Annotated in this window: 54 protein-coding genes (1 of these 54 only partly in view); 19 read left to right on the top strand and 35 right to left on the bottom strand. The window is 55.2% G+C overall.

Translation table 11 applies throughout. The features are described 5' to 3' along the window. On the bottom strand, positions 1–435 hold the 5' portion of the coding sequence (locus WH279_RS02680) for a LysE family translocator (protein WP_339454939.1). Its footprint begins 189 nt before the window's first position; only the first 435 of its 624 coding nucleotides appear in the window; it begins with the start codon at positions 433–435; its stop codon lies beyond the left edge, outside the window. Between the two features lie 755 nt (positions 436–1,190). Between WH279_RS02680 and WH279_RS02675 the strand changes: the two genes are divergently transcribed. The 5 genes from WH279_RS02675 (at position 1,191) to WH279_RS02655 (ending at position 5,988) form a co-directional block, all read left to right on the top strand. Beyond that, positions 1,191–2,615, top strand: coding sequence for a cytochrome ubiquinol oxidase subunit I (locus WH279_RS02675; RefSeq protein WP_133845630.1), 1,425 nt, complete (start codon positions 1,191–1,193; stop codon positions 2,613–2,615). Position 2,616: 1 nt separating this feature from the next. Beyond that, positions 2,617–3,624 carry a cytochrome d ubiquinol oxidase subunit II gene (gene cydB, locus WH279_RS02670; RefSeq protein WP_339454938.1) on the top strand — a complete coding sequence of 336 codons (1,008 nt, stop codon included), beginning with the start codon at positions 2,617–2,619 and terminating at the stop codon, positions 3,622–3,624. Between the two features lie 204 nt (positions 3,625–3,828). Further along, on the top strand, positions 3,829–4,083 hold the full coding sequence (locus tag WH279_RS02665) for a CsbD family protein (RefSeq protein ID WP_133845634.1): 255 nt from the start codon (positions 3,829–3,831) through the stop codon (positions 4,081–4,083). 155 nt (positions 4,084–4,238) lie between these two features. Continuing rightward, positions 4,239–4,583, top strand: a complete 345-nt coding sequence (locus tag WH279_RS02660) for a carbohydrate porin (RefSeq protein ID WP_339454937.1) — start codon at positions 4,239–4,241, stop codon at positions 4,581–4,583. A gap of 109 nt (positions 4,584–4,692) precedes the next feature. After that, entirely contained in the window at positions 4,693–5,988 is a 1,296-nt protein-coding gene (locus tag WH279_RS02655) for a carbohydrate porin (protein WP_445235245.1), read from the top strand. A 113-nt stretch (positions 5,989–6,101) separates the two neighbouring features. On the opposite strand, the gene fetB is transcribed toward WH279_RS02655, so the two are convergent. From fetB to WH279_RS02585, 14 genes are all read right to left on the bottom strand, one after another. After that, entirely contained in the window at positions 6,102–6,860 is a 759-nt protein-coding gene (fetB, locus tag WH279_RS02650) for an iron efflux ABC transporter permease subunit FetB (RefSeq protein ID WP_339454936.1), read from the bottom strand. Next, positions 6,847–7,512: an iron efflux ABC transporter ATP-binding subunit FetA gene (gene fetA, locus WH279_RS02645; RefSeq protein ID WP_445235213.1), complete on the bottom strand. Its 666-nt coding sequence runs from the start codon at positions 7,510–7,512 to the stop codon at positions 6,847–6,849. Before fetA ends, fetB begins: the two co-directional genes overlap by 14 nt. A gap of 40 nt (positions 7,513–7,552) precedes the next feature. Further along, positions 7,553–7,939, bottom strand: coding sequence for a 4-amino-4-deoxy-L-arabinose-phosphoundecaprenol flippase subunit ArnF (gene arnF, locus WH279_RS02640; protein ID WP_339454934.1), 387 nt, complete (start codon positions 7,937–7,939; stop codon positions 7,553–7,555). Beyond that, positions 7,939–8,262 carry a 4-amino-4-deoxy-L-arabinose-phosphoundecaprenol flippase subunit ArnE gene (gene arnE, locus WH279_RS02635; RefSeq protein WP_159337450.1) on the bottom strand — a complete coding sequence of 108 codons (324 nt, stop codon included), beginning with the start codon at positions 8,260–8,262 and terminating at the stop codon, positions 7,939–7,941. Before arnE ends, arnF begins: the two co-directional genes overlap by 1 nt. After that, complete coding sequence (gene arnT, locus WH279_RS02630) at positions 8,259–9,920, bottom strand: lipid IV(A) 4-amino-4-deoxy-L-arabinosyltransferase (RefSeq protein ID WP_339454933.1); 1,662 nt, start codon at positions 9,918–9,920, stop codon at positions 8,259–8,261. The genes arnE and arnT overlap by 4 nt, the downstream gene beginning before the upstream one ends. 6 nt (positions 9,921–9,926) lie before the next feature. Next, positions 9,927–10,820 carry a 4-deoxy-4-formamido-L-arabinose-phosphoundecaprenol deformylase gene (gene arnD / locus WH279_RS02625; protein ID WP_339454932.1) on the bottom strand — a complete coding sequence of 298 codons (894 nt, stop codon included), beginning with the start codon at positions 10,818–10,820 and terminating at the stop codon, positions 9,927–9,929. Further along, entirely contained in the window at positions 10,817–12,799 is a 1,983-nt protein-coding gene (gene arnA, locus WH279_RS02620; protein WP_200641520.1) for a bifunctional UDP-4-amino-4-deoxy-L-arabinose formyltransferase/UDP-glucuronic acid oxidase ArnA, read from the bottom strand. Before arnA ends, arnD begins: the two co-directional genes overlap by 4 nt. Then, positions 12,796–13,773 (bottom strand): undecaprenyl-phosphate 4-deoxy-4-formamido-L-arabinose transferase, encoded by a 978-nt coding sequence (gene arnC / locus WH279_RS02615; RefSeq protein ID WP_200641519.1) that lies wholly within the window; start codon positions 13,771–13,773, stop codon positions 12,796–12,798. Before arnC ends, arnA begins: the two co-directional genes overlap by 4 nt. Positions 13,774–13,776: 3 nt before the next feature. Continuing rightward, entirely contained in the window at positions 13,777–14,916 is a 1,140-nt protein-coding gene (gene arnB / locus WH279_RS02610) for a UDP-4-amino-4-deoxy-L-arabinose aminotransferase (protein WP_339454931.1), read from the bottom strand. Between the two features lie 435 nt (positions 14,917–15,351). Continuing rightward, the gene (locus WH279_RS02605) at positions 15,352–16,308 is read right to left on the bottom strand and encodes a substrate-binding domain-containing protein (protein WP_418903899.1); all 957 of its coding nucleotides are present in this window, start codon (positions 16,306–16,308) and stop codon (positions 15,352–15,354) included. 97 nt (positions 16,309–16,405) lie between these two features. Next, positions 16,406–17,383, bottom strand: coding sequence for an ABC transporter permease (locus WH279_RS02600; protein WP_445235244.1), 978 nt, complete (start codon positions 17,381–17,383; stop codon positions 16,406–16,408). Positions 17,384–17,473: 90 nt separating this feature from the next. Beyond that, positions 17,474–18,979 carry a sugar ABC transporter ATP-binding protein gene (locus WH279_RS02595; RefSeq protein ID WP_339454929.1) on the bottom strand — a complete coding sequence of 502 codons (1,506 nt, stop codon included), beginning with the start codon at positions 18,977–18,979 and terminating at the stop codon, positions 17,474–17,476. Next, positions 18,976–20,490, bottom strand: coding sequence for a xylulokinase (gene xylB / locus WH279_RS02590; protein ID WP_339454928.1), 1,515 nt, complete (start codon positions 20,488–20,490; stop codon positions 18,976–18,978). Before xylB ends, WH279_RS02595 begins: the two co-directional genes overlap by 4 nt. Positions 20,491–20,493: 3 nt before the next feature. Continuing rightward, positions 20,494–21,528: an NAD(P)-dependent alcohol dehydrogenase gene (locus tag WH279_RS02585; protein ID WP_339454927.1), complete on the bottom strand. Its 1,035-nt coding sequence runs from the start codon at positions 21,526–21,528 to the stop codon at positions 20,494–20,496. 221 nt (positions 21,529–21,749) lie between these two features. Between WH279_RS02585 and WH279_RS02580 the strand changes: the two genes are divergently transcribed. From WH279_RS02580 to WH279_RS02570, 3 genes are all read left to right on the top strand, one after another. Beyond that, the gene (locus WH279_RS02580) at positions 21,750–22,280 is read left to right on the top strand and encodes a D-lyxose/D-mannose family sugar isomerase (RefSeq protein WP_339454926.1); all 531 of its coding nucleotides are present in this window, start codon (positions 21,750–21,752) and stop codon (positions 22,278–22,280) included. An 87-nt stretch (positions 22,281–22,367) separates the two neighbouring features. Next, positions 22,368–23,372 carry a LacI family DNA-binding transcriptional regulator gene (locus WH279_RS02575; protein WP_339454925.1) on the top strand — a complete coding sequence of 335 codons (1,005 nt, stop codon included), beginning with the start codon at positions 22,368–22,370 and terminating at the stop codon, positions 23,370–23,372. Between the two features lie 19 nt (positions 23,373–23,391). Beyond that, complete coding sequence (locus WH279_RS02570) at positions 23,392–23,856, top strand: pyridoxamine 5-phosphate oxidase (RefSeq protein ID WP_339454924.1); 465 nt, start codon at positions 23,392–23,394, stop codon at positions 23,854–23,856. Between the two features lie 386 nt (positions 23,857–24,242). On the opposite strand, the gene WH279_RS02565 is transcribed toward WH279_RS02570, so the two are convergent. Next, complete coding sequence (locus WH279_RS02565) at positions 24,243–26,624, bottom strand: glucose/quinate/shikimate family membrane-bound PQQ-dependent dehydrogenase (protein ID WP_339454923.1); 2,382 nt, start codon at positions 26,622–26,624, stop codon at positions 24,243–24,245. A gap of 156 nt (positions 26,625–26,780) precedes the next feature. Continuing rightward, the gene (gene pqqU, locus WH279_RS02560; RefSeq protein ID WP_445235243.1) at positions 26,781–28,889 is read right to left on the bottom strand and encodes a TonB-dependent receptor PqqU; all 2,109 of its coding nucleotides are present in this window, start codon (positions 28,887–28,889) and stop codon (positions 26,781–26,783) included. A gap of 517 nt (positions 28,890–29,406) precedes the next feature. Here pqqU and WH279_RS02555 point away from each other — a divergent pair. The 3 genes from WH279_RS02555 (at position 29,407) to WH279_RS02545 (ending at position 31,533) form a co-directional block, all read left to right on the top strand. Further along, positions 29,407–29,787, top strand: coding sequence for a hypothetical protein (locus WH279_RS02555; protein WP_200641509.1), 381 nt, complete (start codon positions 29,407–29,409; stop codon positions 29,785–29,787). Between the two features lie 19 nt (positions 29,788–29,806). Next, positions 29,807–30,949, top strand: coding sequence for an iron-containing alcohol dehydrogenase (locus WH279_RS02550; protein WP_339454921.1), 1,143 nt, complete (start codon positions 29,807–29,809; stop codon positions 30,947–30,949). Positions 30,950–31,113: 164 nt separating this feature from the next. Further along, complete coding sequence (locus WH279_RS02545) at positions 31,114–31,533, top strand: RcnB family protein (protein ID WP_339454920.1); 420 nt, start codon at positions 31,114–31,116, stop codon at positions 31,531–31,533. 245 nt (positions 31,534–31,778) lie between these two features. On the opposite strand, the gene WH279_RS02540 is transcribed toward WH279_RS02545, so the two are convergent. From WH279_RS02540 to WH279_RS02500, 9 genes are all read right to left on the bottom strand, one after another. Continuing rightward, a complete protein-coding gene (locus WH279_RS02540; RefSeq protein WP_339454919.1) occupies positions 31,779–33,434 on the bottom strand; it encodes a methyl-accepting chemotaxis protein in 1,656 nt (551 codons plus the stop codon). Positions 33,435–33,552: 118 nt separating this feature from the next. Next, entirely contained in the window at positions 33,553–35,145 is a 1,593-nt protein-coding gene (locus WH279_RS02535; protein ID WP_339454918.1) for an ABC transporter ATP-binding protein, read from the bottom strand. 3 nt (positions 35,146–35,148) lie between these two features. Further along, positions 35,149–35,958: an ABC transporter permease gene (locus WH279_RS02530; RefSeq protein WP_200641504.1), complete on the bottom strand. Its 810-nt coding sequence runs from the start codon at positions 35,956–35,958 to the stop codon at positions 35,149–35,151. A gap of 69 nt (positions 35,959–36,027) precedes the next feature. Further along, complete coding sequence (locus WH279_RS02525) at positions 36,028–37,017, bottom strand: ABC transporter permease (protein ID WP_133845665.1); 990 nt, start codon at positions 37,015–37,017, stop codon at positions 36,028–36,030. 6 nt (positions 37,018–37,023) lie between these two features. Further along, complete coding sequence (locus tag WH279_RS02520) at positions 37,024–38,568, bottom strand: ABC transporter substrate-binding protein (RefSeq protein ID WP_200641502.1); 1,545 nt, start codon at positions 38,566–38,568, stop codon at positions 37,024–37,026. Between the two features lie 62 nt (positions 38,569–38,630). Next, on the bottom strand, positions 38,631–39,533 hold the full coding sequence (locus WH279_RS02515; protein WP_200641501.1) for a homocysteine S-methyltransferase family protein: 903 nt from the start codon (positions 39,531–39,533) through the stop codon (positions 38,631–38,633). 141 nt (positions 39,534–39,674) lie between these two features. Further along, the gene (locus tag WH279_RS02510; RefSeq protein WP_339454917.1) at positions 39,675–40,022 is read right to left on the bottom strand and encodes a hypothetical protein; all 348 of its coding nucleotides are present in this window, start codon (positions 40,020–40,022) and stop codon (positions 39,675–39,677) included. Positions 40,023–40,269: 247 nt separating this feature from the next. After that, positions 40,270–40,719, bottom strand: a complete 450-nt coding sequence (locus WH279_RS02505; protein ID WP_339454916.1) for an RcnB family protein — start codon at positions 40,717–40,719, stop codon at positions 40,270–40,272. Positions 40,720–40,887: 168 nt separating this feature from the next. Further along, a complete protein-coding gene (locus WH279_RS02500) occupies positions 40,888–41,319 on the bottom strand; it encodes an OsmC family protein (RefSeq protein ID WP_159337466.1) in 432 nt (143 codons plus the stop codon). A gap of 129 nt (positions 41,320–41,448) precedes the next feature. Between WH279_RS02500 and WH279_RS02495 the strand changes: the two genes are divergently transcribed. Further along, positions 41,449–41,628: a DUF2158 domain-containing protein gene (locus tag WH279_RS02495; protein WP_200641498.1), complete on the top strand. Its 180-nt coding sequence runs from the start codon at positions 41,449–41,451 to the stop codon at positions 41,626–41,628. A gap of 49 nt (positions 41,629–41,677) precedes the next feature. Here the strand turns inward: WH279_RS02495 and WH279_RS02490 are convergent, their stop codons facing one another. From WH279_RS02490 to WH279_RS02475, 4 genes are all read right to left on the bottom strand, one after another. Next, positions 41,678–42,937, bottom strand: coding sequence for a c-type cytochrome (locus WH279_RS02490; protein ID WP_200641497.1), 1,260 nt, complete (start codon positions 42,935–42,937; stop codon positions 41,678–41,680). Between the two features lie 4 nt (positions 42,938–42,941). Beyond that, positions 42,942–44,711 carry a GMC family oxidoreductase gene (locus WH279_RS02485; RefSeq protein WP_200641496.1) on the bottom strand — a complete coding sequence of 590 codons (1,770 nt, stop codon included), beginning with the start codon at positions 44,709–44,711 and terminating at the stop codon, positions 42,942–42,944. Between the two features lie 39 nt (positions 44,712–44,750). Continuing rightward, positions 44,751–45,476, bottom strand: a complete 726-nt coding sequence (locus tag WH279_RS02480; protein ID WP_339454915.1) for a gluconate 2-dehydrogenase subunit 3 family protein — start codon at positions 45,474–45,476, stop codon at positions 44,751–44,753. Positions 45,477–45,830: 354 nt separating this feature from the next. After that, positions 45,831–46,844 carry a LacI family DNA-binding transcriptional regulator gene (locus tag WH279_RS02475; RefSeq protein ID WP_339454914.1) on the bottom strand — a complete coding sequence of 338 codons (1,014 nt, stop codon included), beginning with the start codon at positions 46,842–46,844 and terminating at the stop codon, positions 45,831–45,833. A 168-nt stretch (positions 46,845–47,012) separates the two neighbouring features. On the opposite strand from WH279_RS02475, the gene WH279_RS02470 reads away from it, so the two are divergent. Continuing rightward, a complete protein-coding gene (locus WH279_RS02470; protein ID WP_231617105.1) occupies positions 47,013–47,111 on the top strand; it encodes a YoaK family small membrane protein in 99 nt (32 codons plus the stop codon). Positions 47,112–47,113: 2 nt separating this feature from the next. Here the strand turns inward: WH279_RS02470 and WH279_RS02465 are convergent, their stop codons facing one another. From WH279_RS02465 to WH279_RS02455, 3 genes are all read right to left on the bottom strand, one after another. After that, positions 47,114–47,758: an SMI1/KNR4 family protein gene (locus WH279_RS02465; RefSeq protein ID WP_200641493.1), complete on the bottom strand. Its 645-nt coding sequence runs from the start codon at positions 47,756–47,758 to the stop codon at positions 47,114–47,116. Between the two features lie 87 nt (positions 47,759–47,845). Then, positions 47,846–48,118, bottom strand: coding sequence for a cold shock small protein YmcF (gene ymcF, locus WH279_RS22695; protein ID WP_445235212.1), 273 nt, complete (start codon positions 48,116–48,118; stop codon positions 47,846–47,848). Then, on the bottom strand, positions 48,066–49,007 hold the full coding sequence (locus WH279_RS02455) for a LysR family transcriptional regulator (protein ID WP_339454913.1): 942 nt from the start codon (positions 49,005–49,007) through the stop codon (positions 48,066–48,068). Before WH279_RS02455 ends, ymcF begins: the two co-directional genes overlap by 53 nt. Before the next feature lie 145 nt (positions 49,008–49,152). Between WH279_RS02455 and WH279_RS02450 the strand changes: the two genes are divergently transcribed. The 3 genes from WH279_RS02450 to WH279_RS02440 all read left to right on the top strand — a co-directional run bounded on the left by WH279_RS02450 (position 49,153) and on the right by WH279_RS02440 (position 51,936). Then, positions 49,153–49,794, top strand: a complete 642-nt coding sequence (locus tag WH279_RS02450; RefSeq protein ID WP_339454912.1) for an ankyrin repeat domain-containing protein — start codon at positions 49,153–49,155, stop codon at positions 49,792–49,794. Beyond that, positions 49,787–51,172 carry an amidohydrolase family protein gene (locus WH279_RS02445; RefSeq protein WP_339454911.1) on the top strand — a complete coding sequence of 462 codons (1,386 nt, stop codon included), beginning with the start codon at positions 49,787–49,789 and terminating at the stop codon, positions 51,170–51,172. Before WH279_RS02450 ends, WH279_RS02445 begins: the two co-directional genes overlap by 8 nt. A 92-nt stretch (positions 51,173–51,264) precedes the next feature. Then, positions 51,265–51,936, top strand: coding sequence for an SDR family oxidoreductase (locus WH279_RS02440; RefSeq protein ID WP_339454910.1), 672 nt, complete (start codon positions 51,265–51,267; stop codon positions 51,934–51,936). Here WH279_RS02440 and WH279_RS02435 read toward each other — a convergent pair. Next, positions 51,922–52,245, bottom strand: a complete 324-nt coding sequence (locus tag WH279_RS02435) for a cupin domain-containing protein (RefSeq protein WP_339454909.1) — start codon at positions 52,243–52,245, stop codon at positions 51,922–51,924. The genes WH279_RS02440 and WH279_RS02435 overlap by 15 nt on opposite strands. A gap of 332 nt (positions 52,246–52,577) precedes the next feature. On the opposite strand from WH279_RS02435, the gene WH279_RS02430 reads away from it, so the two are divergent. From WH279_RS02430 to WH279_RS02420, 3 genes are all read left to right on the top strand, one after another. Beyond that, on the top strand, positions 52,578–53,651 hold the full coding sequence (locus tag WH279_RS02430) for an alpha/beta fold hydrolase (protein ID WP_339454908.1): 1,074 nt from the start codon (positions 52,578–52,580) through the stop codon (positions 53,649–53,651). Between the two features lie 109 nt (positions 53,652–53,760). Continuing rightward, positions 53,761–55,380, top strand: coding sequence for a methyl-accepting chemotaxis protein (locus WH279_RS02425; protein ID WP_339454907.1), 1,620 nt, complete (start codon positions 53,761–53,763; stop codon positions 55,378–55,380). 229 nt (positions 55,381–55,609) lie between these two features. Further along, entirely contained in the window at positions 55,610–56,635 is a 1,026-nt protein-coding gene (locus WH279_RS02420; RefSeq protein ID WP_339454906.1) for a sensor domain-containing diguanylate cyclase, read from the top strand. Positions 56,636–57,044: 409 nt separating this feature from the next. On the opposite strand, the gene WH279_RS02415 is transcribed toward WH279_RS02420, so the two are convergent. After that, positions 57,045–57,332, bottom strand: a complete 288-nt coding sequence (locus WH279_RS02415) for a hypothetical protein (RefSeq protein ID WP_339454905.1) — start codon at positions 57,330–57,332, stop codon at positions 57,045–57,047. Between the last annotated feature and the right edge of the window lie 28 nt (positions 57,333–57,360).

The raw sequence follows: 57,360 nt of genomic DNA, 5'->3' as shown, positions 1-57,360 counted from the left end.
CGCATCCGGATGGATCCCCAGTGACATTATCGCGGTCCAGACCAGAATCGCCTTTGGATTTCCAAGATGCAGCAGCAATCCACGGCGGTAGAGGGAGGCGGGTGCCCCCCCTGCCGCCAACGGAACAGCGCTGTCTTCCCCGCGACGGGCAGCACTGCGCGCGGCTTTCCACGCCAGAAAAAGCAAATAGAAGCCCCCTACCACTTTGATCACCACAATGGCCTGTGCATAAGCCAGCAACAGCGTGGATAATCCGGTCGCGACCAGCAGCGCCCAGCACAGTGATCCCGTGATCACGCCCGCCGCCAGCATCAATGCCGGGCGGCGACCCTGGCGCATCGCTACCCCCATAATGGCCATATTGCTCGGGCCGGGGCTGGCCGTGCCCAGCAGATAGGCCACATACACGGGCAACAACATCATAAAGGTATCCATTTGACTCCCGAGGCTGACAATGTTTTTTTGGTTATAGCATGCAAGCCCTCCTGCTCGCCACAAGCATCATTCACCCAGTGACCTCTTGACTCTCCGCAACAATCGGCGATAAAAACCCCATCAATTTGTAACCAAATAATTCAAATTACATATTTATGTGTATTACACCCTTAACATTTACAGGGAGGAAAATGACGAGTGGTCCCGCAGAGGGATTGACTAGTAAAGGCGAATAGTGGGAAAAGGGTATTTTAAAATTAATAGAACCAAATAATAACATTAAATACACATACCATTCATAACTCATGAGAAACTATAGGGTTATTATAATAATGATGCGTAAACATCCTTTTTTATAGCCGTATTCGCTATATTAAATGTGCCCCTCCCCAACGTTTTTATACGCAGAAAGACGATAGTCATCTGACGAAATCAGCCGCAGCACAAATGAAAAAAATGCTTTTACGACAGAAAGATACAGCATTGTCACATATAAGCATCATTCTTCTATCCTGCATTAACATTATCTTCCGTTGATTTAACCTGTTGACGAAACAATTACTCGTAATAATCGTTACTGTTATAGGCCAGTTCACTATTACTGTTGCTACTTCTTCACCAGCTTTGGTCTTAGGATCAAATCTCCGATGAGAAGTCCCCGGCTGACACGTTTTCTTTTTTGCTATATGTCGCCTATTTGTTAACCGTGGGTAAAAAAATAAAAGGCAGTTGTTCATGTTAGATCGAGGTAAGCAATGTTTGGATTAGATGCGTTCCATCTGGCGAGGATACAGTTTGGTTTCACCGTAGCCTTCCACATTCTCTTTCCCGCCATCACCATTGGCCTGGCCAGTTTTCTCGCCGTGCTCGAAGGTCTGTGGCTGAAAAGCAAAAATGAGGTCTATCGCGACCTTTATCATTTTTGGTCAAAAATCTTTGCCGTTAACTTCGGTATGGGGGTGGTATCGGGTCTGGTGATGGCCTATCAGTTTGGGACCAACTGGGCAGGATTCTCGCAGTTTGCAGGCAGTATTACTGGCCCGCTCCTGACCTACGAAGTGCTTACCGCGTTCTTCCTTGAAGCTGGCTTCCTCGGCGTGATGCTGTTTGGCTGGAATCGCGTCAGCCGTGGCCTGCACTTTTTCGCTACCTGCATGGTCGCGCTGGGCACCATTATCTCCACCTTCTGGATCCTAGCCTCCAATAGCTGGATGCAGACGCCGCAAGGTTACGCGCTGGAAAACGGCATTGTGATACCCGTGGACTGGTTCAAAATTATCTTTAACCCGTCCTTCCCTTATCGCCTGCTGCATATGTCGGTTGCTGCTTTCCTGGTCACGGCCTTCTTCGTGGGCGCCTCTGCCGCATGGCATCTGCTGCGTAAAAACGATACCCCAGCGGTGCGTAAAATGCTGTCGATGTCTCTGTGGATGGCATTGATCGTCTCGCCGATTCAGGCAATGATTGGCGATGCCCACGGCCTGAATACGCTGGAACATCAGCCTGCAAAAATCGCGGCGATTGAAGGCCACTGGGAGAATCCTCCGGGAGAAGCGACCCCGCTGATCCTGTTCGGCATCCCGGATATGAAAGAAGAGCGTACCAAGTACGCGCTGGAAATCCCTTACCTCGGCAGCCTGATCCTGACCCACAGTCTGGATAAACAGGTGCCGGCACTGAAAAGTTTCCCGAAAGAAGATCGTCCTAACTCCACCGTGGTGTTCTGGTCGTTCCGCGTGATGGTTGCGCTGGGCATGCTGATGATTCTGCTGGGTGTTGTCAGCCTGTGGATGCGTCGCGGTCAGCGCCTGTATACGTCTCGTCCTTTCCTGTGGTTTGTCCTGTTGATGGGGCCTTCCGGTCTGATTGCTCTGGTGGCGGGTTGGATTACCACCGAAATTGGCCGTCAGCCGTGGGTTATTTATGGCCTGCTGCGCACGCGTGATGCCGTATCACTGCACAGCACGCTGCAAATGAGCATCAGCCTGATCGCGTTCCTGCTGGTGTACTGTGCCGTCTTTGGTGTTGGTTACAGCTATCTGGCGAACCTGATTAAGAAAGGCCCGCAGGCCGGTGAAGGTGACCATACGCCAGAAGGTGGCCCAGGCACATCACATACCCCGTCTCGCCCGCTGTCTGCGGTGCAGGAAAAATTACATTCGCCGCAGGAGGAGAAGTAAGGTGGGCATCGATCTCTCAATTATCTGGTTTACTATCATCATCTTCGCCACCCTGATGTATATCATTATGGATGGTTTCGATCTGGGTATCGGCATCCTGTTCCCGTTCAATAAAGATCCCATTGAGCGCGATATGATGGTCAACACCGTGGCCCCAGTATGGGATGGCAACGAAACCTGGCTGATCCTCGGGGGGGCCGCGCTGTTCGGTGCTTTCCCGCTGGCCTATGCAGTGATCACCAGCGCCCTGGCAGCGCCGCTCACCATCATGCTGATCGGTCTTATTTTCCGTGGCGTGGCGTTTGAGTTCCGTTTTAAAGCAACGGAAGAACATCGTCCGTTCTGGGATAAAGCGTTTATTGGCGGTTCTTACGTGGCAACCTTCAGTCAGGGTGTGGTGCTGGGTGCGTTTATCAACGGCTTTGAAGTGACCAACCGCACTTACAGCGGCCCGGCTCTGGCATGGCTGACGCCGTTTACGCTGTTCTGCGGCGTCGGTCTGGTTCTGGCCTATGCCCTGCTGGGGAGCACATGGCTTATCATGAAGACCGAGAATGAACTGCACAGGAAAATGACGGCGCTGACCAAACCGCTGCTGATCGGCCTGCTGATCGTGATGGCCATCGTCAGTATCTGGACGCCGCTGGCACACACCAGCATCATGGAGCGCTGGTTCACCCTGCCTAACCTGTTCTGGTTTTTACCCGTTCCGTTACTGGTTCTGGCGGCGTCCTGGGCACTGTGGCGCGCACTGCAACGCCACGCACACTACACGCCATTTCTGCTGACCCTGGCGCTGGTATTTCTGGGCTTTACCGGACTGGGTATCAGTATCTGGCCGTATATCATTCCCCCTTCCATCACCATCTGGGATGCCGCCTCCCCACCGCAGAGTCAGGGCTTTATGTTAGTTGGTGGTCTGCTGATTATTCCGGTGATTCTGGTCTATACCTTCTGGAGCTACTATGTGTTCCGTGGCAAGATCAAGCCGGACGAAGGCTACCACTGATAACCTGAGCCTCAGGCAGAATATCACTGGCAGCACGGGAGCTTAGCGCTCCCGACAAAGAGGGCAGATCGTTGATCTGCCCTCTTTTTTGTCAGTATCTGGCACCTTCATTCATATTTTCACACATAAGTGCTCCGGCAAAAGCCACCAGATGAACTACGCTTAAAGTCGTTTCAGGAAATCATGCCATCAAAAGGAGGCACAATGAGTCTGTTTGATAAAGCGAACGATAAAGCGCAAGAAGCCGTCGGCAAAGGGCAGGAAGAGTTTGGTAAAGCCGTGGACTCGCCGGAGCATGAATTCAGAGGAAAAGTGCGTCAGCAGGCAGCAAAAGCCTCTTACGCCGTGGATGATGCGCTGGACTGCGTGAAAAGCAAAACCCAGGATTCCCCCCTAGTTTCACTGGCGATTGCCGCCGGTGTAGGCTTCCTGGCCGCCAAGATTTTTGGCCGCCGCTAAGCCCGATCTGACATGATCTCACTCTGAACGCCCCTCGTGGGCGTTTTTTTATGGGAGCTCTCCAGAGCACTTAATAGCGAAACGGGTTAACCACATTGTGATGTACTTCATCGGGCTAAAAAACCGATTAGATAATCATAATAAGAGGTGAACTCATGGAAAGAATAGCCTGTCTTAAACAGTGTCTCGGTATTGCCACGCTGTTCATGGTGGCTAACGCATCTGCCCTACCCCAGCGTTTTTATCTGCATCAGCCGCCACCATCAACAGAAATTATTTCTCCTCAGGCAGATACGCCGGCCATTCCTCAAGAGTATCGCGATAATCAACCGCAACCGCTGATGCGGGGTGACGGATTTAATTACAACCTCTATTACAACTACCGCTTAACGCCTCACTTGATACTGCGGCCTAACCTGCAAACCAGCACCAAACCCGGTGCGGTGAGTGAAAATTCACATCTGTTTGTGGGCGGCCTCGGCGCGGGTATTGATTTCTGACGCCTGGATACCGGCAATGCTTGTTGGCAAGACGATTATTCATAACAAGGAGAGATAAATGAATCATTACGGTGTTTTTCAATGGACGAGTAAACATGCCATGCTGATGATGTGCGGCAGCGCACTGTTATGGGCTTCAGCCCCCGCAGGGGCAGAAATGCGCCCTCTCAGTCTGGATTCGGATTATCTGTTTGGCGACTGGGACGGCTATCGCAGCGAATTAAAAAGGGAAGGTGCCGATTTCCAGATCAACTACACCATGGAGTCGGCCAGTAATCTTGCCGGAGGCTATAACACCTCCACCACTGCCCGTTATACCGATCAGTGGGCCTTCGGCACCACCCTCGATCTGGAAAAACTCCTCAACTGGGATGACACACAGTTCCAGTTCACAGTGACCAGCCGGAACGGCCGCGACCTGACCCAGCATATCAACGATCCGCGGACCGGCGGCTTGTCCTCAGTAGAAGAAGTCTGGGGGCGCGGCCAGACCTGGCGGCTGACCCAGTTCTGGGTTAACAAAGGTTTCTTTGACCATCGGGTTGAAATCAAAGCCGGTCGTGTGACCACGGGTGAAGACTTTGATGCATTCGACAGCAAATTCCAGAACCTGGCCTTTGGCAGCGGTCAGCCAGGCAACTGGCGCGGCGACCGCTGGTTTAACTGGCCGGTGTCACAATGGGGGGGCCGCGTGAAACTGAACCTGCCGGACGAAATGTTCTTCCAGGTGGGCTTCTATAACCAGAACCGTAATAACTACGATCGCGGTAACGGCTTCTACCTCGACGGCAGCCCGAGCCTGGGTAACCTGGTCCCCTTTGAATTTGGCTGGACACCCCTGCTGGGTGCCAACAAGCTGCCGGGGAACTACCGTATCGGTGGCTACTACTCCTCGGTTAACGGGGATAAATATGCCAGCTACCACAATGGCGGCTACGACAGCCAGGCGAAAGCCTATGGTGGTTATGTGCTGCTGCAACAGCAGTTAACCGCTACCGACGGTGATGTCAACCGGGGCCTGGGCTTAACCGTACAGGCGGTGATGAACGATCACAAAACCTCGAAAACCGATCATTACCAGGCTGTATCCCTCACCTGGAAAGGCCCCTTTGCGGCACGTGCACAGGATGAGATAGGTGTCGGGGTCGCGCGTATTCACGTCAACAGTGACTACGGAAAAATGCAACGCGAAACCAATCAATACAACGGCGAGTCCCGTTATAACAGCCCGACGTATCTGCCTGTTCAGCACGGCTCCGAGTGGAACTACGAAGTTTACTATAATGTCCACGCCACTAACTGGCTTAATCTGCGCCCTAATCTGCAATATGTCGCCTCTCCTGGCGCAGTCAGTGGGGTTAAAGACGCGTTTATCGGTGGACTGAGCGCCAATGTGAATTTCTGATGTCAGCGACTCTGCCAGCATAGAAACGTGATGGCCGACCATGTGTTTCGGTCGGCCTGGTCGGCTTCACTGTCTGACCGGAACACATGGCCGGCCACGAAGGGGCCCAACGATTATTTCAACTGCACGCGTGCTGTATAAAAACGGCGGGCCGCCAGATAACCCGCAATGATGGTCGACAGGCTGGCGGTGCCAAGCAACATAAAGGTCACCATAATCTGATACTTAATGGCTTTTACCGGATCAATACCGGCAAAAATAAGGCCGGACATCATGCCCGGTAAACTCACCAGACCGACCGTTTTTGCTGCATCGACCGTGGGGATCATGGCTGCGCGTATGCTGTCGCGCACGATAGACGTCGATGCCCGCTTTGCACTGGCTCCCAGACTCAGCATCTCCTCGATCTTCTGGCGATTATCACTAAACCGCTGATTCAGGTTACTGAAACACAACCCGACCGCCACCATCGCATTACCGGCAATCATTCCCGAGATAGGGATCACCTGCATGGGCATGAATTCAATCGCGCCACTGAGCAGCAAAATGGTCAGCGTCAACGTCGTACCGGAGGTGATGGCAATAAACGAAATCAGAAAACCTCTGTCGATGGCGCGACTGCGCTTTTTGGCATTCAACGCGGCATTCACGCAGATAAACAGCACCATCAACACGGTCAGCCACTGATTGTTAATATCGAAAATATATTTGAGCACATAGCCAGCAATCACCAACTGCACAATGGCACGCGCCACGCTCCAGATGATGTCTTTTTCCAGCCCCAGCCGCTCCTTGCCGCTGACCAGCAGTGCAATCACCACCAGCATTAAGGCCAGCGCCAGTGATTCATTGGTAATATTATGCTGGTTCATACTGGCCCTCCGTTGCTGCAGGCGACAGCCGGAGCCGCCGTCTGCCATCATCTGTTTCTACGCTGTCGTGACTGATCCAGATCGCCGCACTTCCTTGCGCGACCTGCTGGTCGATCAACTTCGTCACCCTCCGTTTATTTGCGTCATCCAGCGCGCTACTGATTTCATCCAGCAGCAGGATATCCGGGGGAAACTGTACATTGCGCAGCAGCGCCACGCGCTGTTTTTCTCCGCCGGAGAGTTGATCAATTGAGGTATCCAGCATCGCGGGTGGCAGCCCCAATCGCTCCAGCTCATCGCCGAGATGCTGGCGTTCTACGGGCTGCTGGCGGATCTCATAGGGCAGAGAGAGATTGTCATACACCGTACGGCCAAACAGTTGGGGGGTCTGAAACACGTAGGATACCCGCTGGCGATACTGTTCGGGTTTCAACTCAATAATCGGCTGACCTTTCAAGCTCACTTCACCGCCGGACGCATCAAGCAGGGAGGCAATAATTTTTAGCAGGGTACTTTTACCCGCCCCGGATGGCCCCGTTAGCCAGAGGAATTCCCCCTTATGAAGCTCAAAGGAAACGGGCGACAACAGCGTTTTACCCTGACGCACAAACGAGACCTCCCTGACCTGCAGGAGGGGAAGTGAAGGGATCATGTTTAACAGACTCTGTGTAATGAATCGCGCGATGATAGCATTATCTTTGGGCCTTTTTCCCCGGCCAGAATATCAGTAACAACCCGGCGAGGATCAGTACCGCGCCCACCAGCTTGCCCCAGAGAAAGACTTCATTCATCCCTGGCAACCACAGTGCCGCTGTCCACACCAGCAGATAACTCAGACTCAACAGCGGGTAAACCCGGCTCAGGGGCAGGCGCTGTAAGGCCAGCAACCAGCACATCATCGATAAAGCGTAGGCCAGTAGCCCGCCGGACAGCACCAGCGTGGGTAAGGAGAGGCTGAGCAGCGCCGCGCTGAACAGCGTGAGCTGATCGATAGCGGGAAGCTGTACCATCGCCCACTTCATCATTAACTGCGCGCCACTGATCAGCAGCACGCTGCAAAAAGCATAGAGCAGGCCCATCAGGTATAGCTCCCCATCACCGCCACTCCAGCCACAATCAGCACAATGCCCAGCCCGTGACGCCATGAAATCGCTTCCTGCCACAACCAGCGCGCGGCTAAGGTCACAAAAATAAAGTTAAGACTCAGCATAGGGTAAGCTACCCCTACCGGCACAGTCTGCAACACACGCAGCCACACCAGCAGCGCCATCCCCAGCAGCAATATACTTGCCGTCAGCCACACCAGAAAATGACGGCGCCCCTCACGCACCGTCGCCTGCTTCTGGCACAACTGCCCGCCACAGCTCAGCAGGCTGGCCAGTACAATCAGCAGCATATTCACGGCTGCTGCCGATAGAGATACAACAGCATCCGCCCTTGCTGATAGAGACGATCAGGTGCCGGGATACGCTCATCCACCTTGTTGTCCTCAGAGGCTAATTTCATCATCAACGACACATTACCTTCACGCCGATGCGCGCTCAGCCACTGTGCAAAATCCGCAGTAGAGATAAGACGATCGGCACCATCGGCATAGCTCAAACCGTAGGCCAGCTCACCCGGTTGTTCTAATAATAAAATGTCGCTGCGCTTCAGTTCCCAGGCCAGTGCCGAGGCCATACCAATATTGTTCGACAGCACAAAGCGGCTCTGCTGCAAATCCCGGCTCACATCGGCAATAAACGGCTGGGGCTGTTTTGAGTTCATCACCTTATCGGGGATCGCGGCACCCACCACCAGAGCCAGCCCCAACGGACACAGCGCCGCCAGCCGCCAGTGCTTCGCGCCCCCCACCAGACTGGCCGCGCCCACCAGTGCCCAAAAGAGAAATGCCATCCCTCCCAGCAATACTTTAATCAGCTCATGGCGGGCATACACCGGTTGCCTGAGCAGGCCCCAGGGTGCCACGACCAACACCATCGCCAGCAGTAGCACGAGCCCCACCACCAGATTGATCACGCCGTTGGCTTTCAGCCCGCGCCGCCCCGCTGCGGAGAGTGCCATCGCATGATGGGCCAGCAGCATCGCCAGCGGCGCAAAACACGGCAGGATATAGGTCGGCAGTTTGCCTTTCGCCACACTGAAAAACAGCAGCGGCATCACCACCCAACCGAGTAAATAGGCTGAATCAGCAGCCCGCTGCCGTTCCCGCCAGGCCCGATGCAGCGCGCCCGGCAGTAGCCCAAGCCACGGCAGTGCCCCGACAATCATTACCGGAATGTAATACCAGAACGGCGCTTTGTGTTGAGCATCATTCTCAGCAAAGCGCTGGATATGCTCCACCCAGAAGAAATAATGCCAAAAGTCCGGTTCCTGTCGGGCAATGCTGATGGCCCAGGGGGCCGAGATCAGCGCCGCACTGAGTAAGGCCAGCGGTCCGCATAACATCAGCTCTTTCACACGGCGCTGCCAGATCATCCACGGCACAATCGCCACCACCGGCACCGCCAGCGCCAGAAAGCCTTTGGTCATAAAGCCCATACCACAGGCAAGCCCCAGCAGTAACCAACCCGCTGTTTTCTGCCGCCGGCTTCCCCCTTGCCCGACCAGCCAGAAGCTGCACATTGCTGCCGTCAGCCATAGCGTGATCATCGGGTCCAGCACCGCATAAGTCCCGATGCAATAGACCAACATGCAGGTGAGGAAGATCACCGCAGACAACAGCGCCGTCGCCCGCTTACGCCACAGACAGAATGCCAGCCAGTAAATCAGCACTGCACTGAGTGACACAGAAAGCACTGAGCCAAAACGCACGGCGAAGTTGTTGCCACCAAAGATCCACTGACTGAGATTATTGATCCAGTACCCTGCTATCGGCTTCTCAAAATAGCGCAGGTCAAGAAAGTGCGGCACCACCCAGTTTCCGCTGACCAGCATTTCACGGCTGATCTCCGCATAGCGAACTTCATCCGGCTGCCACAGCGCCCGGAACTCAAGAGGGAGCAGGTAATAGAGTGCATACAACAGGGGCAGTAACAATGCATAACGGGTGTATTTCATCCACAATCACTCAGCGAGTTGCTGGCATCCCAGCCAACCTTCACGGCCGGGGAAGCTACCCCGAATCACTTTGCCTGTCGGCAGTTGCGAGAGATCCTGCGGCAGCAGCTCGCCCAAGGAACAGAAACGAATCCCCCGCTGTCGCGCCTCCGTCAGCAGTGCATCAAATTTGTCCGCCAGCACGATCCCTTCCGCTTCTGCATGGATGGTGTAAACCGGCACGCCCGACTGGCGACCGATCTCATCAAGGATAAACGCGTTGTAGTGCGCAGGATCGACACGCGTCCCTACCACTTCGTCCCACGTCGGTAACGTCACCGGGATTTGCACGGTTCCCAGCCGCCCATCGGGGAGTAAGGGTAGGAAAGGCTCTGTACCCCGACAGTCGCTGTTATAACGAAAATCAAAAGCCTGTTTGGCGGTGAGGACACGGCCATCGGCACGCCAGCCCGCTGCGGCTGAACAGGTTACGGGTTGCCCGGTCAGTTCGCTGAGTGCCTCAACGCCCCGGCGGACCTCTTCACTCAGCTTCCCGGCAGGCCATACGCCCGCCCAGGTCTGCCAGGCAAAATGATCCCAGGCGTGCATCCCTGTTTCATGCTGCAAGCTCGCCTGACGGATCGTATCGGCCAGCCCCTGGCCGATACGTCGTCCGGGCCAGGCTGTACCCGCCAGTAGAATATCCCAGCCGTATAGTGAAGCCGCGTTTGACCGCAGCATCTTCCACAGAAAGCGCGGTTTTAGCAGTCGCCATAAATGGCGGCCCATATTATCCGGCCCAACGCTGAAGAAAAAACTGGCGCGGGTTTGCTGGCGTTCAAGGATGGAGAGCAGGCGCGGCACACCGTCCCGGGTGCCGCGCCAGGTATCCACATCAATGCGTAAACCCACATTGATCATTCGACGATCTCACCCTGTTCAACGGTTTGCAGGAAGAAGTCGAGCGTGGCATCAATGGTGTAATTCATCGCCACCTCCGGCTGCCAGTTCAGCAGACGTTTCGCATTACGAATCGACGGTTTACGATGCTCCACATCCTGATATCCCTTGCCATAATAGCTGCTGCTTTCCACCTCGCGGAAACCGGCAAATGGCGGGAATTGGTGGCGCAGCGGATGCCGTTCAAAACTGGCCAGCAGCTGTTCGGCCAGCTCTTTAATACTGGCTTCGTTATCCGGGTTACCGATATTGATAATCTGACCATCGCAGTTCTGCTGCTTATTCTCGATAATCAGGAACAGCGCTTCAATGCCGTCACGGATATCAGTAAAGCAGCGCTTCTGCCGCCCGCCGTCAATCAACTTAATCGGCGATCCTTCCACCAGATTCAGGATCAACTGAGTGATGGCACGCGAGCTGCCGATACGTGCCGCGTTAAGGTTATCCAGGCGCGGCCCCATCCAGTTGAAAGGCCGGAACAGCGTAAATCGCAACCCCTCTTTTTCTCCATAAGCCCAGATCACCCGATCCAGTAACTGTTTCGAGACGGAATAGATCCAGCGCTGTTTATTGATCGGCCCGACCACCAGATTCGAGTGATCTTCATCGAAAGTGTCATCCGTACACATGCCATAGACCTCCGAGGTGGAGGGGAAAATAATGCGCTTTTTGTACTTCACGCAGTCGCGGATGATCTTCAGGTTTTCTTCAAAATCCAGTTCAAACACGCGCAGCGGGTTGCGGGTGTATTCGATCGGTGTGGCAATCGCCACCAGGGGTAACACCACATCACATTTCTTAATGTGGTACTCGATCCACTCCGAGTGAATACTGATATCCCCTTCGACAAAATGAAAACGCTCGTGGCCCACGAAGCGCCTGATGGCATCGGAGCCAATATCCAGCCCGAAAATTTCGAAGTGATCATCGGCCAGCAGGCGCTCAGTCAGGTGGTTACCGATAAAACCATTAACGCCGAGGATCAGCACACGGGTTCTGCGTTTTGCCGCTGCCACCGGCTGGTTATGCAGCAAGGCACCGGCTACCAACCCAAGGGTTTGCGCCAGTTGACTGCCCTGCATATAGACGCCGCTGTCGCTTTGACCAGTCACCACTTCCAGCGCGCCATCCGCGCAGGCGACAACAAAAGGCGAAACGGAAAGTACCGTACCGGGCTTTGTCGCCGGCCAGTTGTGACAGATTTTGGATTGCCAGATGATAAACTTCGCGGCCCCCACATAGCTGAACGCCCCCGGCCAGGGATCGGTGACCGCACGCACCAGGTTATGGGTTCGCTGTACTGGCTGCTGCCAGTCGATACGTCCGTCTTCCGGAGTCCGTCGTCCCACATAGGTTGCCTTGCGTTCATCCTGCTCGACGGCAATAAAACTGCCCCGCAGAACGTCCGGCAGGCTGCGCATCAGCAGCTGTTTTGCACTTTCACACACTTTATAATGCAGCGTCAGCGCAGTATCTTCCGCCGCAATCGCCACCTTCTCACAGGCGATAATCGCCCCGGCATCGGCGCGTTTCACCATGCGATGCAGCGTGACACCGGTTTCTTCTTCACCGTTAACCAGCACCCAGTTCAGTGGCGCGCGGCCACGATACTTCGGCAGCAATGAGGCATGCAGATTAAACGCCCCCACTGGCGCACAGGCGAGGATCTCGTCGCTCAGCATCTGACGGTAGTGGAATGAGAAAATCACGTCAGGTTTCATCTCGCGGATGCGGTCAATCCACAGAGGATGGTTAACCTCCTCCGGCGCATAAACCGGCACACCCAACTGCGCGGCAGTACGTGCGACGGACCCGAAGAAGTGATTCTCGGCGGGATTATCCGCGTGGGTGAAAATCGCGCAGATGTCAAAACCCGCTTCAGCCAGCGCCCGGATCCCGGTGCAGCCCATATCATGGTAGGCAAAAACCACGGCTTTCATGATGATTTATCCTGTGTGGAGTTGGCGTCGCGGCTAACAACGCGCTGAATAAAATAACGGGGACGGGCGCGCACATCGTTGTAGATACGCCCGATATACTCGCCAAGTAGCCCCATGCCAATAAACTGTGCGCCGACAAAAATGAACAGCACGGCAAACAGCATAAATACCCCTTCTGCTGCCCACTGCGGGCCAAGAAACAGGCGCAGTCCGATCAGCAGCAGGGAAATCGCAAAACCCGCCAGCGCAATTACGCTGCCAAACACGCTTAACAGCCGCAGTGGCGTGGTTGTCAGGCAGGTGATCAGGTCATACATCAGGTTGATCAGGCGCATCAGGCTATATTTGGAATCGCCAAATTCGCGTTCGGCGTGCAGCACCGGGATCTCCGTGGCCCGCCGGGCAAAGGTGTTCGCCAGAATGGGGATAAAGGTGCTGCGCTCATGGCAGTGCAGCATGGCATCAACAATATGACGTCGGTAAGCTCGCAGCATGCAACCGTAGTCGCCCATCGCTTTACCCGTGGTGCGTTGAATCAGATGATTGATCAGGCGTGAAGCACGCTTACGGAACCAGCTGTCCTGACGGTTTTGCCGCACGGTGCCGACCACGTCATAACCCTGTCGGGCCGTTTCCACCAGGCGCGGGATCTCTTCAGGGGGGTTTTGCAGGTCGGCATCAAGCGTAATAATCAGGTCACCGCTGACATGACTGAAGCCGGCCATGATCGCCGAATGTTGGCCGTAGTTACGGTTCAGCAACACCGCCACAATATGGCTATCCGGTGCCTCAGCCGCGGCAGTGAGCATCTCGGCCGACGCATCGCTGCTGCCGTCATCGACCAGTAAAATTTCATAGTCGATAGCCAGTTGCGCGCAGGCTGCCTCCGTACGGCGGATCAGTTCAGGCAGGCTCTCCTGCTCGTTGTACACCGGGATCACTACGGAGAGTTTGTTGATCGGTTGTTCTGTCATCTCTTATCTCTTTGCCAGCTTACGCAGCGCCACAATCACGCGGCGGCCATCGTCGTCAGTCATCCCCGGGAACAGGGGAATCGAGCAGATGCGCTCTGAGTTCCATTCGGTCTGCGGCAGGGACAGCTGAGGGAAGCGTTCACGATAATATTTCTGCGTATGCGCCGCCCGGAAGTGAAGCCCGCTGCCGATCCCTTGTTCCTTCAGCGCCTGCATGAGTTCATCGCGGCTGATACCGCATAGCTCAGGGTCAACGCGCAGGATAAACAGGTGCCAGGCGTGGTGATGGGGCCAGTCGGGTTGTGTCAAAGGCAGGAACGGGGTATCGGAAAGCTCCTCAAGGTAACGCAACGCAATTTGCTCACGTCGGGCGTTGTTGGCTGTCAGCTTATCCAACTGCACCAGCGCAATCGCCGCATTGATATCGGCAAGGTTATATTTGAAGCCGGGCATGATCACTTCGGCCTGCGGCGCACGGCCGTGGGTCTGGCGATCGAAAGCATCGACACCCAGTCCGTGGAATTTCAGGCTACGCACGCGATCGGCCAGGGCATCATCATCGGTGACCACCAGTCCGCCTTCGGCGCAGCTCATATTTTTAATCGCGTGAAATGAGAAAATTGCCGTACCGCGGCGACCCACATGCTGCCCGCGATAGTGAGTACCTGCTGCGTGGGCCGCATCCTCGATAACCGCAATGCCCCGCTGTTCGGCCAGCGTGCGAATGGCATCGATATCAACCGGTGCTCCGGCATAATGTACCGGGATAATGGCTTTGGTCCGTGGGGTGATGGCCGCCTCAATCAACGCCGGTGTCACCATCAGCGTATCGCGATCCACGTCGATCATCACCGGCGTCGCCCGCAGCAGAACGATCATATTCAGCGTTGAAACCCAGGTCAGCGAGGGGGTGATCACTTCATCACCCGGCCCTATTCCCAGTGCCATTAGCGTGACGTGCATCCCGGCCGTTGCCGAGCTGACGGCAATCGCGTGACGATTCCCGGTAAGCTGGCAGAAAGCCTGTTCAAGCTGCTGATTTTTGGGGCCGGTGGTGATCCATCCTGAACGCAACACCTCGGCGACGGCGGCCAGTTCTTCCGCACCCATTGCCGGACGAGAGAAAGGCAAAAAGTCTGTCATTGATTACATCCATTAAACAATTAACACCACGAATGATGAGTGAGGATAGCAGAGGCTGCGATTCCCCTCTCTCAACCCTGAACGAATCACTGCATATTTTTCATTCTACTGGTCGTTATGCTCCCTCCGTCTCATTTGAACAATAAAACGCCAGTTATTGCCATGCTGCGCCAAAAGCGAGCAAAAAAGCATAGCAAAACCCGGATATATGGAGCTTAAATGAAAATACTTAGGGGAAGATTAAGAGAAGCTCACTGAGGAAAGATTAAATCAGTCTGGTTGATGGATGGTTTAGCTATAAAAGGGGTTGTGTACTTATTCGCTTAGGAAAAACCTAAAATATAAAAAAAATTTCATTATTTTGTTGCAAAACATATTGAGTTACACAGAAATGATAGCGGGCCAGCGGCATAAGGCCGGTGACCCGAAGCGGTATTATTTACGCGCATCCAGCAGTTGGGTGGCATTGTCGGGGGTCACTTCCGTCCAGGGTACGGAGTAGCGTTTTGCTTTGCCCTCATCCCACGCCATCTTATCGGCGTACTGTTTCCAGATGGTGGACTGCGGCTGGTAGCCCTCCCCCTTCACCGCGCGCAACGCGACATCAATCGAGCCCTGCATCTGTGCGTGGGCATCCTGCAAGATGGACACCATCTCACCCGCCTGCACCGCGCGGATAGCGTCAGACACACCGTCTACTCCGGCGATAGCAAAGTCTTTCACATTCAGGTTAGCCCCTTTAATGGCTTCAATGGCACCCAGCGCCATTTCATCATTCTGCGCGATCACGCCGTTAATCTGGCCCCGGTGCTTCTGCAACCAGTTCTCCATCAGCGGCAGCGCTTCGGCACGTGACCAGTTTGCGGTTTTGCGCTCCAGCACTTTCACATTCCCGGCACCACATTCGGCAATGGCTTTATCGTTACCCTGACCGCGCTGGATCTCGCCGCTACCGCCCTTCGGCCCTTCAAGAATCACCACGTTGCCTTTGCAGTTGATTTTTTTCAGCACCGCTTTCGCTTCCAGATAGCCACCCAGTACGTCGTCCGATACCACCTCAGAGGTCATTTTGTCGGTATTCAGTCGTGCATTGGTGACGACCACCGGGATTTTGGCTTCATTAGCCATTGTCACCACGTCAATGTTGGCCTCATAGTCCATCGGGTTGATGATGATGGCATCAACATGGGTCTGAATGGCGGTTTCTGCCTGATTATTCTGTACCAGTGGATCGTAACGGCCGTCATACACGGTCAGCTGCACTTCGCCACTTTTTACCGCCGGATGCTCTTTACCTGCTTTTTCCATCAGCTGCACAAATTCGGCTTTCATACCGTACATCAGTACCGCTATTTTAACCGGTGCGGCCTGGGCAATCACGCTGCTGCCCATTAACAGACCGGACGTCAGCAACGCTATTTTAGTTATCTTATTCATAAAAACTCCTGGTTATGTAGGGTGATATTTTTATGTCATCAGGAAAATAATATTAATCGCGTTGTTGTTTACGCGACGGGTCAAGCAACACTGCCACCACAATTAATGCCCCTTTAATAATCTGCTGGTAATAAGACTGAACGCCCAGCAGATCCAGGCCATTATTCATGACGCCAATAATTAAAATACCGAACAACGTGCCGACCAGCGTACCCACGCCGCCCGCCATACTGGTGCCACCAATCACCACTGCCGCTATCGCATCCAGCTCATAGGCAGCCCCGGCATTGGTCTGCGCCGAGCCGGTGCGTGCCGTCAGGATAAGACCCGCAATGCCCGCCAGCGCAGCACACAGGGTGTAGACCAGCACTTTGATTTTCACCACGCTGATACCTGAAGTGCGTGCACTTTTCTGATTGCCCCCGACGGCATAGACATAGCGGCCAAACAGCGTTTTATTCAGCAGTATCCAGGCCAGTGCAAACAACACGATAAAAATAATCACCGGGAGCGGGATGCCCAGCAGATACCCGTTACCCAGGGCGCGAAAGTCAGGGTTTAGCTGTGATATCGGGTTGCCATCGGTGGTCAGCAGCGCCAGGCCACGCGCCGCCGACAGCATTCCCATGGTGACAATAAACGGTTGCAGCCGGTAGCGAGCCAGAATCGTCCCGTTCAGCAGGCCACAGACAATGCCGATCCCCAGCGCGACAATTAACGGCATGATGACCGCATGTGCCGTATCACCGATGGCCAGCCCGCTGTTGGTGGTGGCAAAGCGCGCCGCGACAATGCCGCTTAGCGCCAGAACCGAGCCGACCGACAGATCCACACCAGCGGTAATAATGACAAAGGTCATTCCGATGGCGAGGATGCCGTTAATTGACACCTGGCGTAATACAATCAGCGTATTTTCATGACTGAGAAAATAATTACTGCTCCACGCACCGTTCGCGACCTGCACTTCACCAATTACGGTGACAATCAGGCACAGCACAAAAAAGGCGATAATAATGCCGTATTTATGCATCCGGCGTTTATTACGCGTAAAGAAAGACAGCCCTGGTGTCAGAGAAGATGTCGAATTCATTACAATTACTCTCTCGTTATAAAAAGATTATTACACCGCCAGCTTCATTAATTCAGCCTGGGTGGCATTTTCAGCCGACAGTTCTCCGGCCAACGCGCCATCTTTAAAGACTAATATACGGTCGCTCATTCCAATAATTTCTGACAGTTCGGAAGACACCATAATAATGCCACGATCCTTGAGCGCGAATTCCGACATAAAACGGTAGATCTCTTTTTTGGCTCCCACATCAATCCCGCGCGTCGGCTCATCCAGTAGCATCACCTGAGGTTCCAGCAACGCCCAGCGCCCCAGCACCACTTTTTGCTGATTACCCCCGCTGAGATTGCCCACCAGCTGGTCGCCATCGGGGGTTTTCACATTAAAACGCGCAATCATCTCACGGGTACGCTGGCGCTCTTTGCTGTCGCTGATAAACCCGGCGCGGCTGATAGCGGGAAACGAGGCGATATTAATATTCTCATTCACCGAACGGCACAGCACCAACCCGGTTTCTTTCCGATCTTCAGTGACATAGGCAATTCCACTGTCGATAGCCTCTCTGGGCGAATGCCGCCCCAGGGTCTTATCTCCCAGTTGAATGGTGCCGCTGTGCGCATGTTCGATACCAAAAATGAGGTCTAGAAACTCGCTGCGCCCGGATCCCACCAGCCCGTAGATCCCGAGGATCTCACCGCGCCTCAGCGTCAGGCTGATATCGCGCACCTTCTTGCCCCAGCACAGGTTATTCACCTGCATCATCACTTCGTCCCCTGGCTGGTTGAACTTGGCAAATTCACTGTCAAATTCGCCGCCAATAATGTGCTCAATCAGCTGTTCACGAGTGATATCGCCCAGCAGCCCTTCATGGATATAACTGCCGTCACGGAAGATGGTATAGCTGTCGGCAATCTGGAAAATTTCTGCCAGACGGTGAGAAACATAAATAATCCCTTTGCCTTTCTCCGCCAGCCGGGTGATGGCCTGGAAGATCTTCTGCACGTCCTCTTCACCGATGGCCGAGGTTGGTTCATCCATAATGATGATATCGGCGTTGGCGTGTGACAGGGCTTTAGCAATCTCGACCAACTGCTGTTCAGCCACGCTGAGGTTGCGCATTTTTTCTGTTGGCGACAGGGTAAAATGCAGGTCAGCCAGCAGCTCCGCCGTTTGTCGGTTCATCCGGCCAAAATCGACAAAACCAAAGCGGCGTGGCTCCCGACCCAGCCAGATATTCTCCGCCACCGTCAGGTCAGCAATAGTGCTCAGTTCCTGCTGCACAATAGCGATCCCTGCGGCAAGCGCTTCTTTCGGGTGGGAGAATTCACAGCGCTTTCCATTGATAAAGATGTCGCCGCTGTCCGGCTGAATAAAGCCCATTAAGATGCTGAGAAAGGTCGACTTCCCGGCACCGTTACCGCCACACAGCGCATGGATCGAACCACGACGCAGACAGAACTCTGCATTTTTCAGCGCCACCACCGGCCCGAAGCTCTTTTTCACCCCGCTGACTTCCAGCAGCATGGCAGCCTGGGATTCATCTGCTAACTGACTCATAACGTCACCTCATATTCTTTCTGCAACCGATGCAGATAGCGCTGATAAAGGTCAGCATAGCGGCGCTGCCGTTCAGCGTCTGGCCGGGCACGGGTGCTCTCATCCAACTGTACAAACTGCTGGCAACGCCGGGCCAGCTGTGCGGCGGCTGGCTGAGGGCTGCCCGACGCCAGACGGTGGCACCAGATAGCCTGGATCGCGGCGCCCAGCGCCGCACTCTCTTTCTCCTGCGGGCAGACCACAGGGCAGTTCATCACATCGGCAACAATCTGCCGCCAGCGCGGGCTGTTGGCTCCGCCGCCGGTGAGACGGATTTCACTGACCTCAATGCCCTGCTGGCGAAACAGATCCAGTCCATAACGCAGACCGTAAGTCGCCCCTTCCACCACCGCCAGGCAAAGGTTGGCCGGGGTGAAATTATTACTGTCGAGGTTGTGCAGACTGGCCCGGGCTCCAGGCAGCTCCGGCACACGTTCGCCGTTAAAGAACGGCAGCATCAGCATGCCGCCTGCCCCGGGTTCCGCCTCTTCCAGCGCACGATTAAATGCCACCACATCCTGTTGCAGCAGATTCTGTACCGCGGTACTGGCCGAGGTCACATTCATGGTGCAGATCAGCGGCAACCAGCCATTACTGCTGGAGCAAAAACCGGCGATCATTGCCGAATCCGCCACCACCGGGCTGTCAGCGCAGGAGAACAACGTCCCTGAGGTGCCGAGACTCATGGTCAGCATGCCCGGCTGGATATTGCCAGTACCGATGGCCGCCATCATATTGTCGCCGCCGCCGCTGGCAACCAGCGTACCGGCACGCAGCCCCAGCGCCTGAATAGCACGTTCGCACACGATGCCAACAGGCTGTTCTGCCGACACCAGTGGCGGCAGCGAACGCCATAAACGCCCGCTGTTATCAATCAGCTCGACGGTGCGGCGATCCCAGCAGCGCTGGCGGATATCAAACAATCCGCTGCCCGAGGCATCGCCATACTCTGCGCGCCGTTCACCGGTCAGCCAAAAATTCAGATAATCATGCGGTAGCAGCATGGTCGCCAGCCGCTGCCACAGTTCCGGATGCTGCTGACGGAACCATAAGATTTTCGAGGCGGTATAGCCGGTGGCCAGGGTGAGCCCCAACTGCGCCAGCGATCCCTCCTCTCCCCCTAACTGCGCCAGCAGCCAGGCATTTTCTTCGGCAGTGCTGGTGTCGCACCACAACTTGACCGTATGTAACACCTCTCCCGCCTCATCCAGCGCCACAAAGCCATGCTGCTGCCCGGAAACCGCCAGCGCAGCGATCTGCGCCGGGTCGATACCCGCCGCTGCCACGGCCTGGTGAAAAGCCTCTTTCAACGCCGTAATCCACCATTCGGCCTGCTGCTCACGCCTGCCGGAAGCGTCGCTGATCAGCGCGTGGGGTGCACTGCCGCTCCCGAGAATAGTGCCGTGCTGGTCATCAACAATCACCACCTTGGTGCCTTGCGTACCACAGTCAATGCCCGCATACAGCGCCATGACTTACTCCATTTCCAGCATGATTTTGATATCGGTCGGGTTGCCTGCGGCTGCGCGTTCAAAGGCGGCCACACTGTCGGCAAATTTATAGGTTTGGGTGATCAGCGGCTGCACCCGCAGCTTGCCGGAACTCAGCAGGCGCAGGGTACGCGGATACATATTGGCGTAGCGGAAAATGGTCTTAAAGGTCACTTCTTTAGCCTGAGCCGCGACAATATCCATCGGCGCGGCATCCACCGGCATACCAACCAGCACGGCAGTTCCCCCCGGTGCAATATGCTGGCTGATGCTGGCGATAGCTGGTTTGGCCCCGCTGCACTCAAACACCACATCAACGCCGTTGTCACTGGTCAGCTGTGCCACTTTTTGCGCCAGAGCATCCCCTTTACTGTTCACCGCATGCAGGCCGGTATAGTTGGCCGCCACCTGCAGTTTTTCGTCGAACAGGTCACAGATAATGACATCCGAGCAACCGCCCGCCAGAGCAGCCAGGGCAGTGACCACGCCAATTGGCCCGGCACCGATCACCAGCGCAATATCGCCGGGTTTGATCGCGGCTTTGGTCGCCGCATGCATGCCAATCGCCAACGGTTCCACCATGGCGCCTTCGGCAAAGCTGACGTTATCCGGCAGTTTGAAGGTAAAGGCCGCTGGGTGGATCACCGTTTCACGGAGGCAGCCGTTAACTGGCGGTGTTGCCCAGAAACGCACGGCCGGGTCAAGGTTGTAGATCCCGGCGCGCGACTGTGCCGACTGCATATCCGGAATACCTGGCTCCATACACACACGATCGCCTGGCTGCACATGCCGAACGGCGCTACCCACTGCCAGCACGACACCGGAGGCTTCGTGGCCCAGCACCATCGGTGCGTTAACCACAAACGGCCCGATACGACCGTGTTGATAATAGTGAACGTCACTGCCGCAGATACCCACAGAGTGAATTTTGATCTGCACATCGGTATCGCCCAGATGTTCGCTGAACTCCCGATCCTCGATGGCAATTTTACCTGCCTGCTCCAGTACCAATGCTTTCATGGATGACTCCCTGTTGATAATAAAATGATACCGTTAACATCAATATGACGCCGATAGTAAAAGAAATGCCGTGATAAATGTGTGAGCACGGTTAAAATTTTAGCACTTTTGTTACTTACCGAAAAAAAACGGGGTAATAATGACGACAGGGAGGCGGAAAAGACCAAAAACATTCACACATAAAATGATATCGATAACAACACACTCATCAGAGGATCATCATGAGCGCACATCAACAGGCCATCAGCCAGACCCTTCACTACCTGCAGGAAGCGTCGATATTGCTCACCGGGGCTGAGCAGCAGCAGATCGAGATCGCCACCTTTGGCCTGCCAGACTACCCCCTCTCCGGCCTGCAACTGCTCACCTATATCAACAGCCCGCGCTACTGCGCCAAGGAGCTGGTACTGTTTCCACACCAGACCTGCCCGGAACATCTGCACCCGCCGTTTAACGGCACACCGGGTAAACAGGAGACGTTCCGCTGCCGCTGGGGGGAGGTCTGGTTATTCGTTGATGATGAGAATCTGACGCCGAATAACGGCACCTGCCAGCCACCGGAAGGGGCGGAACAGTGGTATACCGCACAGCACTTTATTTTGCTGCGGCCCGGCGAGCAGTACACCATTGCCCCCAACACCCGCCACTGGTTCCAGGCCGGCAAGCAGGGTGCAGTGGTGTCGGAATTCTCTTCGGAAAGCCGTGATGATCTTGATGTGTTTACGGACCCACGTGTTAACCGCCTCGGCTGAGCCTGTGGCGGATTGATTCGCATCATGTCTGGGGATCTGTCATGATACGCCAATGGTACAAAATGATTTGATATCCAGGAGTTCACCTTGCCGTCAGGCCGGAAAGTTAAAGCCACGCTCTCAAGCGTGGCAGCAGAAGCAAACGTCAGCAAAATCACCGTTTCCCGCGCCTTTACCCATCCGGAAAAAGTGCATCCGGACACCCTGAAACGGGTGCTGGCCACCGCCACAGAGATGGGCTACGTGGTGAACACCGCAGCGCGTAACCTGCGTGCGCGTGACAGTAAAACCATCGGTATTGTTAATCCGGATATGAACAACCCGTTTTTCGGGGGGCTGACCCGGTTGATGACGCTGGAAGCGGAAAAAGCGGGGTACGATACGCTGATTTTTGACTCGCGGGAGTCACAGGAGCATGAGAACCGTATCATCGATAAGCTGATCGGCTATAACGTTGATGCCATCGTCCTGTCGGTAATCTCGTCAGACTGCAACTACCATCCCGCTTATCTGCACCGGCTGGAAGCGCTCAATATCCCGGTGATTCTGGTCGATAGAGAGCTGGATGCCAGCGCCTGTAGCGGCGTTTATATTGATAATCTTGATTGCGGCCTGCAGGCGGGCCGTTATCTGCTGGAACAGCAGGCGCAGCGTGTGGTGGTGGTTTCCGGGCCACAGGACTCCAACGTGGCACGCGAGCGCGTGACCGGTCTGAGCGCGGCCTTGCAGGGCAAAATCGCCAGCTTCGAGGTCCTGTACGCCGATTTTTTGATGGACGTTGCTGCCAGAGTCACCAGTGAGTATCTTGACCACCGCGCGCCGCCGGACTATTTCGTCGGCTGTAATAACCAGATATCGCAGGGGATCATTAAATCCTGCATCGATCATCAGCTGAGCCCAATGCAGGACGTTTCGCTGTTCAGTATTGATGAGATCTCACATGCACCGATTTACGGCTTCCACTTCCCGTGTATTGCCCATGATTTGCATGAGATGGCCTGGCAGGTGATCAATCTGGCGGTTCGCCGGGCCACCGAAAGTGAAGTCAAACCGGGTAAAGTGATTGTTCGTGGTAAAATGGTCGTACCCTAATCAACTGAAGGAACGACTGATGAACAACTCTATACTGCCGCCTGCTCTGCTGACCCTGCTTGACGGCTCACTGCCTGAAAGCCATCGGCATCAGGCGATTCGTCTCTCCAGCGTGGGTGAAAATGGCTGGCCGTATGCGGCACAGCTGAGCCTGGGGGAAATCATTGCCTGCTCCCCGAATGCGCTGCTGTTTGCCATCTGGCCAGACTCCACCACCACGCGCAATCTGAAGCGGGATGGCAGGATCACGCTGGCGCTGGTACTCAATGATGCGGTGGTGGAGATTCAGGCACTGGCAGAGCCACGCCCGGAAACGCTGACCGATCTTAAACTGGCGGTATTCAGCGCTGAGGTTAAGCAGGTGATCGCCCATCGGGCACCTTATGCCACGGTGACCAGTGGGGTAACGTTCAGTCTGAACGATGAAGCAGCGGCGCTGGCCCGCTGGCGGGAACAGATTACGGCGCTTAAAACGCTGGCATAAAAAAAAGGGCGACTTCACAGTCGCCCTTTTGCTTTGCGGGTCAGGCATGCCTGACCCCTACAGGATTGTCGTCGGTACGAGTCAAACTGGCCGGACACGCCCGGCCCCTACGAAGAGCGATCTTTCTTTGCATCATTCGTAGGGGCGAAGCATGCCTGACCCCTACAGGATTGTCGTCGGTACGAGTCAAACTGGCCGGACATACCCGGCCCCTACGAAGAGCGAGCTTGCTTTGCATCATTCGTAGGGGCGAAGCATGCCTGACCCCTACAGGATTGTCGTCGGTACGAGTCAAACAGACCGGACATACCCGGCCCCTACGAAGAGCGATCTTGCTTTGCATCATTCGTAGGGGCGAGGCATGCCTCGCCCGAGGTTAACCGCCGTTATTTGCTGTCAGGCAGCGCATAAGCTTTCACGTAATCACCCAGCTTGGTGCCGAACGAACCGTGGCCACCCGCAACGATCAGCACATACTGCTTACCGTTCACTTCATAGGTCATTGGTGTTGCCTGGCCGCCTGCTGGCAGACGCGCTTCCCACAGCTGTTTGCCGTTAGAAACGTTGAAAGCACGCAGGTAGTTATCGGCGGTGGCCGCAATGAAGAACACGTTACCGGCAGTGGTCACCGGCGCGCCCAGCATTGGCATACCCATTTTAAACGGCAGCGGAACCGGTGAGCTGTCGCGCACGGTGCCGATACGTTTTTTCCACACGATATCGTTGGTTTTCAGGTCAACCGCAGAAATATAGCCCCATGAAGGCTGTTTGCAGGGGAAGCCCAGCGGAGACAGGAACGGATTCAGCGTCACGCCGTACGGCAGGCCGTACTGTGGCTGAACGCCGGACTCAGTACCGGTACCGCCCTTATCATTCTCATCCGGCTCAATCGGGTTACCCGGACCACGTGGGATCAGACGGGAAACAAACGGCAGCGCCATTGGGTTAGTGACCGCAACCTGACGATCGGTATCCACGGCGATACCGCCCCACTCGAACATACCGAGGTTACCCGGGAACACCAGAGTGCCCTGCTCAGATGGCGGAGTGAACGGACCTTCATAACGTAACTGGTGGAACATCACACGACAAATCAGCTGATCGTAGATAGTGGCACCCCACATATCTTTCCCGGCCAGCTGGGCTTTCGGGCGGAAGCTCAGTTCAGAGTAAGGCTGCGTAGGGGAAACGTGATCGCCCTTGGCTGCGCCACCCGGAACCTTCATTTCCGGTGCCGGAACAACAGGCTTACCGTTGGTACGATTGAGCACAAAGATGTCACCGGTTTTGGTCGGAATGTAGATGACCGGAACCTTGTTACCGTCTTTGTCGTTGATATCAGCCAGCGTTGGCTGTGCCGGAACGTCCATATCCCACAGATCGTGGTGAACCGTCTGATAGAACCAGGCCAGCTTACCGGTGGTGGCATTCAGTGCCAGCATACCCGTGGCGAAGCGCTCCATTTCCGGGGTACGGTGACCGCCCCAGATATCAGGGGTCGAAACACCAATTGGCAGGTAAACCAGGTCCAGTTTGGCATCGTAAGACGCCGGAGCCCATGAGTTCGGAGAGTTCGGCGTGTAGTGCTGCTCGCCTTCCGCAATCACGTTCGGATCTTTCGCGCCGGTATCAAAAGCCCACAGCAGTTTACCTGTGTTGACATCGAAACCACGGATCACACCGGACGGCTCTTTGGTTGAGTAGTTATCGGTGACCGCACCGGCCATCACAATAGTGGTGCTGGTGATGATGGGCGGTGACGTTGGTTCGTAAGAACCCACTTTGTTGTAAGGCAGATTGCTCTGCAGGTTCAGCTTACCGTTGTCGCCGAATTCCGGGCACAGAGCGCCGGTTTCAGCGTCCAGCGCATACAGACTACCGTCATTGACCGGCAGTAACACGCGGCGTGAGCACAGCGCAGGCTGAGTTCCGGCCGGGGTCGCTGCGGCTTCTGGCGTCTGGTAGTAAGACACACCACGACAGGTCACATGCTGGAACGTCGGGTCCGTCTTCATCTTCGGATCAAACTTCCACTTCTGCTTACCTGTCGCTGCATCCAGCGCAAACAGCTGCTGGTGCGCAGTACACAGATACAAAGCATCGCCGATTTTGATTGGCGTGACTTCGTTGGTGATCTCACCCGGATCGTTAGGCGTTTTCAGGTCGCCCGTCTGGAAGGTCCAGGCTTCCTGCAACTTATCAACGTTGCTGTCATTAACCTGCTTCAGCGGGGAGTAACGCGTACCGCCCTGCGTACGGCCATAAGCCGGCCAGTCGCCTGCCGGAATACCGTCGTCAGCCGGGGCTGCCGCGGCCTGATCCTGGCTCAGCGTGCCGTTGATTTCCTGCGGGTCGTTAAACACTGAGTAAGCCAGCACCGCGACCACAAACACCAGCACGGCAGAGAGTGCCACGCGTGGGAATGCACCCGTTGAGCCCAGGCCACGCCAGATGAACGGCAGCACCATCCACAGGCCGAGGAAGAAGGTGACGTCCAGACGCGGTGTCAGCGCCCAGAAGTCGGAACCCACTTCCCACAGTGACCAGATAGTGGTCGCCAGCAGAAAGAGTGCGTAGAACAGCAGCGCTGCGCCACGGCGGCGATACAACATGATCGCTGTGATCAGCAGAACCACACCAGCGATGATGTAGTAGAGCGAGCCACCCAGTTTAGCCAACCAGATACCGCCAATTAACAGATACAGACCACTCAGTGTGGCGAAAATCGCTGTTAACAGGATCAGTATTCTTGATGCTTTACTTTGCATAGTTTGAACCTTACCAAAATTTAAAGTCATCGATTAAGCGAGAGCCCAATCTTTTAGTTTTATACTTCCTATCCATACGGTGTCGTTGACCCGCCACTGCAGGCGCTTCAGCAGGCCATTACTGGATTCATTGCCGTATTGTCTTCGGCGAAATACTCAGAACTGATACGTCATGGTCGCACCGCCGCCCCAGTTACGCCCCGGTGCAGGTTCGTAGTAGCGGTTATTGCCTTCATTCACGATAACGGAGCCGACATACTCACGGTCGAACAGGTTATCGACGCGGCCAAACAGGTCCAGCGACCACTGGCTCCAGTTGAAACGGTAGCCACTGTTGAGGCTGGTCACGGCGTAGGACGGTGCCTGCGCATCGTTCGCATCATTGGCCTGAATGTCACTCATATAACGAATATCGGCACCGGCATGCCAGCCGCTTTCCGGTGCATACGCCAGTGAAGCGTAGCCCATATTGCGCGCAATACCCGGCAGGCGGTTGCCCGCAGGCGTACAGCTTGACCCCGTCGCATTACAGGTTTCATTACGGTACGTGGCATCCAGCAATGTCCACGCCAGCTTCAGGTGCCAGTCCATCGCGAACTGCTGGTCAAAGCCCAGCTCCAGGCCACGACGACGCGTTTCGCCGGCATTTTTGTACACCGCACGACCACCGGAGCTGCTGTCGACCACCAGCTCATTATCGGTATTGGTCTGGAACACGGCGGCGGTCAGCAGGCCATAGCCAATACGGGTTTTACTGCCCAGTTCAACGGTGTCGCTGGTGGCGGGTTTCAGCCCCAGGTTCAGACCGGTCTGCGTACCGGAAGTCGAACGGTAAGAAAGCTCATTAATGGTCGGGGTTTCAAAACCGCGCCCGGCAGAGGCATAAAGATTCCATGCGTCAGTCACCGCATAGTTAACAGAGCCCATCGGCAGCAGCTTGTGATAGCGCGCGCTGCCGCTGTCATCACCGTTAACACTGGTTATATAGTAGTCGGTGGAATCAAAGTTCACCGTGCTGTAGCGCAACCCGGCATCCAGCGTCCATTTTGGCGTCAACTGCCAGCTGGTTTGCAGATAGGGATCGAGGTTCCACATGGTGTTTTTTTCGTTGCGGCGCTGATCGCCCTTTTCACCGAACTGGTTAACCCCATTGACCGTATTGTAGTTCTGGAAGCCCTGACGGCGTTCGGTCATGGTTTCATAGTCGAGGCCGCCAATCAGCGTTACCGGTACAGAACCGAGCTGGCCGTCGTGCTTCCAGCGGGTATCCACCCCCTGATATTTACGCTCCAGCACAATGACGCCGCCTGGATAGGTGGCGAGCTGCTGAGTACCATAAGGGATCGACTGATATTGCGTCGTGTGGCGCTCACCGTGCCAGGTGGTCAGCGTCAGCTGGTCGTTGTCACTCATCTCACGCTGATAACGCAGGCCGACCTGAGTCTGGTCGAGGCTCTTACGGGTATTAAAGTTATCGCCACGCGGCGACTGGCGCGGATTGGCTTTATATTCTTCTGCCGTCAGACCACCGGGATCGTTGGCATCCACTGACACGCTGTTCAACATCAGCGTCAGGGTACTGACATCATCAAGACGCACGCCGAGCTTACCGTTACCGAGGCTTTTCTGCGTACCACTGTGGTCGCGGAAGCCGTGGGTGGTAAAGCGCGAACCGGAAATCGTGTAATTCACGTCCCCCGCCTGGGTGCCATCACCGGTGGCGCCGCTGGCTTTGACACTGTTACGCCATGAGCCGTAGCTGCCGAAGTAAGTGCCCGCTTCCAACGTGGTGGGCTGGCTGCCCGTTTCGCTGTCAATATTCACTACGCCGCCGGATGCATTGCCGTACAGCGCAGAATAAGGCCCGCGCAGCACTTCCACCTTGCCCACCGAGTTAATATCAATGTTCGAGGTCTGCCCCTGCCCATCCGGCATGGTGGCGGGAATACCATCAACATAAAGACGCACGCCGCGCACACCGTACATGGAACGGCTGCCGAAGCCGCGCACGGACAGTTGCAGATCCTGAGCATAGTTCTGGCGATTCTGAATTTGCAGCCCCGGCACGCCGCCAAGGTTTTCGGAAAGGTTCACCTGAGCGCTGGCACGGCGCAGCTCGTCGCCGTCCACCACGCTGACCGCTGCCGGAGTATCCAGTTCGGACAGGCCAGTGCGCTGTTTAATCACCATCAGGGACGATTCCTGTCCCTGGACAGGGGCGGCATCGGTAGACGTTTGTGCATAGCTGACAGCAACAGGCGTCATCAGAAACAGAGGCGTCAGAAAGTAAGCAGAGGTTTTATTATTCACTGGAGTTATTCGATAAGTAAAAATAATGCTAAAAGTCTTACCCGGCCCAGCCCGGTAAGCGCCCGACATTCCCTGACGTACACGGCTTTGTCTTCACCAGGCAACCTCGCCAAAAGTATATAACCCCTGGTCAGGTTTGCTCAGTTCATCGACAAAGAATGCTTCCCTGTTACGCGCTGACGTCTTTTTCTGTGCGGCAGTTACGCGTCCCTGCCAGCACTTATGTGATGCATGTCACAAAACGGTGGCGATTGTAGCACTCATTAATTTGCTTGCGAACTATTGTTAACGTTTTGGCTGAATTGATTCACTTTAACGTTACAAAATAGAGGGTTATTGAATCTGGTGTCATACAGCGATAGTGAACACTAACTATCCAGAGAAGCATGGCTGCACAATGACGTTATTATCGGGCCGGGCTATAATCAGTCGCATCACACCCAATGTGGAACCGCCACTAACAGGATGTACTATGCCGAATTCAGGACACTGGCTGTTGCCCTCTCTCCCTTCACCGCAGCGTGCCATCCGTATACTGTTGCCTTCGCTGGTCTTTCTGCTTGCTGCGTGCTCCTCAGACTATAAGGGTCAGTCGTGTCCCGGGGAGATACAAACCCTGAGCGGGCAACCAAAGGGGGCCACTCAGGCGATGATTATTGACCGCTTCAGCTCATTCTCCGTTGAGCTGCCAGACCTCAGGCTCGACAGCGGGCCACTACAGTCCAACGATCGCCAACTCTATATTCCCTCAGCCACCACGCCGGATGGCTGGCTGGCACAGCGTATTTCCGATCATCGTTTCGCGATTATTAACGCCCCGAAAGACCAGGCGATCACCTTTACCTGTCCTTAACCTGCGAGAACTTCTGCTGATGTCCACCCGTCAATTAATTACTAACCGACACACCTTTTTTGGCCGCGGCAGTCTGCAACAGCTGGTCCCGCTGCTGAACGATCCGCTATTGCCCACGCTGCTGTTCTGTGGCCGTTCGTTTCTAAACGGCAGCGCCTGGCAGCAGCTTCAACCCCAGCTGGAACCCCTGCTGTGTGGTGTGGAAATCGTCAGCCATGAAGCTTCCCCTGATGAGATCGATGTCTGGGTGGCGCGCTGGCGTGACAAGGCAAAACGCGTGGTCGCCATTGGCGGCGGCAGCGTGCTGGATGCTGCCAAAGCGGTTGCCGCACTCAGCCAGCATCCGCTCAACACCCTGCGCTATCTGGAAAAAGTCGGCGATAGCGCCGTGAGTGGTGCCACATTGCCCGTAATTGCGATCCCCACCACGGCCGGAACGGGCAGCGAAGTCACGCAAAATGCCGTGATCACCGACAAAAATAAGCTCAACGTTAAAGCGTCATTACGCCATGCTAACTTTGTACCGCAGATTGCGATCCTCGACCCTGACCTGCTGCGCGGTGCGTCAGATCATGTGCTGGCCTGTTGCGGTATCGATGCCTTTACGCACCTGTTTGAAGCTTATCTCTCCCAGAACGGCAATGCCTTTACCCAACAGACCGCCATCAGTGGGATGCGGGCCTTTATGCGCGGCTGGGCGGCGCTTAATCAGGAGGATGAAGCTGGTAATGAGGCGCGTGAACAGATGATGATGGCGTCATGGCTCGGCGGGCAGAGCCTGAGCATGGCCGGGCTGGGCGTGATCCACGGTATCGCCGGAGAGCTGGGTGCTATCAGGGACTTTCATCATGGGGAAGTGTGCGGTCGTCTGCTGCTGCCGTTCCTGCATTTGCTGAATGAGAGCGAACACCCGCAACAGATCGCCCTCATGCAGCAACTGGGTGCGGCCCTGTTCCCGCTGGGAGAAGGGGCAACGGCAAGACGGCTGGCCAGTTGGCTGACCGATAACGCGATTCACCCGTTCTGGCAATCGCCCCCCGCCCTGAACAAACAAGAGATCGACTGGGTTCTGGCCCGTTCTAACAGCAAAAACAGCCTGGTGACCTACAGCGTGGAACAACAGCGCTGGCTGCTGGAGCAGGCCTACCCTGGCGCAGATTAAGTGCGGATGCCGGGCACACTGTGGAGACGTGCCCGGCATTGCGTTAAGGAAGTTTAAAGATTTCGTTAAACCCGGCGACTTCAGACTTTTACCCTTGTTCAACCGCCCGCCAGACGCCACATTCCTTCTGTCTGAACATTGATTCAATCGCAAGGAATAATAAGATGAAAAAGATCGCCACGATTGCCCTCTCGGTCATGATTTGTGCCAGCAGCAGTCTGAGTGCCTTTGCTCAGGGTCCCGGAAATGGACCAGACCAGCAACCGCCGGTCAAACATCCACAGCAGCCACAGCATCAACCACAGCAGAAAAACCCGCAACAGGGTCATGACGCCCGGCCGCAGCACACGTCGCAGCATCAACAGCGTAGTCACCAGCAGGCAGAGCATCAGCAGAAGCCTGACTTCCGCCGGGGTCACGCCCTGCCGCAGCAGTATCGGGGGAAAGGGTATCAGGTCAGTGACTGGAAAAAACGCGGATTGAAATCGCCGCCATCCGGTCATCGCTGGATGAACGTTGACGGCAATTATGTCTTGATTGCGGTGGCGACCGGCGTAATTGCCTCGGTGATTGCACACCAGTAATAACAGCGGGCGAGGCGTGCCTCGCCCCTACAAATATCGGCTCCCGGTAGGGGACGGGTGCCCGCCCCTACAAATATCGGCTCCCGCTAGGGGACGGGTGCCCGCCCCTACAAATACCGGCTTCCGGTAGGGGACGGGTGCCCGCCCCTACAAATACCGGCTTCCGGTAGGGGTCGGGTATCCCCGATCCTACAAATACCGCCTCCCGGTAGGGTTCGGGCATGCCCGACCCTTTCCATCAACGCTTAGAAAGAACTCCAGTTATCATCCACAGCTGCCGCCGCAGGTTTCGCTAAACGCGCGGCGGGCGCAATGGCCGGTACTTTCTTCTGATGGGTTTCGACCGGAACACGGCGATCGGCCTGCAACCTGAATGCCGATACCAGCTGGCTCAGGGTCGATGCCTGCTCCTGCAACGACTGCGATGCCGCCGACGCTTCTTCAACCAGCGCGGCGTTCTGCTGGGTCACGCTATCCATCTGACCAATCGCCAGGTGAACCTGCTCGATGCCCTGGCTCTGCTCAGAGGTCGCCGCAGCCATTTCACCGACAATATCCGCCACCTGACGAATTGACCCCTGCACATTAGCCATGTTCTCACCGACATCGGCTGCCTGCACTGCGCCACTCTCCACCAGCTGCGCGGAGGTGACAATCAGATCTTTAATCTCACGGGCAGCGGTTGAGGAGCGCTGGGCCAGGTTACGTACTTCGCTCGCCACCACGGCAAAACCACGCCCCTGCTCACCCGCACGTGCCGCTTCTACCGCCGCATTCAGTGCCAGGATGTTGGTCTGGAAGGCAATGCCTTCGATCAACCCGGTGATGTCAGAAATTTTACTGGAGCTGATTTTGATTTTATCCATCGTGCCGACCATCGCAGCAACGGCATTCCCACTGTGGACTGACAGATCGTTTGCGGTACTGGCAAGGGAGCTGGCCTGACGGGCATTTTCGGCGCTCTGTTTGACCGTATCGTTCAGAGTGCTGATGCTGGCAGAGGTTTGCTCCAGAGAGGCAGCCTGTTCTTCGGTACGTGCAGAAAGATCTTCGTTACCCGCAGCAATCTGGGTGGATGCGGAGCTAACAGACTGAGCGGAAGAGGTCACCGAGCCCAGCACGCCGGAAACACGCGCCATCAGGCTGTTAAAGGCGGCAGCGGTTTTACCGATCTCATCGCTACGCGTCGCATCTGCCTGCTGGCTGAGATCCAGCGTCTCGCTGACCGACACCATCAGGTTCTGAAGACCGTTCAGGCTGTTACGCACGCTGAAGATGGTTTTCACCGCCAGCAGGCCCAGCACAATGATCGCCGCAGTGGCAAAAATCAGCATGCCCCAGAAGACCTTGCTGTAAATCTCGGCGTTTTCGCGTCGCAGATCGTTACCGATATCAATGTTGACCTGAATCTGTGCTTTCAGGCCTTCGGACAGTTTACGTACCACGGCACCCACACCGTTTTCGCCCTGCAATAACGGCAGAGATTTCGCATCATCGTGGGCACGTGAAACACTGTAAAACGCCGGTAACGATCCCTGGATCGCGGTAATCGTCCCCAGCGCTTCCTGGGTCATCGTGCGGTCGAGATCGCTGGAGATGTCATTGGCCATGTAGTAGTCGGTCAGCGTTTTCAGTTGGCCGACAATCTGGTCAATTTTAGCTTCGATGGCGGGCTGTTTGCTGTCGTCGTTCTCACTTTGATGCTCATACAGCGCCAGGCTCAATTCACTGGCCGCGCTGATGGCTTTATCCAGGTCTTTAATACTGGGAATGGCGTTAACCTGTACAAATTCAAAACGGGACTGGAAGCCGCTTATCGCTGAAAGGGAATATGCCGACAGCGCGATCAACGACAGCGCCAGTAAGGTAAAAATCAAGAACAGCCGTTTAGTTATGGTCATGCGATATCCCCGGTGTGTTTACAGATAAATTGGACGATCTTTGTCGTCCATCAGCACAGGGTTATCGGTGATTAAGCAGTAGAACTTTATCCATTACCGACGTCTTTTCGTTTTATTTTTACATTTGGGTTACAGCCACGCTGGCTTCCTCCAGCCACCCGGGGCGCATTTCCGGCACTGCCCGCAGCAACTGCGCGGTATAATCATCCAGCAGTGCGGTGAATACCTGCTCCAGACGTCCCTGGCGCACCACGCTGCCATAACGTAACACCATGACTTCATCGGCTACGGCTCTGACCACATGCAGGTCGTGGGTGATAAACAGCAGTGAAACGCCGGTTTCCTGTTGCAGTTTTTTCAACAGCGCCAGTACCTCCCGTCCGACCAGCGGATCGAGCGCCGAGGTGGGTTCGTCACAGACAATCAGCTCCGGCTCTACCGCCAGCGCCCGTGCGATGCAAACACGCTGCTTCTGCCCGCCGGACAGCGAATGGGGGTAGCGCGCGGCCAGCAGTGGCGACAGGCCGACTTTCTCCAGCAGTTCCCCCACCCGGGCCTGGCGCTGCTGTGCCGTCAGCGACGTCAGACAGACCATGGCACGTTCAATTTGCAGACCAATCGTCAGACGGGGATTAAGCGCCGTATCGGGATGCTGATGAATCATCTGGATAGTTTGCATCTGCTGGCGAGAACGGTGGCGTAGCTGTGGGGGCAGCCGCTGACCGTTAAAGGTGATGTCTCCTTCTGACGGTGCCACCAGGCCACATACTGCCCGGCCGAGGGTTGATTTACCTGCACCGGACTCGCCGATCAGCGCCAGCGTACGTCCCCGCCCTACCGTGAGCGATACCGCATGCAGTACCGGGTCGCCATGATAGCCAATGCTGACATCGCGCAGGCTCAGCAGCGGCAATGTCGCGCTACGCGGCTGATGCGGTTCACCGTGGCTGTGCAACAGATCACGGGTGTAGTCCTGAGCGGGCTGCGTCAGCAGCGATAGCGTGTCACCGCTTTCCACTTCACGGCCGTGGCGCAGGACCATAATGCGCTGGCTGAGCTGGGCAACCACCGCCAGATCGTGGCTGATATACAGTGCCGCCACGCCGGTCTGACGAATAACCTGCTGAATCGCCTTGAGCACTTCCAGCTGAGTGGTCACGTCCAGCGCTGTGGTCGGCTCATCAAACACAATCAGTTCCGGCCCGGCGCAGATTGCCATCGCAATCATCGCCCGCTGAAGCTGCCCACCGGACACCTGATGCGGGTAACGGTGGAAAAACACCTCCGGCTGCGGCAGTTGTAGCTGGGCGAAGATCTCAATCGCGCGGCGAATGGCGGCCTGTCGGTTCATCACCCGGTGACGAAGCGTGCTTTCAATCACCTGTTCACCGATTTTCTTCGCCGGGTTGAAAGCGGCGCTGGCCGACTGCGCCACGTAGGCAATTTTCACCCCGCGGACTTTGCGCCACTGGCGTTCCGATAGCGCTGTCAGTTCCTGCCCTGCAAAATGGATGTGCCCACCGCTCAGGGTCATTCCGTGGCGAAAATGCCCCAAAACGGCCTGGCCGATGGTCGATTTCCCGGCACCTGATTCACCAATTAATCCCAGCACTTCTCCTTTGCGCAGGGTAAAGGAGATATCGTCAACCAGGACGGCATCTCCCGCGGTCACCCGCAGTTTATTCACGCTTAACAGCGGTTGTTCACTCATCGCCTACTCCTGCCAGCTACGGCTATGCTGGCTTAACAGCCAGTCAGCAACACTGTTTAATGCCAGTGCCAGCAGGGCAATTGCCGCGCCGGGGATCAGTGCCGCCCAGACGCCAAACAGGATGCCATCTTTATTATCACGCGCCAGGCCACCCCAGTCGGCGGTTGGCGGCTGGATCCCTAAGCCCAGGAAAGAGAGTGCCGACAGGAATAAAAGAATGAAGATAAAGCGCAGGGCAAATTCCGCAATCAGCGTGGTAAAGGCATTTGGCAGGATCTCACGCCACAATACCCAGCCCAGCCGTTCGCCGCGCAAACGGGCGACTTCAATAAATTCCTGTGCCGCGATATCCAGCGCCAGCGAGCGTGATACGCGCAGCACACGGGTTGATTCGAGGATCCCCAGCACCGCCACGATCACCGGAATGGTTTTTGGCAGCATCGCCAGCACAACCAGGGCTAAGATCAGCGTTGGGATCGCCATCAAAATATCGTTAACGCGCGAGATCACCTGATCGACCCAGCCACGATAATAGCCCGCAATAAAACCGAGGAAGGTGCCGATGGCAAAGGCCAGCAGCGTAGCCACCGCGCTGACGCTCAGTGAAGTACGGGTACCCCAGATCAGACGAGAGAGAAGATCGCGCCCGAGGTTATCGGTGCCCAGCCAGTTTTCCGGCGTCACGCCACTCCAGGCGCTGCCCACCACGTCGCCGGGCGCATACGGTGCCAGCCACGGCGCCAGAAGTGCCACCAGTACGAACAACACCAGCCCGGTGGCACCGGGCAACACAGCAAGTTTCAGCCTAAACATCCACATCAGTTCCTTGTAAAACCCTGCCTGCCTCAATCAGTGCCGTCAGGGGTATAGCATGACTATTCGTTAGCGACTGTGGCGCAGGCGCGGGTTGGCCAGCAGGGCGACAACGTCGGCCAGCAGATTCAGCAGGATATAAATACCCGCCAGCAGCAGTGCACAGTCCTGGATAACCGGGATATCACGCTTACTGATACTGTCCACCATGTACTGGCCGAGACCAGGGTAAACGAAAACGTTTTCAACAATGACCACACCGACCATCAGCCAGGCCAGGTTCAGCACAATCACGTTAATGATGGGCCCCCAGGCGTTCGGCAACACATGACGGAACAGAATGGCGGAGGGCGATAACCCCTTCATCAGGGCAGTATCGACATAGGCGGCATTCTGCGCGCTGACCAGTGCGGCACGCGTCATGTTGCTCATATGCCCGAGAATGGCGAAGATCAGCGTCATACACGGCAAAGCAATCGCCAGCAGGCGATCGCCCAGCGGCATATCGTCAGCAATACTGCTGTTACTCGGTAACCAGAACAGGGTGATAGAGAAGATCAGGATCAGCAGATAGCCGGAGAAAAACTCCGGCAGCGAAACGGCGGCGCGAGTAAACAGGTTCAGCAGCCGATCGATCCAGCTTCCCTGGTAGCGCGCGGAGATAAAGCCAATCGTCAGTGCCAGGGGCACCGCGACAATGGCGGTGAAAAAGGCCAGCGACAGGGTATTGGCCAGACGATCAAGCAGCACAGGGGCGATCGCTTCACGGCTGGTAAAGCTGTGACCAAAATCGCCGTGCAGCACGCCGCCCAACCAGGCCAGATAGCGGCCCAGCGCAGGCTGATCCAGCCCCAGCTGTTGATTGAGTGCGGCCACCGCCTGTGGCGTGGCCGTTTGACCGAGGATCGCCGTGGCGGCACTGCCCGGCAGCAACTGAATGCCGGCAAAAATCAGTATCGATACCACCAGCAGCATCACCACACCGGCCAGCAAACGCAGGGCCGTCAGTTTTAACAGGGGAAAGTGGCCCTTCCCCCGACGTTCACTAAAATGACTCATTCGCTGTTATGCAAACCACACTTTTTCAGCGGCACGGTTACCGCTCATGGTAAAACCAGGGATAGCAACAAAGCCCTTCACTTTGGTACTGGATGCATCAAGCGCATCGGCGTACAGAGGGATAATTTCACTGCCCTTCTCCACCAGCATCACCTGAATGTCATGATAGATCTGACGGCGCTTCTGCTCATCTTGCTCACCACGTGCAGCAGTGACTAACTGGTCAAACGCGGGCTCTTTCCACTGCGACTCATTCCACGGGGCATTGCTGGTGAACACCAGCGACAGCAGCGCATCGGCCGTCGGGCGCAGCGACCAGTTGGACGAAACAAAGGGTTTCTTCATCCAGACGTTATCCCAGAAGGCATCGTCCGGTACGCGTTCCACTTTCAGCGGAATACCGGCACGTTCAGCCGAGTTCTGATAAAGCTGGCCAGCATCGACCGCGCCCGGGAAGCCGGCTTCGGCCACCGACAACACCAGCGGACCGCTGAAGCCCGTTTTCTGCCAGTGAAATTTTGCCTTTTCCGGGTCATACGGACGCTGCGGAATGTCTTTGGCAAAGTACGGGCTGGACGGGAAAATCGGATTATCGTTCGCGACGGTACCGTAGCCACCCAGCACGGTTTTAATGATCTGTTCGCGGTCGATGGCATATTTCAGCGCCAGGCGGCCATCCAGGGTGTTAAAGGGAGCGGCAGTCGCCAGGCCCGGGAAAGTGAAAATCTGGCTGTCGCGTGAGCGCAGCAGCTGAATAGTCGGCATGTTTTTCAGGCGATCAACAATGCGTGGGTTCACACGGTTGATGATGTGCGCAGAACCGCTGGCAAGGGCCGCCACTCGTGCCGTGGAGTCATTCATTGCCAGTGTTTCAACGGAGTCAACGTGACCGCGCGCCGGGTTCCAGTGGTTTGGATTACGCTTCACCAGTGTACGCACGCCGGGCTTAAAGCTTTCCAGGATAAATGCGCCCGTACCGATGCCTTTGTCAAAGTTCTCGTTTTCTGCGGTGATGGCAAAATGGACATCGCTCAGCAGCGCAATAAACTCCACATTAGGTTCTTTCAGTTTGATGGTCACCTGGTCAGGTGAGGTAGCCTCCAGCGAGACGACCGGCTCCAGATAGCCTTTGACCGATGAGCTCGATTTCTCATCACGGTGATGATTCAGTGAATAAACCACATCTTTCGCCGTCAGCGTGCGGCCATCGTGGAACTGAACCCCTTTACGGATATTCAGCACCCAGGTTTTGCTGCCATCGTGGGTTTCCCAGCTTTCCGCCAGTGAGGGGGTGATTTTACCCTGCTCATCCACTTCGGCCAGGCAGTTAAACAGCTGTGAACCGACAAAATACATATAGGATTCAAACCAGAATGCCGGATCGATGCGGTCAGTGCTGGAAGCGTTATCCATACCGACAATCAGATGCCCCCCTTTTTTGGGGGTGGCCGGTGCGGTTTCAGCCGCCCACAGCGATTGTAATGGCAGACCGGAACAGGCCGCCGCAACGGAGAGCGCACCGGTAGTTTTGATAAAGTCGCGACGATTCATGATGTTGTTTTTTCCTGGTTTTTTATTATTTTTTTCCGCCAAAGCGGTAAAGAATAGCGTATTTACTTCAGCGCAGAGGCCAGACGCTGAATATGTTCAGGGCCAATTCCGCAGCAGCCCCCCACCAGCGTAGCACCCGCGCCCACCCACTCCTGCGCCCAGTGCAGATAGCCTTCCGGATGAGTGTCTTTACGTAAACCACTCAGACCTTCATTCGCCCCGCCACCGTTGCTGCCGTGTTCAAACGCATTGGCATAAACGCCGATACCCGCCGGAGAGCCAAGGCTTTTCAGGGTCGTCGCCGCCTGCTGTACAGCAGAGATCATCACTTCCGGGTGGCTACAGTTAAACAGGACGTTGGCCGCCCCCAGCTCGACCGCTCGGGTGACAGCGGCGGAGACGCTTTCCCCTGAACGCAATGTACTGTCGGCCTGCGGCTGGTCAGGATCGTCGTGCAGACTGAATGACAGCCATAAAGGCTGGGGCTGACCGGATATCGCTTCGTGAATAGCCTCGGCTTCGGCAATGGAACTGATGGTTTCACCCAGCCAGATATCCACATAAGGTGCCTGGGCGTTGACCAGCACGCGATGGATCTCCAGCGCACGCGGCGCGTTAAACAGATCGGGACGGTAGGATCCCAGGGCCGGAGGTAAGCTGCCAGCAACCTGTACCGGATGCACTGCGGCATCGGCGGCCTGACGGGCCAGTTGCCCTGCCAGCGTGGCCAGGCGCTGAGCATCAGCGGCAAAGCGTTCGTCACCAATATGGAAAGGAACAACCGCATAGCTGTTGGTGGTGATGGTGCCTGCCCCGGCAGCAATATAGCTGTCGTGCACTTCGCGCACGCGCTCAGGGGCTTCATACAGGGCCAGTGCCGACCATTCAGGTTGACGGAATGGTGCACCCACCCGGGCCAGTTCACGCCCCATTCCTCCGTCCAGAATCTTTATATGCTGCGTCATTGGCCTGTTCCCATTCAGAATTTTCTAATCTCTGCATGCTACATAAATTGATGGCTACATGTCCAGACGTCTATAAGCTTAAATTCAGGAGTGTTTAGTACACAGAGGCAAGTACGCAGATAAATGATGAGCAAGGAAGAATTAAAACAGCAGTTTTGCCAGCCCAAGGCCCAGGGCAAGCAACCCAAGCTGCGAGGAGGCAAACCACTTAGTTTGCAGTGCCAGTGACTGATGCAGTTCGGTGCGCAGGCTTTCCATTTTAAGGTCGATCTTTTTATCAAGCCGCATAATATCCTCCCTGGTGGCATAGTTGGACTTAATTACCGCCACATCGATTTTCAGCGTGCCCACATCCTCCTTGAGTTTACTGACATCCCCTTTCAGGATGTGCACATCGTCTTTAAGTCGGCTGACATCGTGCTTTAACAGACCCACATCTTTCTGTAAAACGCCGACATGCCCTTCCAGTTTCCCTACACGGCTATCCATTCTTTTTCTCCCTGATATGAATGTTTTTCATACTAACAGGGCCAATAATAAGTGAAGTCATGGCGCGATAACAAGTCAGAGGAGGGGGATATTTTGCGGCCTGTACCGGGAAAATGGAATGTAACGCCATGAAACGAGAAAAATATAAACACGAAGTAAATGAATTAGTTACGGCTTCAAGTAAGCAATCAGGGTAAGAGGGGGGGAAGGTTAATTGTCGGTGGCGGGTGCCACCGACAGCGGTAGATTAACGATGGCCTAAAACATTGCCGAGAATGATCGAGGTGATCACTCCCGTGGCTGCCGCAATCAACACATAATTACCGTCAACATAGGCCCAGTGTTCGCCGCGTGGCGGTTCATACAGACCACGATTGTGCCAGTCATCAACGCGGTAATCATCCCCGCGAAAGCGCTCGGGAGCAGGATGACCACGACGGAAATCATGGCCATTCCAGGCAAAATGGTCGCGCTCATCAGGGCCACCCCGGCCACGATCGCCGTGGCCCCGGTCATCACGGCCGCGATAGTTATCCCGATCGCCACCCCGACGGTCGTCTGCGCGGTTATCGTGCCCGCGATCCTGATGCCACTGTTGATCCGGGCCGTTGCCCGGACCCTCTGCATGGGACAGGGTAGAGAAAAGGCTGCTTGCTGTGAAAAGGCTAATCATCAAAGTCAGTGTTGTTTTTTTCATCTTGATATCCTCAGTTGCTCACGACCTGCAAACTGCCGCAACATCAATATCGGGGATACCACAACACTTCCCTATCTCACGAACTCCTAAACGGCGCTAATTAGCGTGTTTTTTTCACAGCCTTAACAGATTCCTTACCTTCACGCGGTGAGAACCTCGGGTTCAGGCTTAATTTTCCAGCTGATAGTCGAGGGTAATCTCAGCACTGAGCAGTTTTGACACCGGGCAACCCGCTTTTGCCTGCTGAATAATCGTATCAAAAGCGGCTTTCTCAATACCGGGAAGCTTCACCTTGCTTTGCAGGGCCACTTTGGTGATGGCAAAACCACCCTCCACTTTGTCCAGTGAGACATCAGCGGTGGTATCAATGCTTTCAGGTGTGTGGCCTGCATCGCCCAGCATCAGCGATAGCGCCATGGAGAAACAGGCAGCATGTGCGGCCCCAATCAGCTCTTCGGGGTTGGTCCCCGCTTTACCTTCAAAGCGTGTATTGAAACCGTAAGGCTGTTGGCTTAACGCCCCACTTTCGGTTGAGACGGTGCCTTTCCCTTGCTTGATATTGCCTTCCCAGTGCGCCTGTCCTTTCTTATGAATGGTCATTGTTATCCTCCGGTTATTTAACATCAGCTACCAGTATAGACACTGTGTCAGAGGCTGCGGAAAATTAGCCGACTTGCAGAACATTCCAGGCTGACAGAGAATATGAGTGACACCTATCAGGAGAAGACTATGTTTAAACCCGACGATTTTGTGCAGTCAAAAACCGGTGGACCCAAAATGCAGGTGTTGCGCGTCGACGGCTCAACATTGTATTGCGCCCGGGTGAATGATGCGGAGAAACAAGAGGTGGCGATCGCCGCTGATTCGGTCAATCTTTATCATGAAGAGGGCGATTTCGGCGTCTGCTGAGTTCGTTTATTGATGAAAGGGGCGACCGCAAAAGGGTCGCCCGCTGTGATTATTTTTTCAAACTCTCCCTGACCTCTTTCACTTGATCCACGCTTACCGCCTCCGCCTTATTGCTCCAGCCCTGACGAATAAAGGTCGCCAGTTGCGCCACCTCATCATCGCTCAGGCGGCCGGCAAAGCCTGGCATCACCAGCGTGGAGGGGGCTTTTGCCGTAGAGGGCTGCTGTGCCCCGGCCAGGATGGTGTGGATCAGCCCGGTCGGATCGCCGGCATTCACAATCGTTGCCTGATCCAGTTCCGGGAAGATACGCGGTGCGCCCTTACCCGTGACAAAGTGGCAGGCACCGCAGTTATCCAGATAGAGACGCTCACCTGGGGTGAGATTTTTCGCCGCGGTCAGCTTCGCTTCCGTGGCGCTGACTGCCGTATTTGCCGCCGCGGGTGCTGCCGGATTGCCGCCAATAAACTTCAGATAGGCGCTGATGGCTTTCAGATCCGCTTCGGTCATCCACGACGTGCTGTGCTCGATCACCGAGGTCATCTCACCGCCCACAGCCGCTTTATCGTTACGCCCGGTCGCCAGATACTCAACGGTTTCCTGCTCGCTCCAGCGCGGCAGACCGCGCAGAGAGGGCACGTCCCAGCCGTTCAGGCTCCCGCCGGAGAGGAATGCACTGTCGCTGCTGTCGAGCGCTTTCTCATTCATCGCCAGCCCACGCGGTGTGTGGCAGCTGCCGCAGTGGCCGAGGCTTTCGACCAGATACGCACCGCGATTCACTTCCGCTGTCGCGCCACCAATCGGCTGGAAGGGCTTATCGCTGGCAAAAGCCCAGTTCCAGAAACGCATGCCCCAGCGCTGGCTGAACGGGAAGCTGAGATCGGTTTCTGGCGGCTGTTCATCACTCGCTTTCACTCCCTGCATAAAGTACGTATACAGCGCATGCATATCCGCATCGGTGATTTTTGCGTAAGCCGGATAAGGCATCGCCGGATAGAGACGCGTCCCGTCAGGCAGCACGCCTTTACGTACCGCGTCCGAGAACTGCTGCTCACTGTAATTGCCGATACCGTGCGCTTTATCCGGGGTGATGTTGGTGGAGTAAATCGTCCCGAGGTTCGACTCAATCGCCAGCCCACCGGAGAACGCCGGTTTACCCGGAATAGTGTGGCAGGCACCGCAGTCGCCAAGGCGCGAAATATACTCGCCCTGTTTCACCAGACTGTCATCGGCCTGGGCCAGTGAAGCAAAAGTGCCTGCCAGCAGGACGGCATTCGCAAGCAGTAAACGTTTGAAATTGATCATCGTCATCTCCTTATGCCTGCACCATCGGGCCGGGGTTTTTCAGGTAAATCTCTTTGATCGCCTGCGCCGCCATCAGCGTGATCGCCCCGATGGTATCGGTCGGATTCGCCTGGAAGTTCTGCGGGAAGGCATTGCCGCCCGGCACAAAGACGTTATGCACATCCCAGCTTTGCAGGTACTTGTTCAGCGCCGAGGTTTTCGGGTTATCGCCCATCACCGCGCCACCGACATTATGGGTGGAGACGTATTTGGTCAGGTCAAAGTGGGCATCCATCGGCAGGAAGCTTTCGCTGTAACTGTCCGGGTTAAGCTCTTTAGTAATGTTGCTGACGATGCCTTTCAGGTGTTGCTGTAATTTCAGTTCGTTCTGTTTCCAGTCGAACGTCATACGCAGCAGCGGGTAGCCGTAGTCATCGGTGTAGTTCGGGTCGAGATCGAGGTAGATATCGCGATACGACATGCAGGTCGTGGTAATGCTGATCTTCATCGAATGGCCATACCACTCTTCCATCCCCTCTTTCCAGCCTGCGCCCCAGGCCGGCGTGCCTTTCGGCAGTGCGGTACTGATCGGCGTGCCGGTGGCCTGCGAACTGTGGATCTTGGCTCCGCCGATAAACCCCAGCCCCGGGCCATCAAAGTTGCCCGGTGAGATGTCGTTAAACATCTGTCCGGTCGCCCCCGCCGTGGCGAAAGGATTGAAGTTTTTATCTTTGAAGAACAGCGTGGCACCGCCGTTGCTGAGGAAAGCGTAGTTACGTCCAATCACGCCCTCTTCCGTCAGCGGGTTATAAGGCTGACCGATGCCGGAGAGCAGCATCAGGCGGACATTGCAGAACTGGAAACTGCTCAGCACCACAATCTTTGCAGGCTGGAAGCATTCATTGCCGTCTTTATCGATGTAGATCACCCCTTTCGCGGTTTTCTTATCATCATGCAGCACCACTTTCATCACGTTAGCGTGGACTTCGTAGGAGAAGTTATCCATGCGCTTCAGCGCATCCATCACCGCCGTCTGCGGTGAGGCCTTAGAGTAGTTCAGGCACGGGTATTTACTGCAATAACCGCAGTAATTACACGGCGCAATCTGGTTACCGTACGGGTTAGTCCAGGCACGGGAAACGCAGGCTGACGGGTTGGGGAACGGGTGATACCCCAGCTTCTTCGCCGCCTTAACAAACATTGTGTTGTTCAGCGTGTCATCCAGCGGCGGCAGCGGGAACGGATTAGCACGCGGGCCTTCGAACGGATCGCCCCCTTCGAGGATCTGCCCGCGCAGGTTGCCGGTTAAACCGGACTGGCCGCAGATCATCTCAAACTTCTCGTAATAGGGTTCGATCTCTTCCCAACTGAACGGGAAGTCCATAATGCGCATATCGTCCTGCAACACGCCCGGTCCGTAGGCCTGGTCAGCATAGGTTTTCAGTTTAAGATCGGTCGGTGTCGGACGGATCAATACCGCCGTCCAGTGCAAACCCGAACCGCCTACGCCGTTACCCGGGCAAAAAGCGCCCCATTTGCGCGTTGGCAGCGCGGTCTGGCTCATGTTGTAACGCACCGTCACCGCCGCTTCTGCTGGCGTGGCCATCACTTTGTTACGCACGGCGTAGGCATATTCATCGGCCGGCTTGGGGTAGGCAAACTCTTCGTAACCGCGATCGGCTCCGCGCTCCAGCGCCCGCACTTTCAGCCCGGCCATCGCCAGCTCAATGCTCATCAGCGAGCCAGCCCATCCCAGGCCGACAACAACAACGTCGACTTCTTCTTTATTAATCTGTGCCATGTTTGATCCCAAACTTTGCTAAAAACACGATGGAAAGACTCAGGCGCGTTCGCCCTTGATGCTGACCGGGCCAAGTGGATACGGGATATTGTGCTGCTTCACCCATTCCAGATAACTGGCACGTGCGCCCGGGAAGCCGATAGCAATCCACGCTTTCATCCCTTTATTGCCGCCGTACATCGGATCGGAGAGATAGCCGTGTTTGGCATCGGACAGCAGCCCGCTAAAGAACTGAGAGGCTTTCAGGTCGGCCTCGCCCAGTTCAGCAAAGTGGACATCGTTTTTTTGCAGTTGGGTCAGAACGCTGTCTTTATCCTGCGATGACAGCTGATGGAACGGTTTCTGGTAGGTTTGCTGGCACCACTGATTGGCCAGTTTGATACCGGTTTTATAGACCTGCTGCGGGCGAAAGGGGATCTGGTAACCCATGGTGGCAGGCGCTTTGGTATCAAACGGCCCTTTCATATAGATCTCATCACCGAGATCGCCATGCATCTGCTGATCGATAAAGATCGGCACATTGGTTTCCAGCGCACCCGGCGCTTTGCCTTTGCCTCCGGCAGGGATCAAACAGTCACAGGCGGCAAGAATAAACTGCCACTCATCCTGACTGAAGAAGATCGGCTGATAATCTGCCAGTTCCGGGGCTGCCATCTCGGCAGCCTGTGCGGCGGTCAGGCCTTTAAAGACCATCTCACCTAACGGCAATGCCAACAGCGACCCGAGTAAAAACTTACGGCGGGTAGTTTCTTTTTGAAGGAGCATTTTGACGACTCTCACACACTCAGAAAAAGACACCGATGGAACACGTGTCATTAAGGTTAAAGAACTGTTTTTATCTGTTTACATAGCCGCAATGTTAACGATACAAAAGTGTCAAAATGTAACAATTGAAGTGGTAATATTTAAACTTAAGATGAAGTGTTTCTTCTAACATTTCATAACAATGCCATTATGAAGAGCAGGGATTAAAGCCGGGGATTTATCGGAAATTCAGGGATAGCAAAAGAAAAAAAGGCCGTAAAACAGCGCTTATTTGATTGCGCCAGGAAATAATATCCTCACAAAATAAAGTTATATAATGATTGTTTCATTCTGCGTAACATCGCCCGGCAGATGTTAACCGGAGTCGCGAACCACCATGGTGAACCCTAAATCGACCACCGCCTCTGCGGGCATGACACCTTCTATTTTATTAGCCAGCAGCATAGCTGCATCCTCCCCCATTTTTACCCTGTCGATGGCCACTGTCGTGATCGCGGGCCGGTTGGCCGCGGCGAACGCCAGGTCGCCAAAGCCGATAACGGCAAGCTGATCCGGTACGCTCAGCCCACGCGCTTCAGCCTCCATGATCACGCCCTGCGCTAAGGTGTCAGAACTGCAGATAATCGCATCGAACTTATCCCCCTGAGCAAGTAACTGATGCAACCCCTGGCGCCCGGCATCGAGCGACGTTGGCACCGGGGCATTGACCCCGCGAATACGGCTTCCCGGCAGCCCTTGCATCACATCGGAGAGCCCTTTACGCCGCTGCCGGGCGCGACGATCCCCGGCCCAGACCAGCCCCAGATTCAGGTAGCCCTGTTGCAGACAGTAGTGACCCAGTTGGGTGCCAACTTTTTCATGAGAAAATCCTACCAGCATGTCCAGCGGCGTTGGCGTGAGATCCCAGATTTCCACCACAGGCAGGCCAATATTAAGAATGGTTTTGCGCAGTTCAGGACTGTGATGAATGCCGGTCAGTATCATGCCATCGGGGCGGCGCGAAAGGATGGTGGCAACGATAGACGCTTCGCTGTCCGGAGAGTATCCGGTGACGCACAGCAGCATATGGTAGCCACGCGCGGCAAGACGATCGCTGATCGCCTGTACGGTATCGACAAACATACTGTTGTTAATTTGCGGTATCACTACGGCAATCAGGCGGCTACGTTTGGACGCCAGCCCCCCTGCCAGCATATTGGGGATATAGCCGGTGATCTGAATCGCTTCCATCACCCTGGCAACGGTGGCAGGCCGTACCACCTGCGGTTTGTTAATGGCACGACTGACGGTCATCGGGGATAATCCCGCGACACGGGCGACATCCTCAAGCGTAGGGGTTTTTACCGTGGCAGGGTCAGGGTTTTCCATCTGGTATCCGATAACTAAAATGTTTGCGCTATCATTTTCCCACAAAACAGCACAGTGAAACAGGGCTGAACAACCTGCCTGAGGGCGGGCTGACTATGTTACACTCAGCGCCGCCCGAAAGCCTGGTCTCCGGCTTTCCCCCGATCCCATTGTGAAAGGTGTTATGCCGTGAATAAAAGAGCAATTGCCCCTACCCTGATTTTTGTTGCTGCGATGGCGTTTCTGGTGTGGTTTATCGCCTCCGGCGCGGCAATGCCGGGAAGCTGAGATCAGCTTTCAGGATCTGACGGGCTGACGGCAATGCGTGTGCCTTCAGGAAGATCCCTGATCTGCACGGCAAACTGAGCGCGGGTACGCATAGCATCTTCACTACGTACCGCCTGGAGGTTATCCGGGACAAACTCACCGCCAACGATAAACGGTGTTTTCGGCACCAGGCGATAACCCGCCGGTAATGCCCCGTGCTGATCCTGCCAGTCCAGCGCCAGCGGATAACCCGTTAACACAGAGTACTCTTCCAGAATCAGGGCACTCCAGTGCTCCAGACTTGCCGCCAGCCAGGTGAATTCGCCGGTTTCCGGCTCAAAGCTGAACACCCCGTCCTGCCGCAGACAAAACTGCACGCCAAAGATATCTTCAGCAAAGAACAGCGCATCCAGCGCCATATCCTGAAACGCTGAAATCCACAGATCAGGCTGGTTCCACTGTTGCAGGCCGGGTTCACTTTCCGTTGCCTGCCAGGGAAAGATATGCAGCGCAGACACAAAGCCATAGCAGCCGTTTTTAATCGCCAGCAGTTGACGCAGTTCTTCGAGCAACGCGGGATTAACCGAGGTGCTGATGTGCATGTCCTGCGGGGCGGCAGCCAGGCTGTCACTACAGAGTGAGAGAAGTTTTGCGGTTGAGGTAGTCATCATACGGCCCTGAGATGTCGACATTTAACAGTGATAAGCCGCTAAGGTTAACATCAACAACAGGCCAGGGGAAAACGCTCGACGGGTTTAGTTCTGTGACACAGTGGCAGGCAGACAAACCATCTGGGATTTACAGAAAATACAGTTGGCACCATGGGGATTTTTTGCGGTGATACTGAAAGGCGAAAAGCGGTACTGACATCCGTGACAAGACGGACACTGATATTTAATATTTTGGATAATAGACCTACATATTTTTATTTTAAGAGAAATTTTTATTGGTACGGGCAAGACGTTAACACAGTTTTTACATCCCGTCTGTTTTATCTTCGCGATGCAGTAAATCCTGATAGAGCTCACTCAGCACGCCATCTGGGGCAAACTGCTGTTTTATCCACAATGCGACCTGTCCGCTGGCGGGCTGGCGGATAGCCAGCAGCAGCCGTGAATCCTGACGCGGGTTCATCACCTCACGCGTCACAAGCTTCTCCCCGGCGTCGCGCACAATATAGTCCGGCAGAAAGCCAATGCCCTCCCCCAGAATCTGACACTGACATTTGGTGTTGAAGTCAGGCACCAGAATCGCCTCCTGCCCGTGCAGCAGCCAGCCAACGCGCTGGTTCAGCATCTGTGCCGTGTCGGCCACCATAATATTGGTATAGCGCCGCATCTGACCTTCACTGATGGGCTGAGGCAATGCGGCCAGCGGATGATGGGGCGCGATAGCGAACTGCCAGCGCACACGGCCAATATCCAGACAGTCAATGCCATCCCTGTCCAGCGGCACATCCGGTGCCCCCAACGCCAGCGTTGCCTGGTGATGGATAAACGCATCCCAGACGCCGTTATACACTTCCTGAGTGACCGTCACCTGACAGGTGGGGAACTGCTTTTTCAGCAGCTGTAGCAGCCGTGCAGTGTGAGGCGGGGTATACAACAGATGGTTAATGCAAATACGCACCCTGGCCTCTACGCCCTGGGCGACAGCATCGACGCCGTATTGAATGGCGCCGAAATCGTTAAGGAGTGTCAGCGCCTTACGATAAAAATAGTCGCCGGACTCCGTCAGTTCAATCCGGCGGGGATGGCGCACAAACAGCGGAACACCCAGCCCGGTTTCAATGCGTTTAATGGTGTAGCTGACCGCCGAAGTGGTGACCCCCAGCTCAACAGCCGCCTTGCTGAAGCTGCCACACTGCACCACGGTGACAAACACCTGCAAATTCTCTTCACTAAAAATGGAGTTCATCGCACGTTCCCTGTTGGCCCTCTTTGTTGATTATTATTCAACAGAAACGCCATCTCAGGTGAATTATTTTTACACGGATAGGACCAGGTATTACAGACTGCTATTGTCATTGCCTGGGCCATCACTTGCTTATCCGGGAACCTGTATGTCATCAGCCTATCCTCATTCAGACACCGCCGACGGCATGCTGAAACAACGTTTTCTCAACGCTGCCCGGCAGGGCAATCTGAACATGTTGCAACAGTGCCAGCAGGACGGGGTGGGTCTCAATGTCACCACCGCGCAGCGCACCAGCGCCATCACGCTGGCGGCACAGCATCAGCACTATACCTGCGTCGCGTGGTTGATCGAGGTGGGCGCCGATATTAATCAGCAGGACGATACCTGTTTGAATCCGTTTTTGCTCGCCTGCCTGAATAACGATCTCACTCTGCTGCGCCTGTTGCTGCCTGCGGCACCCGACCTCACCCGGGTGACACGCTTTGGCGGCGTTGGCCTGACGCCCGCCAGCGAAAAAGGCCATGTTGAGATCGTGCGCGAGTTACTGTCCCGCACCACCATCAACGTCAACCACACGAATTTCCTCGGCTGGACACCGCTGCTCGAAGCCATCCTGCTGAATGACGGTGGCGCAAAGCAGCAGGAGATCGTTCAGCTATTACTGGATAACGGTGCCAGCCCGCACCTGACGGATAAGTACGGTAAAACCCCTCTGCAACTGGCGCGTTCACTGGGTTATGACGCCATTGCTATACAGTTAATCCATGCAGGAGCCCGTGATGAATAAGCCCGATCAGCAGCGTCGTACCTTTCTCAGCCACGGCAGTAAAATGCTCGGTGCCTGCGCCATCCTGGGTGCAGGCACCCCGCTTGCGATTGCCGCCGGATCGTCTGTGTTCACCGAACAGGAAACGCCCATGACCACCGTTGGCACCCGCCACTATTACCTTGATAACGTCCTGCTGGAAACCGGCTTTCACTACCAGGAGGGGGAAGTGGTCGCCACCCGCACCGCGTTGCACTGCCTGGAAATCAATAACGGCAAAATCGTTGCTGTACGTGCTAACGCGGTACGCCCGGATGCCAGCCTGACGCGGGTTGATGCCGGAGGAAAACTGCTGCTGCCCGCCATGCGCGATATGCATATCCATCTGGATAAGACCTTCTATGGTGGCCCGTGGCGCGTGCAGTCACGCCCGGCAGGCACCACCATTAAGCAGATGATTGCACTGGAGCATCGCCTGCTGCCAGAGCTGGCGCCCCACACACAGGAGCGGGCGGGTAAACTTATCGACCTGCTGCAATCAAAAGGTTCCAGCGTGGCGCGGAGTCACTGCAATATCGAGCCGGTTTCCGGACTCAAAAATCTGGAAAACCTGATGGCGGTACTGGAACGCCGTCGTTCCGGTTTTACCTGCGAGATCGTCGCCTTCCCCCAGCACGGGTTACTGCTGTCAAAGTCCGAGTCGCTGATGCGTGAAGCGATGCAGGCCGGAGCACATTATGTCGGCGGGCTGGATCCCACCAGCGTTGATGGCGATATGGAAAAATCCCTGGATACGATGTTCCAGATCGCCGTCGACTATGACAAAGGCGTGGATATCCATCTGCATGAAACCAGCCCGGCCGGTATGGCCGCCATCAATTATATGATTGAGCAGGTGGAAAAAACCCCGCAGCTGAAGGGCAAAGTGACGATCAGCCACGCGTTTGCACTGGCGACCCTCACGCCACCTCAGGTGGAAGAAGCTGCACAGCGTCTTGCCGCACAGCGGATCAGCATCGCCTCAACGGTGCCGATTGGCACGCTACATATGCCGCTCAAGCAGCTTCAGGATAACGGGGTTTTTGTGATGACCGGCACCGATAGCGTGATCGACCACTGGTCGCCCTATGGCCTGGGCGACATGCTGGAGAAAGCCAACCTGTACGCCCAGCTCTATGTGCGCCCGGGTGAACTGGCGCTATCGCGCGCGCTGGCAATTGCTACCGGGAACCGCCTGCCGCTAAATGATAAAGGCGAGCGCGTCTGGCCCGTGGAACAGGATGAGGCCAGTTTTGTACTGGTCGATGCCTCCTGCTCGGCGGAAGCCGTGGCACGCATTTCACCACGCACCGCCACCTTCCATCAGGGTAATGTGGTCTGGAGTGCGGCAAGATCGTGAGTTTCGCCAACGGATTGATGTGGTGCAGCGGATTTTTGCTATGCTTTTGCGCACGCTCCCTTCACACGCCCGACATGACATAAGGCATTCTCATGACAACCCCACAGGCTTTGATTATTGGCGCCTCACGCGGCATCGGTTTAGGGCTGGCAACGACTCTGGCCGATCGCGGCTGGCAGGTTACCGCCACCACACGCAAGGACACGCCGGACAGTGCGGCGTCCATCCACTGGCTAACGCTGGATATTAACCTGGCGGATCAGCGTGAAGCGCTGGTGAGTGGGCTGGCTGGCCAGCAGTTTGATGTGATTTTTATTAACGCAGGCGTCTATGGCCCGGAGCACCAAACGCTGTCGCGTACCCGCGACGAGGAGCTGATGGCGCTGTTTATAACCAACACCTTCTCGCCGCTGCGTTGTGCTGAAGCGCTGCTGCCCCAGCTCAAACCCCGCAGCGGCATTCTGGCGCTGATGACCTCGCAGCTCGCCAGTCTGAATGAGAATCCGGACGCCACCTATCCTCTGTATGCAGCCAGCAAAGGCGCGTTAAACATGCTGGCACGCGGCTTGTCGGCGAAGACAGATGCCCAGGGCCAGACGCTGCTTTGCGTTCATCCGGGCTGGGTACAGACCGATATGGGAGGAAAAAACGCCCCACTGACGGTGGCACAAAGCGCGGGTGGCATTGCCGATCAGCTGGTCGCCTGGCGTGGCAAAGGCGGGCACCACTACATTGATTACAGCGGAAAATTACTCGCCTGGTAAAGCCTCATCGGCATCGACCAGCAGTAAAGTGCCGCTGCTGCCGGGCAGTACCCGATGAGGGCTACCCGGCGGTATCACAAAATAGTCCCCGCTTGTCAGCGCCACGATCTGCCCGTCAATCGCCAGATCCATCTGCCCGTCAATCACCACCAGCAGCTCGGCAAAATGCTCATGCACTTCATCCGGTATCCCCTCTCCGCCCATGCGGATCAGTTTCACATTCGCCTGGCCAATCTTGCTGATAATGGCAGAACGCCACACATCCGGCAGCGCTGCGGCCTCGGTTAATAATGATGCTGCCTGAAACATATCATCCTCCTGTAAGGTGACAGACAGAGATACCCGAAATTGCGCACAGCAGGAACGAAGATATTTCACTAAGCTTTTCCACGCGGCAGTTAGTGACAGGCAAATGACAGTAAGATGAAAGCGTGACTAAAGAAATATTCAGCGAAGACTAAAGTAGAATATCCGATGTGTTAACGTAATAAAAATTCGCTGGAAAACATCTCGTGTAAACAGCAACAATCAGAACATAATCTGTTTTTATCATTGATGATGTTTATGTTTATTGGGATTTATCTCGATTGACATTAACATCGGCCATCCAATACTCCTTGCTTACCGATGAGTTATTTTTTATGGCTAACCGTATCGTATCAGGGTTAACAGGCATTATTCTGTTAAGCCTGTCACCTTTAACACAGGCAATCAGCACGGTATTATCACCGAAAGAAGCCGACTGGGTTGCAGCGGAATTCACCTTTAACAACGGTGAGAAACTGAAAGACCTGCGCATTCATTACTACACGTTGGGCGACAGTAATAAACCTGCTGTATTATTACTTCACGGAACTAATCAGCCAATAAAAGCACTATTAGCCCAGGGATTTGGCGGCGAATTATTTGGCCCTGGCCAGGCACTGGATATCAGCAAATATTTTATCATCATGCCGGAAAGTATTGGGTCCGGGAAATCATCCAAACCGTCCGACGGTTTGCGTATGGCGTTTCCGCACTACGATTATAACGATATGGTCACCGCGCAATATCGCTTAATCAAAGAAGGGCTGGGCATTTCCCATTTACGTCTGGTCATGGGGTATTCGATGGGGGGCATGCAAACCTGGCTGTGGGGTGAAAAATACCCTGGCATGATGGATGCCCTGGTGCCCATGGCTTCGCAGCCTGCTGAGCTGTCCGGTCGTAACTGGATGATGCGCCGTATGTTAATTGAGTCCATCAAGGGCGATCCCGCCTGGGCTGAAGGCAATTACCGTCAGCAGCCTCCCGCGCTGAAAACAGCCAACATTATGTTCAGTATTGCCACCACCGGCGGCACACTGGCCTGGCAGCATAAAGCCCCAACACGTGCGCTGGCCGATAAGCTGGTTGACGAACGCCTGGCTGCCCCGCTTACCGCTGACGCCAACGACTTTATTTATCTCTGGGGGTCCTCAGCGAATTATAATGCGCAACCCGCATTAAACCGTATCACCGCCCCCATGCTGATCATTAATTCAGCGGATGATGAACGTAATCCGGTGGAAACCGGCTCACTGAACCGCGAATTAAACAAGATTAAAAAGGCCGAGCTGTGGCTTATTCCGGCCAGTACAGAGACCAGCGGGCATGGCACGATGATGTCGGCAAAATTTTATAACGAGAAACTGAAGTCATTTTTAGCCAGCACCCGGGAACGCGCTAATAATTAACCGCTGTACCTGACCGGAAGTGACCTGTGTCGCTTCCGGTTTTTTATTATGCCTTTATTTCCGACACCACTCTTTTCCTCATTATTAAACCGGCAACAGGGAATACGCTATGTTTCGTAAAATAAAGATCCGTACCGCACTGAGCATGATGATTTTTTCATTAGCCGCATTATTACTTTTTGTCGGCATTCTGGGGCTAATCGCAGTGCAATCAGGCAATAAATCCTTTGCCCGCGTCGATACCGAAGTGCTGCCTGGGCTGGTTGCACTGAATGAGAGTTCCGAGCTGCTGCTGCGTGGACGATTAGATTTACGCCTGTATGAATCACTGATGGTCAATGGCGACACGGAGAAAGCTAAAGTCGCCTTAGAACGAGCCAGAGGTAAAGTCGACAGTGCCGGGGCGAAATGGCAGGACTATCTGAAATACCCGCAATCAGAAGAAGAGCAGGTGATTGCCACTGAAATGGCTACCGCACGCGACACCCTGATGAAGACCTTTATTGACCCGGCGTTTGCCGCGCTGGAAGCGGGTAATCTGGACGACTATCGCCAGCGCGCCGGGAAGTCGACGGCACTCTATGCCGCTTTTGATAAAGCCTCAAAGGCACTGGTCGCCTTTAAGCTCTCAAGCATTGATGTGGCTTATGAGGACTCCAGCGATCGGGTAAGCACTATGCAGTTTATCCTCTACTGCGCTATCGCCTGTGCCCTGCTGCTGGCCGGACTGGCCTGGTCAGTGATGACCAACCTGGTGGTAAAACCGCTCAACAATGCCGTTACCGTGTTTGACCGCATTGCTGAAGGCGATTTACGGGCGCGTATTGATGCCAGCGGCAAAAATGAGATCGCCCATCTGTTTGCCGCCGTGCAGCGTATGCGTGACGGACTGGAAAATATGGTGCTTGTCGTGCGTAACGGTACCGATGCGATTGGCGCGGGCGTTGAGGAGATAGCTTCCGGCAATATCGATCTTTCCAGCCGCACCGAACAGCAGGCCGCCTCGCTGGATGAAACCGCGTCGAGCATGGAACAGATCATGGCGACGGTCAAAAACAACGAGGACAACACGCGCAAAGCAAACGCACTGGCGCAGAAAGCCTCGGCATCGGCTTCACGCGGTGCCAGCGTGGTCTCTGATGTGGTGTCGACCATGAGTGCCATCGAACACAGTTCGGCCAAAATCGGTGATATCGTCGGCGTGATTGACGGTATTGCTTTCCAGACCAACCTGCTGGCACTCAACGCCGCAGTCGAAGCGGCACGTGCGGGCGAAGCCGGTCGCGGCTTTGCGGTCGTCGCCTCTGAAGTGCGGGTGCTGGCCCAGCGTAGCGCAACCGCCGCAAAAGAGATCGGCACAATGATCGATAACTCGCTCAGCCGGATTGAGCAAGGCGTCGGGCTGGTGAAAACGGCAGGCAACACCATGAATGAAGTGATGGTCGACGTGAAAGAAGTGGTCGACATCATGGATGAAGTGATGCTGGCTTCCGGTGAGCAGACGCGCGGCATCTCGCAGATTAATATTGCCATTCATCAGATGGACGGCGTGACGCAGCAGAACGCCTCACTGGTCTCTGAGGTGGCAACGGCAGCCAGCGCCCTGCAACAGCAGGTGGTGAATTTGCAGCAGTCGGTTACCCGCTTCCAGGTAGAGAATGAGAAAACCACGCGGGAAAACGACCTGTTTAACGAACCACAAGATATGGCGTTAGTTAACCTGCGATAAAATCACACGGGCCGGATATTACGGCCCTTTACTCATAAGATTATTCCCAACTACTCTTTTTGCATTCTCCCCTCAATGTTTTTCTTTTCAGTCCGATGATAAACTCAGGGCCGCCGTGCCGGGGCGAACTTATCTCCGCGCCCAAAAGCAATAATTATAACGAATGACTTTATTTTCACGCTTCACTTTCTCTTTTTAAATACCAACACCATGTCCGGGAAACTGACCTATGAAGGAAAATTTGATTGAGCGCATTTCAACGGCGCTTGGATCGGAAAAAACGCTCGAAGGGTTTGTACGCCAGCTGTTAGAGATGCTGGAGTTGGTGACGGATATGGAATCCACCTACCTGACCCATATTGATGCAGACGGCATCAAGCAACACATCGTTTACGCGCGCAACAGCCAAACGATGCAGATCCCTGAAGGGCTGTCTGTTCCCTGGGAAGATACCCTGTGTAAACGCGCTCTGGACGAGGGCCGCCGTTATACCTGCGATGTTCCGGCAGTCTGGGGGGACTCCGAAGCCGCGAAAGCGCTGGGGATCACCACTTATGTCAGTACCCCGGTGTGGCTGGGTGACGGTGCGATTTATGGCACGCTATGCGCAGCAAGCTCAGAGTCTCGGGAACTTTCAGATCGTGCGGAGCAGGTGCTTCAGCTCTTTGCCGAGCTGATTTCCCAGTACATTCGTAAAGAACAGCTGCTGGAAGAACTGCAGGAAGCCAACGCCGCGCTAACGGCAGTGAGCCACACCGATGAGCTCACTGGCCTGCCAAACCGGCGGGCCGTGTTTGCTAAGCTGCCAAAACTGTTTTCACTCGCACGTAGCGATACGCATCATCTGCTGATGGCCTTTATCGACCTCGATGGATTCAAGCAGATTAATGACCGATACGGACATAAAACCGGTGATGAATTTTTGCAGGCCATCGGCCAGCGTCTGAAAGAGCTGGTGCACGATGATGACGTTCTGGGACGCCTGGGGGGTGACGAATTTATTATCGCCACCCTTGCTGTTTCAAACGCCCAGCCTACCGCCGTGACTGCATTCAAGAACCGTCTTTCATCACTGTTGAGCGGCCGCTATCATCTGTCGGGCACGAAGATAGACTATGCCGGTGCCAGCATCGGCATCATTCACGTGGACCCGCAGCTCAGCACCCCGGACAGCGCCGTGCGCGATGCGGACGCCGCCATGTACGAAGATAAAGGGCGCCGCAAACAGCGTCAGGTCTGTGGTCAGTCGCTTTAACCGACCCTCCACATTGCCTGGACTGACCTGTTTCCAGGCAGGGATCCCTAAAGTTTCAGTGAAAGAGACCGATGTAAGTAGCACTCATCCTGAATTGTACGGACCGGTCATGTACCTGATTAAACCTGCAGAGCTGATTCTGCTGTCACTGACACTGGCATACTGCCTGGCAACGTATATATGGTTCTAGCCCTCAAGGGATGAGGCATGAACAGAGCAATACTCATGTTTTGCTAAAGTCTTTTATTGCCCTGCCGATGACATTGAGGTCGGGGGGTTGCTGGAGAGACAGAAATGTCGACGACGGCGCCCGGGTAAACCTGATGGCATAATACTTGAGTATCTGCAAAACTTAGCCGACAGATGAAGTCGGCTTTTTTGTGTCCGAAAAATGGGAAAGTGCAGGGAGTCAGGTTTTATTAACGGTATAGCTTTTCACTTTGCCATTTATCAGTCGGATGGTCAGGGTTCGGCCTTCGGTGGTACTCATGGCTTTTGCCTGGCTCCAGGTCCACATCAGAATGCTTTGCCCCTCCGGGAAGGGCGTCTCTGAGGAAGGCTCGCCAAACAGCGAAATAAGATCCTGTCTGGTCGTTTTGTCATACTTGATTTGTGCCAGCTTGCTGTCATCAAAGTTCTGTCCCACCGAAGCGGTACACCCCACCAGCATCAGACATAACATTATCGTTTTAAACATCATTTCCCGGTATCACTGTCATTTTTAC

Origin of the sequence: Erwinia sp. MYb375 (assembly GCF_037479175.1) — a bacterium.
In the GTDB taxonomy this organism is placed as follows: Bacteria; Pseudomonadota; Gammaproteobacteria; order Enterobacterales; family Enterobacteriaceae; genus Erwinia; species Erwinia rhapontici.
This window is presented reverse-complemented; position numbering and strand designations above follow the sequence as displayed.

What these genes read in the sequence shown, in the direction of transcription:
- arnD (WP_339454932.1), bottom strand. Translation starts at nt 10,820, where the DNA reads ATGATCAATGTGGGTTTACGCATTGATGTGGATACCTGGCGCGGCACC.
- fetA (WP_445235213.1), bottom strand. Translation starts at nt 7,512, where the DNA reads ATGATCCCTTCACTTCCCCTCCTGCAGGTCAGGGAGGTCTCGTTTGTG.
- WH279_RS02450 (WP_339454912.1), top strand. Translation starts at nt 49,153, where the DNA reads ATGTCATCAGCCTATCCTCATTCAGACACCGCCGACGGCATGCTGAAA.
- WH279_RS02660 (WP_339454937.1), top strand. Translation starts at nt 4,239, where the DNA reads ATGGAAAGAATAGCCTGTCTTAAACAGTGTCTCGGTATTGCCACGCTG.
- WH279_RS02435 (WP_339454909.1), bottom strand. Translation starts at nt 52,245, where the DNA reads ATGTTTCAGGCAGCATCATTATTAACCGAGGCCGCAGCGCTGCCGGAT.
- WH279_RS02515 (WP_200641501.1), bottom strand. Translation starts at nt 39,533, where the DNA reads ATGACGCAGCATATAAAGATTCTGGACGGAGGAATGGGGCGTGAACTG.
- WH279_RS02490 (WP_200641497.1), bottom strand. Translation starts at nt 42,937, where the DNA reads ATGACGATGATCAATTTCAAACGTTTACTGCTTGCGAATGCCGTCCTG.
- arnB (WP_339454931.1), bottom strand. Translation starts at nt 14,916, where the DNA reads ATGACAGACTTTTTGCCTTTCTCTCGTCCGGCAATGGGTGCGGAAGAA.
- WH279_RS02555 (WP_200641509.1), top strand. Translation starts at nt 29,407, where the DNA reads ATGCCGAATTCAGGACACTGGCTGTTGCCCTCTCTCCCTTCACCGCAG.
- WH279_RS02565 (WP_339454923.1), bottom strand. Translation starts at nt 26,624, where the DNA reads ATGCAAAGTAAAGCATCAAGAATACTGATCCTGTTAACAGCGATTTTC.
- WH279_RS02675 (WP_133845630.1), top strand. Translation starts at nt 1,191, where the DNA reads ATGTTTGGATTAGATGCGTTCCATCTGGCGAGGATACAGTTTGGTTTC.
- WH279_RS02545 (WP_339454920.1), top strand. Translation starts at nt 31,114, where the DNA reads ATGAAAAAGATCGCCACGATTGCCCTCTCGGTCATGATTTGTGCCAGC.
- WH279_RS02455 (WP_339454913.1), bottom strand. Translation starts at nt 49,007, where the DNA reads ATGAACTCCATTTTTAGTGAAGAGAATTTGCAGGTGTTTGTCACCGTG.
- WH279_RS02420 (WP_339454906.1), top strand. Translation starts at nt 55,610, where the DNA reads ATGAAGGAAAATTTGATTGAGCGCATTTCAACGGCGCTTGGATCGGAA.
- WH279_RS02570 (WP_339454924.1), top strand. Translation starts at nt 23,392, where the DNA reads ATGAACAACTCTATACTGCCGCCTGCTCTGCTGACCCTGCTTGACGGC.
- WH279_RS02485 (WP_200641496.1), bottom strand. Translation starts at nt 44,711, where the DNA reads ATGGCACAGATTAATAAAGAAGAAGTCGACGTTGTTGTTGTCGGCCTG.
- WH279_RS02525 (WP_133845665.1), bottom strand. Translation starts at nt 37,017, where the DNA reads ATGAGTCATTTTAGTGAACGTCGGGGGAAGGGCCACTTTCCCCTGTTA.
- WH279_RS02540 (WP_339454919.1), bottom strand. Translation starts at nt 33,434, where the DNA reads ATGACCATAACTAAACGGCTGTTCTTGATTTTTACCTTACTGGCGCTG.
- WH279_RS02445 (WP_339454911.1), top strand. Translation starts at nt 49,787, where the DNA reads ATGAATAAGCCCGATCAGCAGCGTCGTACCTTTCTCAGCCACGGCAGT.
- WH279_RS02600 (WP_445235244.1), bottom strand. Translation starts at nt 17,383, where the DNA reads ATGCATAAATACGGCATTATTATCGCCTTTTTTGTGCTGTGCCTGATT.
- fetB (WP_339454936.1), bottom strand. Translation starts at nt 6,860, where the DNA reads ATGAACCAGCATAATATTACCAATGAATCACTGGCGCTGGCCTTAATG.
- pqqU (WP_445235243.1), bottom strand. Translation starts at nt 28,889, where the DNA reads ATGACGCCTGTTGCTGTCAGCTATGCACAAACGTCTACCGATGCCGCC.
- WH279_RS02430 (WP_339454908.1), top strand. Translation starts at nt 52,578, where the DNA reads ATGGCTAACCGTATCGTATCAGGGTTAACAGGCATTATTCTGTTAAGC.
- WH279_RS02500 (WP_159337466.1), bottom strand. Translation starts at nt 41,319, where the DNA reads ATGACCATTCATAAGAAAGGACAGGCGCACTGGGAAGGCAATATCAAG.
- WH279_RS02425 (WP_339454907.1), top strand. Translation starts at nt 53,761, where the DNA reads ATGTTTCGTAAAATAAAGATCCGTACCGCACTGAGCATGATGATTTTT.
- WH279_RS02440 (WP_339454910.1), top strand. Translation starts at nt 51,265, where the DNA reads ATGACAACCCCACAGGCTTTGATTATTGGCGCCTCACGCGGCATCGGT.
- WH279_RS02550 (WP_339454921.1), top strand. Translation starts at nt 29,807, where the DNA reads ATGTCCACCCGTCAATTAATTACTAACCGACACACCTTTTTTGGCCGC.
- xylB (WP_339454928.1), bottom strand. Translation starts at nt 20,490, where the DNA reads ATGGCGCTGTATGCGGGCATTGACTGTGGTACGCAAGGCACCAAGGTG.
- WH279_RS02535 (WP_339454918.1), bottom strand. Translation starts at nt 35,145, where the DNA reads ATGAGTGAACAACCGCTGTTAAGCGTGAATAAACTGCGGGTGACCGCG.
- WH279_RS02580 (WP_339454926.1), top strand. Translation starts at nt 21,750, where the DNA reads ATGAGCGCACATCAACAGGCCATCAGCCAGACCCTTCACTACCTGCAG.
- WH279_RS02655 (WP_445235245.1), top strand. Translation starts at nt 4,693, where the DNA reads ATGTGCGGCAGCGCACTGTTATGGGCTTCAGCCCCCGCAGGGGCAGAA.
- WH279_RS02480 (WP_339454915.1), bottom strand. Translation starts at nt 45,476, where the DNA reads ATGCTCCTTCAAAAAGAAACTACCCGCCGTAAGTTTTTACTCGGGTCG.
- arnC (WP_200641519.1), bottom strand. Translation starts at nt 13,773, where the DNA reads ATGACAGAACAACCGATCAACAAACTCTCCGTAGTGATCCCGGTGTAC.
- WH279_RS02510 (WP_339454917.1), bottom strand. Translation starts at nt 40,022, where the DNA reads ATGGATAGCCGTGTAGGGAAACTGGAAGGGCATGTCGGCGTTTTACAG.
- WH279_RS02530 (WP_200641504.1), bottom strand. Translation starts at nt 35,958, where the DNA reads ATGTTTAGGCTGAAACTTGCTGTGTTGCCCGGTGCCACCGGGCTGGTG.
- WH279_RS02495 (WP_200641498.1), top strand. Translation starts at nt 41,449, where the DNA reads ATGTTTAAACCCGACGATTTTGTGCAGTCAAAAACCGGTGGACCCAAA.
- WH279_RS02665 (WP_133845634.1), top strand. Translation starts at nt 3,829, where the DNA reads ATGAGTCTGTTTGATAAAGCGAACGATAAAGCGCAAGAAGCCGTCGGC.
- WH279_RS02605 (WP_418903899.1), bottom strand. Translation starts at nt 16,308, where the DNA reads ATGGGCAGCAGCGTGATTGCCCAGGCCGCACCGGTTAAAATAGCGGTA.
- WH279_RS02520 (WP_200641502.1), bottom strand. Translation starts at nt 38,568, where the DNA reads ATGAATCGTCGCGACTTTATCAAAACTACCGGTGCGCTCTCCGTTGCG.
- WH279_RS02465 (WP_200641493.1), bottom strand. Translation starts at nt 47,758, where the DNA reads ATGACTACCTCAACCGCAAAACTTCTCTCACTCTGTAGTGACAGCCTG.
- arnF (WP_339454934.1), bottom strand. Translation starts at nt 7,939, where the DNA reads ATGGGCCTGCTCTATGCTTTTTGCAGCGTGCTGCTGATCAGTGGCGCG.
- WH279_RS02585 (WP_339454927.1), bottom strand. Translation starts at nt 21,528, where the DNA reads ATGAAAGCATTGGTACTGGAGCAGGCAGGTAAAATTGCCATCGAGGAT.
- arnT (WP_339454933.1), bottom strand. Translation starts at nt 9,920, where the DNA reads ATGAAATACACCCGTTATGCATTGTTACTGCCCCTGTTGTATGCACTC.
- WH279_RS02415 (WP_339454905.1), bottom strand. Translation starts at nt 57,332, where the DNA reads ATGTTTAAAACGATAATGTTATGTCTGATGCTGGTGGGGTGTACCGCT.
- WH279_RS02505 (WP_339454916.1), bottom strand. Translation starts at nt 40,719, where the DNA reads ATGAAAAAAACAACACTGACTTTGATGATTAGCCTTTTCACAGCAAGC.
- WH279_RS02475 (WP_339454914.1), bottom strand. Translation starts at nt 46,844, where the DNA reads ATGGAAAACCCTGACCCTGCCACGGTAAAAACCCCTACGCTTGAGGAT.
- arnA (WP_200641520.1), bottom strand. Translation starts at nt 12,799, where the DNA reads ATGAAAGCCGTGGTTTTTGCCTACCATGATATGGGCTGCACCGGGATC.
- WH279_RS02595 (WP_339454929.1), bottom strand. Translation starts at nt 18,979, where the DNA reads ATGAGTCAGTTAGCAGATGAATCCCAGGCTGCCATGCTGCTGGAAGTC.